This window comes from Streptomyces sp. NPDC127190 (assembly GCF_042672505.1).
Lineage (GTDB): Bacteria > Actinomycetota > Actinomycetes > Streptomycetales > Streptomycetaceae > Streptomyces.
This window is the reverse complement of sequence record NZ_JBHXVE010000001.1, coordinates 38,825-85,560: the sequence shown is the minus strand read 5'-3', so window position 1 is coordinate 85,560 and position 46,736 is coordinate 38,825. Positions and strand designations below refer to the sequence as shown.

Sequence of the window (46,736 nt, the reverse complement as noted above, 5' to 3'; positions counted from 1 at the left end):
GCCGCGGCGGGCCATCCGCTGGGCGCGGTGGGGGCGCGCGTGTAGGCCGCCCCCGCGCGCCCGGGCGCGGCCCTCCGGGTGGTACCGGGGGGGCAGGGCCGGGTCGTGGGGCCCGCGCCGGGCGCCGCGGCCGCCGCCGCGTGCACGCAGTACGCGGCGACGCTGGAGGCGGCCCGCGCCGTACCGGAGAAGGCGGCCGCCGAGGAGCAGGAGCTGGTCGTCGGCCTGTCCGCACCGGCCGGGCCGATCGCCGCTGCCGCCGCCTACAAGCAGGCCGAGCAGGCGCTGTCGGTGGCCCGGCGGCGCGGCCGGGTGCTGGTCGAGCACGAGCAGCTGGCCGCCGGGTCCGTGCTGCCGCTGCTCGCCGACGACGCGGTGAAGGCGTTCGCCGACGGGCTGCTGCGCGCGCTGCACGAGCACGACGCGACCGGGCGCGGGGATCTGGTCGCCTCGCTGCGGGCCTGGCTGTCCCGGCACGGCCAGTGGGACGCGGCCGCGGCGGACCTCGGGGTGCACCGGCACACCCTGCGGTACCGGATGCGCCGGGTCGAGGAGATCCTGGGGCGCAGCCTGGACGACCCGGACGTCCGGATGGAGCTGTGGCTCGCCCTCAAGGCGACCTCGCCGGACTGACCAGGCCCTACTCCGCCAATCCGTAGCACCACCCGGCCCGACTGCTACTGCGCGGACAAACGACCTCCGGCCGGGCCCGCCCTACCGTGGACCACGAAAGACAAGCACCCCCAACGCGGAAGGGCCGGGACTCGCACATGACTTCCACCCATGCCTTCTGGCTCGCCGGCCGCCAGGTCACCGGCGACGCCGCCTTCGACGTCACCTCCCCGTGGGACGGCCGGCTCGTCGGCAAGGTCAGCGTGCCGAGCGACGCCCAGGTCGAGGAGGCCGTGGCCGCCGCGTACGCCGTGCGGGACGAGTTCGCCGCCACCCCGGCGCACGTCCGCGCCGCCGCCCTCGACCACGTCAGCAAGCGGCTGGCCGAGCGCACCGAGGAGATCGCCCAGCTGATCTCCGCCGAGAACGGCAAGCCCATCAAGTGGGCCCGCGGCGAGGTCGGCCGTGCCGTCTCCGTGTTCCGGTTCGCCGCCGAGGAGGCCCGGCGGTTCAACGGCGGCGAGGCCCAGCGGCTCGACACCGACGCCGGCGGCCAGGGACGCCTCGCCCTCACCCGGCGCTTCCCGAAGGGTGTCGTCCTCGGCATCGCGCCGTTCAACTTCCCGCTGAACCTGTGCGCCCACAAGGTCGCCCCGGCGATCGCGGTCGGCGCGCCGATCATCCTCAAGCCCGCCCCGGCCACCCCGCTGTCCGGCCTGATCCTCGGCGAGCTGCTCGCCGAGACCGAGCTGCCGGCCGGCTCCTGGAGCGTCCTGCCGGTGCCCAACGACCGGATGCCCGCCCTGGTCCAGGACGAGCGCCTGCCGGTGATCTCCTTCACCGGCTCCGACAAGGTCGGCTACGCGATCATGGACTCGGTGCCGCGCAAGCACTGCACCCTGGAGCTGGGCGGCAACGGCGCCGCGGTCGTCCTCGGCGACTACGCCTCCGACGCCGACCTGGACTGGGCCGCGAGCCGCATCGCGACCTTCTCCAACTACCAGGGCGGCCAGTCCTGCATCTCCGTGCAGCGCGTGATCGTCGACGCCTCCGTCCACGACCGTCTGCTGCCGCGTATCGTCGCCGCCGTCGAGGCCCAGGTCACCGGCGACCCGAGCGACGCCAAGACGGACGTCGGCCCGCTGGTCAGCGAGGACGCCGCGAAGCGCGTGGAGTCCTGGGTGAAGGAGGCCGTCGAGGCCGGCGCCACGCTGCTCACCGGCGGTGACCGCGACGGCGCCTCCTACGCGCCGACCGTCCTCACCGACGTACCGGAGAACGTCACCCTCGCCTGCGAGGAGGTCTTCGGACCGGTCCTCACCGTGCAGAAGGTGGACGGCGAGGACGAGGCCTTCGCCGCGGTCAACAGCTCCAAGTACGGCCTCCAGGCGGGCGTGTTCACCCACGACCTCCAGACCGCCTTCCGTGCCCACCGCGCCCTCGAGGTCGGCGGTGTGGTGATCGGCGACGTCCCGTCCTACCGCGCCGACCAGATGCCGTACGGCGGCGCCAAGCAGTCCGGTGTGGGCCGCGAAGGCGTGCGGTTCGCGATGGAGGACTACACCTACGAGCGCGTGCTGGTCCTGACCGGCCTCGCGCTCTGACCTGCCACGGACAGGTCAGAAAACAGAACGGCCGGAGCCCACTGTGCGGGGGCTCCGGCCGTTCGCCTTTCCGGCACCCCGGCGGCCCGGTGACAGAGGGCGGCCCGCCCCGCTCCCGCACCCGCTCGCCGCGAGCGCCAGCGCCCGCTCCTCCAGCCGCGCCCAGGAGACCAGGAAGACCGTGTTGACGACGGTGAACAGCACGGCGGTCAGCCAGGCGGTGTGCACCATCGGCAGGGCCATGCCCTCCAGCACCACGGCGCAGTAGTTGGGGTGCCGCAGGAGCCGGTACGGCCCCCGGCGCACCCGGGCCAGACCGGGGACCACGACGATCCGCGTGTTCCAGCGCGGCCCGAGGGAGCGCATGCACCACCCGCGCACGCCCTGTACCAGCACCAGCACGGCCACCGCGGACCAGCCGACCGGCGGCACGAACGGACGGCGGGCCAGGGTGACTTCGAGCAGCAGCCCGGCGAGCAGGCAGGTGTGCAGCACGATCACCAGCGGATAGCGCCGATGGCCGTACTCCACACCGCCGTGGGCGGCGGCCCAGCGGGTGTTGCGCCGGGCCACCGACAGCTCGGCCACGCGCACACAGCAGACGGCGGCGACCAGGAGCAGCGCCCCGAGCGGGACCGCCGCCGTGCCGGGGGCGGTCACTCGACCGCTTCCGAGTCCTCCGCGGCCCCGGGCACGGCCGTCCGCTTCGCCCCGGGCGCGGGCCGGCCGGAGCCCTCCCGCCGCCCGCTCAGGGCGAGATGACAGATCGCCGCGGCGGTGACCACGGCCACCGCGAGGAGCGCCGCGGACATGCCGTTCATGAACGCGTTCCGCACGTCCGCGGCGAGCGCCGCGCCCCGCGGCCCGAGCAGCTCCGCGACGTACAGCCCGCCGACCGGCGAGCGGCGCACCGCCGCGGCCGCGGCTTCGGGCAGCCGGCCGAGGTCCACCGTCAGCGAGGACCGGTAGTGGCTGCCGAAGACCGAGCCCATGAGCGCGATGCCGAGGGACGCCCCGACCTCCCGGGTGACGTCGTTGGCGGCCGAGGCCACGCCCTGCCGGTCGGGGGGCAGCGAGCCGGTCAGCGCGGAGGTGCCCGCGGCCCCGATCAGGCCGATGCCGAGACCGGCCGGCAGCAGACTGCCGAGGAACGGCGGATACCCGGAGGCGGCCGTCAGCAGCGACATGGCGATCAGCCCAGAGGCGAGCAGCATCAGACCGCACGTCATCACCACCCGGCTGCCCACCCGCCGCACCAGCGGCGGAGTGGCCAGCGAGGTCGGTACGACGACCAGGGCGACCGGCACCAGCGCGACGGCGGACTTCAGCGGGCCGTAGCCGAGGATCAGCCGCAGGTACTGGAGGCCCACGAAGTAGAAGCCGAACAGGATCATGAACTGCACGGTGAGCGCCACACTGCCCAGGGAGAACTCCCGCACCCGGAACAGCCGTGGGTCGAGCAGCGGGTTCTCGGCGCGCAGCCCGAGCAGGGCGTAGGCGGTGCCGGCCGCCACCGCGACGACCAGGGCGACGACGACCTCGGGCGTGCCCCAGCCCTGGTCGCTGCCCGCGATCAGCGCGTACACCAGCGCGCCCGGCGCGAGAGCGGTGCACACCGCTCCGGCGGCGTCGAACCGGCCGGGGGAGGCGTCCTTGGACTCCGGGGCCCACACGCCGGCCGCCACCGCCGCGGCCAGGGCGCCGCAGCCGAGGGCCACGAAGATCGACCTCCAGGAGAAGTACTCCAGCAGGGCTCCGGAGGCGAGCATGCCGAGGATGGACCCGGCGGCGGCGCAGCCGGACCAGATCGCCACCGCCTTGGCGCGCCGGTGCGCCGGGAAGACGCCGGTGATGGTCGACAGGGTCCCCGGCATGATCATCGCGGCGCCCAGGCCCATCACCGCCCGGCACCCGACGAGACCGGTGCTGCTGGAGGACACCGCCGCGGCGAAGGCGGCCCCGCCGAAGACGAAGGTTCCGGCGATCAGTACGGCACGGCGGCCGACCCGGTCACCGAGGGCGCCCAGCGGCAGCACCAGGCCGGCGAGGGCCACCGTGTAGCTGTCGACGATCCAGGTGAGCGAGGTGAAGGAGGCCGACAGGTCGAGGCCGATGTCCGGGAGGGCCAGATTCAGCGCGGACATGGAGGCGGTGACCAGCATCAGCGCCAGGCACATCACGCACAGCACCCGGCGGTGCGCCACCTGGTCCGGTCCGGCCGCCACTCCTTCGTGGTGCGCGGGGGTGAGAGTCATGGGCGGTCGGCATCCTTGTCTGGTCGTACGGCGGAGGGACTCACCACACTCACCAGCGGGTGAGCACCAGCTCGATGGCGAACCCGGGACCCATGGCGGCGACCAGGCCGGGCGCGCCCGGCGGCGGTGGTGCCGCCATCGCCGTGTGCAGCACGTGCAGGACGGAGGCCGATGAGAGGTTGCCCCTGTCGGCCAGGGACCGCCGGGTCGGTTCGAGTGTCTGCGGGGGCAGGTCGAAGGCGCGCTCCGCCGCGGTGAGCACCTTCGGTCCGCCGCCGTGGACGATCCAGGTGGCGATCTGCCCGGGGGTGAGCGCATGCCGGCCGAGCAGGTCGTAGACGGCCTTCGGCAGATGCTCCGCGGTGAGTTCCGGGACGTCGTGGGAGAGCAGGATGCGCAGGCCGTGGGAGCCGATGTCCCAGCCCAGCACCTCCTCGGTACCGGGCACCAGGCGGCTGTGGCTGTCCACCAGCTCCGGCCCGCCGCCGGTGCCGCCGGACTGCCGGTGCCGCTGCGCGCCGAACGCCACGACGGCCGCCGCGCCGTCCCCGAAGAGACTTCCGGCGACGATGTTCGCCATCGACGTGTCGTCGGTCCGGTAGGCCAGGGAGCACAGTTCGACGGAGAGCAGCACCGCGATGTGGCCGGGGTGGCCGAGCAGATAGTCGCGCAGCAGGGCCAGGCCCGCGGCGCCGCCCGCGCAGCCGTTGCCGAACAGGGGGACGCGCCGGACGTCCGGGCGCAGGCCGACCCGCTGCGCGAGGCGCGCCTCGATCGACGGCACCGCCAGCCCGGTGACCGTGGTGCTGATCACGGCGTCCACGTCCGAGGGCTGTACACCGGCCGCCTGAAGCGCCTCGGTGAGGACCTGTTCGCCGAGGTCCAGCGCGGTCTCGAGCCAGGCCCGGTTGGCGTCGGTGAAGTCGGTCAGGCCGCTCAGCTCCCGGAGCGGCCGCGCGAAGTGGCGCGTCGTCACCCCCGCGTTGGCCTGGATCTTGCGGAGCATCAGCCGGCCGGTTTGGGAGCGCCCCAGCGTGGTGCCCGCGATGGCCTCCATGATCTCTTCCTGGGTGAACCGGTGCGCCGGTACGGCGGTCCGGACCGCCCTGACCCGCGGTCCCGGCTCGGCCGGCCCCCACCCCCCGCGCCCCACCGTCGTCCGACCTGTCGGCATACGGCTTCCACCCCTTTCTGCTTTCTGCGTCCGTGTGCTGTGGCTGTCCGGCGGCGGCTACGCCGGGGTGAGGAGAAGAACGGCGTTCTGGCCGCCGAAACCGAAGGAGCAGCTGAGCCCGGCGCCGGTGGCCGGGCGGGGCCGTCCGGCCACGATGTCGAGTTTGTGATCGCCGTCCTGCCCCTCGAAGTTGGCGACCGGAGGCACCAGGCCGTGGCGCAGGGCGAGGACCGTGTACGCCGCCTGGATCGCCCCGGCCGCCCCCAGGGCATGGCCGATCACCCCCTTGGCCGCGGTGACCGCGGGCATGGCGTCGCCGAAGACCCGGGTCAGGGCGGCGGCCTCCGCCGCGTCGTTCAACGGGGTGCCGGTGCCGTGCGCGTTGACGTGCGCGATGTCCCCGGGACCGCAGCCCGCGTCCCGCAGCGCGGCGGTGACGGCCCGTACGGCGCCGTCGCCGTCCGGGTGCGGGGCCACCGGGTGGTGGGCGTCGGCGCCGGCGCCGTACCCCCGCAGCAGGGCCAGCGGGCGGGCGCGGCGGGCGCGCGCGTCGGCGGCGCGCTCCAGGACGAGGACGGCCGCGCCCTCGCCGAGCACGAAGCCGTCCCGCCGGGCGTCGAACGGCCGGCTGGCCAGCTCCGGTTCCTCGCGGCGCCGGGACAGCGCCCGCATCCGGGCGAAGCAGGTGGCGGTCATCCGGGAGCGGGCCGATTCGCTGCCGCCCGCCAGCACGATGTCGCAGGTGCCCGAGCGGAGCAGATCGCGGGCCACGCCCAGCGCGGTGGTGCCGGAGGCGCAGGCGCTGGCGGTGGTGAAGTTGGGGCCGCGCGCGCCGAGGTCGATGGCGACCTCGCCGGCGGCCATGCTGGGCACGCTGCGCGGCAGGGCGAGCGGCGAGACCCGCTCCGGGCGGCCCGCGCCGAGGTGGCCGAACTCGGTGACGTACGTGCTCAGGCAGTTGGACCCGACCCCGAGGACGACCCCGACCCGGTCGCCCAGCCCGCCGTCGGTACCGCGGCCGGTGCCGGTGCCGGTGCCGGTGCCGAGTCCGGCGTCGGCGACGGCCCGGCGGGCGGCGACCAGGGCGAACTGGATGAACCGGTCCACCCGCCGGGCCAGCGGCCGGCCGAGTTCCGCCGCGGCGTCGAAGCCGGGCACCTGGCAGGAGAAGTCGACCGGGAGCCCGGCGAGTTCGGGATCGGGTGCGGCGAGCGAACGTCCCCGGCACAGGGCCGCCCAGTTGTCCTCGGCGGTGTGTCCCGCCGGGGTGACGAGACCGAGGCCGGTGACGGCGATCTCAGCGCGCGTCGTCGGCGGCACAGGCCGCCTCCTCGAAGACTCGGGCCGCGTCCGCGAGCGTGGAGGCCGGGGAGAGGTCCAGGGTGTCCTCGGGCAGGACGATGCCGAACTCGTCCTCCGCCGCCACCACCAGCTCCATCAGCGACAGGGAGTCCACGCCGAGGCTCTTGAAGGTGGCCGTCGGGGCCAGGTCCCCGGGCTCCAGCCGGACCTCCATGTGCTGGGTCAGCAGGGTCACGAGCTGTTCGGGCAGCGCGCCCCGGGCGGCCTGGGTCATACCGGTGCCTCCTGTTCACGTTCCGCAGCCATCGCGGAACTCCTCTCGGTCCGTCGACGGGCGCGGCAGGCGACCCCGCGTACTACATGATCGTCCGAGCGCCCCTCTGTGAACGCGCTCCGCGGGAGCGGGAAACGTGGTTTCACCCGTTCGAAGACGCTCGACGGCCGATGCCCCTCGGGGCCGGTCCACGGGCGCGGGTACGCGAAGGCGCACACCGGTACATACCGGCACAGCTGGTCGGCGTGTACGGCCTCGGGCAGCCGGCCGGCCAGCACGCCCGCGAGCTTCCAGGAGAACGGCGGGGGCAGATGGGCGGCGTCTCTACGCCCGAAGGCGTGCAGAAACGGTTCTCACGGCCGGTAGACCATGCCCGGCTCCGGCTTGGCCGGGGCGAGCAGCTGGGAGACCGTGACGATCGTGTAGCCGCGCTCCTTGAGCGCCTTGAGGATGCCCGGTACGGCGGGGACGGTGCCCTTGTGCAGGTCGTGCAGGAGGATGATGCCGTCGCGCTGGGTCTGGTCGAGCACCCGCTTGGTGATCAGCGCGGAGTCCGTCGTCTCGTAGTCCTTGGCCGTGACGCTCCACAGCACCTGCGCCAGCCCCAGCTCCTTGCAGATCTCGGCGACCTTGCGGCTGGTACGGCCCTGCGGGGGGCGCATCAGGATGGGCTTCTTGCCGGTGATCCGCTCGATGGCGGTCTGCGTGCTGGTCAGCTCGCTCCGGACGTCCTTGTCGTCGATCTCCGTGAGGACCTCGTGGTACCAGGTGTGGTTGCCGATCTCGTGCCCCTCGTCAGAGATCCGGCGGAGGATCTTGGGGTACGTGTCGATATGGCCCCTGCCCTGGACGAAGAACGTCGCGTGCAGATGGTTCTCCTTCAGGATGTCCAGCAGCCGCGGGGTCGTCGCGCTGGGGCCGCCGTCGAAGGTGAGGGCCACGCACTTCGCCTTGCGGCAGTCGACCGGCCCGGTCACCGTGCCCTTCGCCTTGTCCCGGGCGGCACGCGGCGACGTGTGGTCGAACGTGGTGATCGTCAGGGACACGATCAGCGCCGCCACCAGGGCGGCGATCACGGCCGTCCCGGCGGCGATGAGTATCCGGGGCCGTCGTATTCGCGCGAACGCAGGCATGCGGGGGCCTTTCCAGTGCCAGTGCTTGGTGCCGACGCTTATTAGTGAGGCGTTTTCCGGCCCTCCGGTTGCTCCGCCCGCCGCACCGCACCCGCCCTGCCCGAAGGGGTCCGGCACCGCTGCCTGCCGGTGCCGGACCCCTTCCCCTCGTCGGCCTCGTCCGGACCCTCAACCGGAGAAGCCGACGTGCGCGAGCCGCAGCGGGCCGCGCAGTCTCAGCCGGACGTCATGGACGCCCTCGGCGTCGAGCGCGGCGCCGGTGCTGGTGTAGGCGTAGGGGCCCGCGGTCGGGGTGTCGAGGGCCAGCTCGGCCAGGACCGGGCCGCCGTCCAGGGAGACCTCCAGGACGCCCTGGCCGGCCAGTTGCGCCGTCACCTCGCGCACCCCGGAGCCGAAGTCACAGGCCCGGTAGAGGAGTTCCGCCGTGCCGTCGTGCGCCGGGGTGACCGCGTCGCCAGCCGTCTTCGTGCGGTCCACGATCGCGACGCCGGACTGCTCGTCGAAGTCGGCCGCCGGCAGGCCCCGCCGGACCACCGGACGCGGCGCCGGGGGCTCGCCGTCCAGTACGACGGTCGTGCGCAGCCGGATGTCCTGGCTGGACGCCCCCACAAGAATCTCGTACACGCCCTGCTCCAGCCGGCGCCGGCTGTGCGCGACGTCCCAGAACTCCCAGGCGGACAGGGGGACGTCGAAGGAGACCTGCCGGGTCTCGCCCGGGTCCAGGGCGATCCACTCGTGGGCCAGGAGTTCCCGGCGCGGGCGGGCCGCCGACGGGTCCACGGCCCGGGTGTACAGCTGGACCACCTCGGCCGCCGGGCGGTCCCCGGTGTGGGTGACCGCGCAGTCGACCACGACCGAGCCCGGGCCGACGCGGACCACCAGGTCGGAGTAGGCGAAGGTCGCGTACGACAGGCCGTGGCCGAAGGGGAACAGCGGGGTGCCCTCGAAGTAGAGATAGGTCTGCCGGCCGCCGATCACGTCGTAGTCGAGCAGATCGGGCAGATCGGCGTCCGAGGCGTACCAGGTCTGCGGGAGGCGGCCCGAGGGGGAGACGTCACCGGCCAGCACCCGGGCCAGGGCGGTGCCCGCCGCCTGGCCGCCGTGGGCCGTCCACAGGGCGGCGGGCAGCGAGGTGACGTCCACCGCGTAGGGGTACGCCGACACCAGCACCAGCGCCGTGCGCGGGTTCGCGGCGCGGGCCGCGCGCAGCAGCCGCTGCTGGTGGCGGGGCAGGTCCAGGGTCGTACGGTCCTCGGTCTCGCGGCCGTTGATGTGCGGGTCGTTGCCCGCGACGACGAGCACCACGTCCGCCCCGGCCGCGGCCCGGGCCACGGCCTCCTCGCCGCGCTCGACCGTGACCACCTCGAAGATGTCGCCGGTCTCGGCAACCTGCACGCCGTCGGCGGCGACTCGGACATGGCGGCCCGTGCCGAGATGGGTGAGGAGGTGACCGCCGTGGTGGGGTTCGAGGCGGAAGGTCTCCTGGACCACCCAGCCGCCGGGCTGGTCCGCGGCGGCGCGCAGGTACCCGTCCTCGGCGACGGTCAGATAGCGGCCGTCGGGGGCGCGCAGGGTCAGCACCCCGTCGCCCCACTCGGCCAGGGCGAACTCGGTGCCGGTCGCATCGGTGGTGAGCGGCGGCAGATCGGTGCGGCCGGCGAGCAGCGCCGGGTCGAGGGCGCCCTCGGCGCCGCGCACCTCGTCGGGCGCCTCGGACGGCGGCACGTGCAGGAAGGCGCCGGCGGCGGTGCGCAGCCGGACGCGGTCCACGCCCTCCGTGAACTCCACCCGCTCGGCCCCGAACCGCTCGTACAGGCCCTCCAGCGGGGTGCAGCGGTGGATCAGGCTGCCGCTGTACCAGTCGAGCTTGCACTCGTCGGCGAGCGGACCGACCACCGCGATCCGGGTGTCGGGCGCGAGCGGCAGCAGGTTGTCGTTCTTCAGCAGGACCACCGCCTGCTCGGCGGCCTCCCGGGCGAGCGCCCGGTGCGCGGGGGTGTCGAACTCGCCGGTGCCCGCGTGCGGGTCGTAGTGCGGGTCGAACTCGCCGAGCCGGAAGCGCACCGAGAGCTGGCGGCGGACGGCCGTGTCGATGTCCGACTCGGTCAGCAGCCCCCGCGCCAGCGCCCCCTTGATGCGGGCGGTGATCTGCGAGGAGTCCGTGCCGTGGTCGGTGAAGCTGTCCACACCGGCCAGCACGGCGGCCGCGGTGGCCTCCTCGTGGGTGTCGAAGTAGTGCTCCGGGTCGACCAGGTTGGACGGCGCGGTGGCGTCCGAGCAGACCATCAGGTCCTCGTCCGTCCAGGTGCGCAGATGCTCGCGCAGATACGGGGAGACGTGGTTGGGGCGGCCGTTGACCAGGCTGTAGGCGGGCATCACGCCGGCCACGGCGCCCGCCTCGACCGTCTCCCGGAAGGCGCGCAGGTCGTACTCGTGCAGCACCCGCGGCCGGACGGAGGCCGAGGAGGTCGCCCGGTCCGTCTCGTTGTTGTGGGCCAGCCAGTGCTTCAGCACGGGTGCGGTACGCCAGTACACCGGGTGGTCGCCGCGCAGCCCGTGGGTGTACGCCGTGGCGATCGCCGAGGTCAGCTTCGGGTCCTCCGAGTAGCCCTCCTCGTTACGGCCCCACAGCGGATGGCGCAGCAGATTGACCGTCGGCGCCCAGACGTTGAGGCTGATCCGTTCGTCGCGGGCGCGCATCGCGCGGATCTCCTTGGACACCGCCTCGCCGACCCGCCGCACCAGCTCCGGGTTCCAGCTCGCGCCCAGGCCGACGGCCTGCGGGAACACCGTCGCCGGGCCCGTCCAGGCGACGCCGTGCAGGGCCTCCTGGCCGGTGCGGAAGGCAGCGATGCCGAGCCGCTCCACGGCGGGCACGAACTGGTGCAGGAACGCCACCTTCTCGTCCAGGGTGAGCCGCGCCAGCAGGTCGTCGATGCGCTTGGCGAACGGCAGGTTCGGATCGCGGAAAGGCGGCGAGGTCGGCGAGTCAACGGTCACGAGCGGTTCCCCTTGCGACGGGAGCGACGAGAAGCTTTCGAAGCGCTTCGATGCTCATTCGACGGTGGGGTGGGTGTCAAGGTCCCGGACCCGAAAAGAGCGGACTTCTCGCCTGCCCCGCAAGGGTGGATCGGCGATGTGCAGGGGGCGCGCCGCATCCCGGGAACTTTCGTAACGACCCTTGTGCGCCCCCAGGGGTTCACTTAATCTCACAGCAACATCGAAGCGCTTCGACTGTGGGGAGCGCTCGATCTGCTCCTCACCCGGGTGTCCTGATCCGGGCGCTTCCGCTCAGCCAGATCCACTCGAGACACCGCAGCCGACGGCCACCGCCGGGTGTCCTGGTGCGCCACGAAGGGTTGACGCAATGACGCCGAACGCCGACTTCGCCCCCACCGGAACCAGCAGGAGAAGCTTCCTCGCCTCCACGGCGGTCGCCGCAGTGGCGGTGGCCGGGGGGATGCCGCTGCTCACCGCCTGCGGCGGGTCGGACAGCAGCTCGGGCGGCGGCTCCTCCTCGGGCAAGGACGCGAAGAAGCTGCTGCCGTCCTATGTCGCCGCCAACGTGGTGACCCCGGACATCCCGGCGAAGAACGGCTCGGCGATCGGCTTCACCGGCAAGCTCGACCTCGCCGGCCTGAAGACCTCGGTGCCCAGGAAGCTCGGCAAGGGCGGCAGGGTCACCGTCATGTCGCCGTTCTGGGGCACCCCGCCCAAGCAGGGCAACGCCTACTACAAGGCGATGAACGACCTGATCGGCGTGGACGTCGTCTGGCAGAACCAGGACGGCAACACCTACGACCAGAAGCTCGGCGCGGTCCTCGCCTCCAGCGACGTACCGGACGTGGTGGTCGTCCCGAGCTGGAACATGGGCGGCAGGATACCCACCGCCATCATCAACAAGTTCGCCGATCTCGGGCCGTACCTCTCCGGCGACAAGGTCAAGGACTACCCGAACCTCGCGGCCATCCCCACCGACGCCTGGCAGCGCTGCATCATCGGCGGCAAGCTGCGCGGCCTGCCGCAGCCCTCCCCGTACGTCACCGGGATCGTGCCCTTCTACCGCAAGGACATCTTCGACAAGAAGGGCTACCAGGTCCCGCGCTCGGCGGACGAGTTCATGTCCCTGGCCAAGGAGATCACCAACGCCAGGGCCAAGCGGTGGGCCTGCCTGGACATGAAGTGGACCGCCTTCCAGATGTTCGGGGTGCTCTCCGGCAGCGAGAAGCCGCTGGGGTGGAACCTCGTCGACGGCAAGATGATCTGCCGCGTCGAGACCGAGGAGTACCTAGAGGCCCTGGAGTGGACCCGCAAGCTCTTCGCCGCCGGGTACGTCCACCCCGACGCCATGATGGGCAAGAACGCCCCCGACGCGGGTCCCAAGTTCGCGGCCGGCGAGTTCCTGATCTACCCCAACAACATCAGCCAGTGGTGGGGCCGTACCGCCGAACAGGCCGCCCAGAACCCGGAGTTCAAGATCTGGGGCATGGACATCTTCGGCCACGACGGCGGCGCCCCGAAGCTGTGGGCCGAGCAGCCCGCCGGCATCTTCGCCTTCATCAACAAGAAGGCCTCCGAGTCCGTGATCCGGGACGCGCTCGCCGTCGCCAACGTCACCGCCGCGCCGTACGGCACCAAGGAGTACATGCTCACCAACTACGGCGTGGAGGGCGCCGACTACACGGTCAAGAACGGCGTGCCCAGCAAGACCACCCAGGGCAACAACGAGGTCCTCAACGCCTACGTCATGGTCGCGAGCCCGGCCGCCACCATCGCCCACCCCGACTTCCCCGACGTCGCCAAGGCCCAGGTGGAGTGGCAGCAGCGGATGGGCGCCTTCACCAGGAAGTCCAGCTTCTACGGCCAGATGATCACCGAGCCGACCCGCTACACCAACCTCGGCAGCGACTTCGAACAGCTCGAGGACGACATCACCCGCGGCCGCAAGAAGATCAGCGACATGCAGCAGGCCGTCTCGGACTGGAAGAGCCAGGGCGGCGACAAGCTGCGCGACTGGTACAAGAAGCTGCTCGACGAGAACGGTCCGGCGGCCGGCTGACCGGGCACCGAGGCAAGGAGGACGGCCGTGTCCCACAGCACCGTGTCCCGCAAGCCGGCCGGAGCGGACGACAGGACGGGCAGGACCCGGGCCGCGTCCGGCGCCGCCGGCGCAGCCCGGGCGGACCACGCCAGGACCAGGACCGGGAAGCCGGGGCTGCGCCAGAGATTCCGGCGCGACCGCATCCTGCTCCTGATGACCCTGCCGGCCGTCCTGCTGCTCCTGGTCTTCAACTACCTGCCGATCCTCGGCAACGTCGTCGCCTTCCAGGACTACGACCCCTACGTCAGCGACAACGGCATCGTCTCGATCCTGCACAGCCCCTGGGTCGGCTTCGACAACTTCCAGCGCATGTTCGACGACCCGGCCTTCTGGAACGCGGTCAAGAACACGCTGGTGCTGTTCTTCCTCCAGCTGGTGCTGTTCTTCCCGGTCCCCATCCTGCTCGCGCTGCTCATCAACAGCGTGGTCAGGCCGCGGCTGCGCTCGCTGTCCCAGGCGATCCTGTACCTCCCGCACTTCTTCTCCTGGGTGCTGGTCATCTCCGTCTTCCAGCAGATCTTCGGCGGCGCGGGCGTCCTGTCGCAGCTGCTGCGGCAACACGGGTACGACGGCCTGGACATCATGAGCGACCCGTCCACCTTCAAGTTCCTCGTCACGGCCGAGGGCGTCTGGAAGGACGCGGGCTGGGGGATCATCGTCTTCCTCGCGGCGCTGGCCTCCGTCAGCCCCGACCTGTACGAGGCCGCCGCGATGGACGGGGCGGGCCGCTGGCGCCGGATGTGGCACGTCACGCTGCCCGCGCTGCGCCCGGTGATCGCACTGCTGCTGGTGCTGCGCGTGGGCGACGCCCTGACCGTCGGCTTCGAACAGATCCTGCTCCAGCGGCAGGCCGTCGGGCCGGGCGCGGCGGAGGTCCTCGACACCTTCGTCTGGTGGAACGGCGTACGCAACCAGGACTTCGGTTACGCGGCCGCCGCCGGTCTGATCAAGGGCGTGGTCAGCCTCGGGCTGGTCCTCGCCGCGAACAAGGTGGCCCATCTCATGGGCGAGCAGGGGGTGTACAAGAAGTGACCGAGGTAGTCGACAAGCCTCCGGTACGGCGGCCGTCCCGCTGGACCGCTCCGCCCCGGCCGGTGTGGGAGGAGGAGCCGAGCAGGGCCGGCCTGGCGGGCAAGGGCCTGGTGCTGACCCTGGCCTGCCTCGGCATCCTCTTCCCGCTCTGGATCGTGGTCGTCACCAGCCTGTCCTCCCGCCGGACGATCGACCAGGCGGGCGGGCTGGTGATGGTCCCCAAGGGCGTCACGTTCGTCGCGTACAAGGAGTTGCTGAGCGGCGGCCAGGTCACCCGGGCCACGGTCATCAGCGCCCTCGTCACCCTCGTCGGCACGCTGTTCTCGATGGCGGTGTCCGTCCTGTGCGCGTACGGCCTCTCGCGCATCGGCTCGCTCGGGCACCGCTGGCTGCTGATGCTGCTGCTGGCGACGATGTTCTTCAGCGCGGGTCTGATCCCGACGTACCTGCTGGTGCAGTCCCTGGGGCTGACCGACAGCTATCTCGCGCTGATCCTGCCGAGCGCGGTGAGCGTCTTCAACATCCTGGTCCTGCGCGGGTTCTTCATGGGCATCTCGCAGGAACTGATCGACAGCGCGCGGATCGACGGCGCCGGCGACGTCCGGATCCTGTGGCAGATCGTCATGCCGCTGTCCCGGGCCGTCCTCGCGGTCATCACGCTCTTCTACGCGGTCGGGTACTGGAGCGCCTGGTTCAACGCGTCGCTGTACCTCAACGACCAGGACATGATGCCGTTGCAGAACGTCCTGATCCAGCTGGTGCAGAAGCAGGAGGCGCCGGTGGGGCTGAGCCAGGCGATCAAGACGGGCCAACTGTCCGGTCTGGCGGTGCAGATGGCGGTGATGGTGATGGCGCTGCTGCCGGTCGCGGTGTTGTCGCCGTTCGTCCAGAAGCACTTCAAGAAGGGGATGCTGACGGGGGCGGTGAAGGGTTGAGCCGGCAGTCTTCCCAGGGGGCATCCGAGGCATCCGTGGTGCACGGCACCTGGGAGCCTGCTCCGGCTGCCCGCTGGGAGGACGCCTTCCTGACCGGGAACGGTCACCATGGCGCCCTGGTGTTCGGTGATCCGAACGACGACCGTGTCATCGTCACCCATCACACCCTGGTCCGCCCCAACGGCTCCGAACACGCCCGGCCGCCCCGGCTCGCCGACCGGCTCCCCGCCCTCCAGGACCGGTTGCTCGCCGGTGACCTCACCGCCGCCGAGGAGTTCACCGACGGCCGCCCGCTGCACTGGGTGCAGCCCTTCCACCCGGCCTTCCAGCTGCGGGTGCGCGGCACCGGGGAGACCGGGGGCGGCCACCGGCGGACCCTCGACTTCAGCACCGGCGAGGCCGCGGCCGGCTGCGCCGGCGCGCGCAGCCGGGTCTTCGTCTCCCGCGCGGACGACGTGATCGTGCACGAGGTCACCGGCGGCACCCTCGACATCTGCCTGGACCACCGGCTGCCCGGCGTCCCGGCCGGGCTGCGGGTCGGCCAGGGCACCGTGCTGATCCCCGAGGGCGCCCTGCTCAGCCTGCGCGCCCGCTACCCGGGCAGCGACCGCGCCTACACCGGGGTGACCGTCGTCGTGCTCGACGGCGGCAGCGCGGAACTCACCCCGCCGGCCGTGCGCGTCACCGGCGCCCGCTCGGTGCTGCTGCTGACCCGGGTGCACCGGCACACCGGCGAACTGGACGTCGTCGCCGCAGGCCGGGAGCTGCGCGACCTCGTCACGGGTGCCGAGACCGGTGCCAAGGCCGGTGCCGAGACGCGTGCCAAGGCCGGTGCCGAGACCGGCGGGCGGCCGTACGACGATCTCCTCGCCCGGCATCTCGCCCTGCACCGCACCGCCTACCAGCGGGTGACGCTCGACCTCGACGCCGACCCCGCCGAGCGCGCGCTGCCCGGCTCCGAGCTGCTCGGCCGCCCGCACAGCCCGGCGCTGCTGGAGCGGCTCTTCGCCGCCGGCCGCTATCACCTGCTGTCCAGCAGCGGCCTGCTCCCGCCCCGGCTCACCGGGCTGTGGACGGGGGAGTGGGACACGGCGTGGTCCGGCGCCCTCACCACCAACGCCAACCTCAATCTCCAGACCGCCAGCGCCCCCGCCGCCGCGCTGCCCGAGGTCACCGAGGCGCTCGCCCGGTTCGTCCAGCGGCAGCTGCCCGACTGGCGGGAGAACGCCCGGGCGATCTTCGGCGCCCGGGGTGCCGTCGTGCCCGCGCACACCGACGGCGAGTCCGGGCTGACGTACCACTTCAGCCGCGAGTACCCGCTGCACCTGTGGACCGCCGGTCTGGACTGGCTGCTCAAGCCGCTGCTCGACCACGACGAGATCCACCGCCCGAGCGGCGCCGAGCCGGATCCGCGCACCGTCACCGCCCTCGCCGAGGCGGCCGCCTTCTACGCCGACTTCCTCACCCGCACCGACGCCGACGGGCACCTCGTCGTCGTCCCCTCCTACTCGCCGGAGAACCGCCCCGCCAACGGCGGCTGGGGCGTGCTGAACGCGGCCATGGATCTCTCGGCCGCCCGGCACGCCCTGCGCACCGCCGCCCGCCACCACCCCGAACGGGCGGCCGAGTGGCTGGCGTTGGCCGACCGGCTGCCCCCGCACCGGATCAACCGGGACGGAGCGCTGGCCGAATGGGCCTGGCCCGGACTCGACGACACCTACGACCACCGCCATCTCAGCCATCTGTACGGCGTCTGGCCCCTGGAGGAGATCACCCCCCACGACACCTCCGAGCCGGCCGCCGCCGCCCTCCGTGCCCTCGAACTGCGCGGCGCCGAGAACGACTCCGCCCACGGCCATCTGCACCACGCCCTGGTCGCCGCCCGGCTCGGCGCCGCCGACCGGGTCGCGCACGCCCTGGACCGGGTCCTCGGCGGCGACTACTTCCACGCCTCCCTGATGAGCGCCCACTACCCGGACCGCCGCGTCTACAACGCGGACGCGGCGCACACCCTGCCCGGCGTGCTCATCGAGGCGCTGGTGCAGTCCACACCGGACCGGCTGGTCCTGCTCCCCGCCGTCCCGGCCGGCTGCCCGCGCGGTGAACTGCGCGGTGTCCAGGCCCGGTTCGGGGCGGAGATCGACCTCAGCTGGCGTCCGGACGGGGCCCGAGCCGTCGTGAAGCCCCGGCGCACCCACCGCATCGAACTGCGGACTTCCTCCGGCACCGAGCCGCTCGACCTCGTCGCCGGAGAAGACCGCGTCCTCACCCTGGGGGCGCGGTAGCCGAGAAAACCCCACACTCCCCCCCACCCATGGAAGGGACACCATGGAAACGAGAACCCTGAGCAGGGTCGCCAAGGCCCTCATAGCCCCCACACTGGCCCTCGGCGCGACCGTCGGCCTCGCCTCCGCCCCCGCCTCCGCCGCCGTCTGGTCCTCCTGCGACCAGTGGGCCTCCACCACGCTGAACGGCTACACCCTGTACAACGACATCTGGGGCTCCGGCGCCGGCAGCCAGTGCATCTGGGCCAACTCCGGCACCAACTGGGGCGTCTGGGCCAACCACCCCAACACCGGCGGGATCAAGTCCTACCCCAACGCCGACAAGGTGATCAACAAGTCGATCACCTCCCTCTCCTCGCTGACCAGCAGCTACAACGTCACCGTCCCCTCCTCCGGCGCCTACGAGACGGCGTACGACATCTGGGACACCAACCACAAGTACGAGATCATGCTCTGGCTCAACAAGACCGGACCCGTCGGCCCGCTCGGCACCTCGCAGGGCACCGTGACGCTCGGCGGCTCGACCTGGACGGTCTACAAGGGCACCAACGGCTCCAACGACGTCTTCTCGTTCCTCCGCACCTCCAACTCCAGCTCCGGCACGGTCGACATCCTGCCGATCCTGAAGTGGATCAAGGACACCAAGGGCTGGTTCGGCAACGTCACCATCGGTGACCTCCAGTTCGGCTTCGAGATCACCTCCTCCTCCGGCGGCCTGAACTTCACGGTCAACAGCGAAAGCGTCACCAGCAGCTGACCGGCCGGCCGGTCCGGCAGGGGGCGCGGCTCCCCGCGCCCCCTGCTCGCCGTCCTCACCCGGTGATCGGCAGCTCTGCCCCGTCCCGCAGGAACAGCGGGATCCGGTCCAGCGGCGCGTCCACCGTGACCTCCGTCCCGCCCTCGTACGACTCGCCCGTCCACGCGTCCGTCCAGCGCGCGCCCGCCGGCAGATACGTCCTACGGACCGTCGCACCCGCCGTCAGCACCGGGGCGACCAGCAGGTCCCGGCCGAACAGGTAGGCGTCGTCCACGGACCAGGCCGCACCGTCCTCCGGGAACTCCAGGAACAGCGGCCGCAGCACCGGCAGACCCTCCTCGTGCGCCTGTCGCATCGCGTCGAGGATGTACGGCCTGAGCCGCTCGCGCAGCCGCAGATAGCGCTCCAGGATCGCGCCGGCCTCCTCGCCGTAGGACCACACCTCGTTGGGGCCGCCGGTCATCTCCGGGCCCAGCGGCATCCCCGGGTCCCGGAAGCCGTGCAGCCGCATCAGCGGGGACAGCGCGCCGAACTGGAACCAGCGGATCAGCACCTCGCGGTAGGCCGGGTCGTCCGGGTCGCCGCCGTGGAAGCCGCCGATGTCCGTGTTCCACCAGGGGATGCCGGACAGCGCGGTGTTCAGGCCCGCCGCGATCTGCCGGCGCAGGGTCGCGAAGTCGGTGCCGATGTCACCCGACCACAGCGCGGCGCCGTACCGCTGGCTGCCCGCCCACGCCGAGCGGTTGAGGGTGAGGACCTCCTCGCCCTCGGCGCGCAGCCCGTCGTGGAAGGTGCGGGCGTTCTCCGCCGGGTAGAGGTTGCCGACCTCCAGGCCGGGGCCCGCCCAGTAGCGCAGGTTCTCGGGGAAGCCGGGCTTCAGCTCGGGCTCGCAGGCGTCCAGCCAGAACGCCGAGATGCCGTACGGAACCAGGTAGTTGTCCCGCACCTTCGACCACACGAACTCCCGGGCCTCCGGGTTGGTGGCGTCGTAGAAGGCCACCTGCACGGTGGAGGCGACCTCCTTGTCCGGCCAGTCGGCGTGCGCCATCGGCCCGTACTGCGTGCCGATGAAATAGCCGCGCTGCTCCATCACGGGGTGGTTCTCCGACAGCGGCGACACCGACGGCCACACCGACACCACCAGCTTGATGCCCAGCTCGTCCAGCTCGCGGACCATCGCCGCCGGGTCGGGCCACTCCTTCGGGTCGAACTTCCACTCGCCGAGGTGCGTCCAGTGGAAGAAGTCGCACACGATCGCCGAGATCGGCAGGTTCCGCCGCTTGTACTCACGGGCCACGGCGAGCAGCTCGTCCTGGGTGCGGTAGCGCAGCTTGCACTGCCAGAAGCCGGCCGCCCACTCCGGCAGCATCGGCGTGCGGCCCGTCACCGCGCTGTAGGAGCGCTGCCCGTCGGCCGGGGTGCCCGCCGTGATCCAGTAGTCGATCTGCCGCGCCGAGTCCGCGACCCAGCGGGTGCCGTTGCCCGCCAGCTCCACCCGGCCGATCGCCGGGTTGTTCCACAGCAGGGTGTAGCCCCGGCTGGACACCAGCACCGGCACGCTCACCTCGGCGTTGCGCTGCACCAGGTCCACCACCAGGCCCTTCTGGTCCAGCCGCCCGTGCTGGTGCTGGCCCAGGCCGTACAGCTTCTCGCCCTCGTACGCGGCGAACCGCTGCTCCAGCCGGTGGTGGCCGTTGCCGACCGCCGTGTACAGCCTGGGCCCGGGCCACCAGAAGTGGGCCCGCTCCTCGGCCAGCAGCTCGCTGCCGTCGTCGGTGCGCAGGAACCGGATCAGACCCTCCGCGGTCACCTCCACGGTCAGCGCGCCCACCGTCAGCCGCGCCAGCTCGCCATCGGTCTTGACCGTGCCGGCCCGCTCCGGCGGGGTGTCGAGGAGCGCCCCCGGCAGCCCCTCCAGCACCGGGCCGCCGAGCCGGGCCCGGACCCGGACCGCGTCCCGGCCCCAGGGCTCGATCCGCACCGTCTCCTGACGGCCGCTCCACTCCAGCGCGCCGTCCCGCTCCCGGAAGGTGCCGACGGTGGGGGAGGACTGGGCGAGAGAGACCTTCGACTGCACGACGCCAGGCTGATTCACTGCATGCTCCTGAAGGAGTGCGGGACAGGGACAAGGCAGGCAGAGGTGTGCCCCGGACACACCGGAGCACGGGGAGGAGGGGTGGGTCAGGAGGCGGCCGGAGCCGGTCCCGAACTCGCCCGTACCGTCAGCTCGGGCGCGATCAGCACGACCTCGTCGCCGCCCCGCCCGTCCAGCTTGGCCACCAGATGCTCCACGGCGTGCCGGCCCATCTCCTGCGCCGGTACGGCGACCGAGGTCAGCCGCACCGAGGCCTGCACGGCGACCTGCTCCGGGCAGATCGCGACCACCGAGACGTCCTCCGGCACGGCCCGGCCCTGCTGGCGCAGCAGCGCGAGCAGCGGTTCCACCGCCGACTCGTTCTGCACCACGAACCCGCTGGTCCCGGGCCGCTCGTCGAAGATCCGGGCCAGGGTCAGGGCCATCGCGTCGTACCCGCCCTCGCACGGGCGGTGCAGCACCCGCACATCCGTCGCGCGGGCACGGGCGCGCAGACCGTCGAGGGTGCGCTCGGCGAAGCCGGTGTGCCGCTCGTAGACGGCCGGGGCCTCGCCGATGACCGCGACATCACGGTGACCGAGCCCCGCCAGATGCTCCACACAGAGCGCGCCGGTCGCCGTCCAGTCCAGGTCCACGCAGGTCAGTCCGGTGGTCTGGGCGGGCAGGCCGATGAGCACGGAGGGCTGGTCGGTCTCCCGCAGCAGCGGCAGCCGCTCGTCCTCCAGCTCGACGTCCATCAGGATCATCGCGTCCGCGAGCCCGCTGCCGGTCACCCGGCGCACCGCGTCCGGCCCCTCCTCGCCGGTGAGCAGCAGGACGTCGTACCCGTGGGTCCGGGCCGTGGTGGCCACCGCGATGGCGATCTCCATCATCACCGGCACATACATGTCGGTGCGCAGCGGGATCATCAGCGCGATGATGTTCGACCGGTTGCTGGCCAGGGCGCGGGCGCCCGCGTTCGGGTGGTAGCCCAGCTCCCGGATGCTCTGTTCGACCCGCTGCCGGGTGGTCGCGGAGATCGACCGCTTGCCGCTGAGGACATAGCTCACCGTGCTCGCCGAGACTCCGGCGTGCTGGGCGACCTCGGCGAGGGTGACCATCCGGCTCTCCAAGCTGTTGTGAAGCGCTTCGACACGGGCGCATAGCCGACGGGGATGAATGAGGGTGGCATTGACACTAGCCCCAGCGAGGGCAGGGTGTCCAGAGGATGTCGAAGCGCTTCGACAGCGATTTCCCCCGCGCGTGTCCGGGACCCGCTGTGGCTCCCTCCCGGGCGGGCGACGGCCGCACCGGAGCGGTGCACGAACCGTCCCCCCGGAAGGACCCCCGGCGCAACACCCCGGACCACGCCCGGCGGAGACGAAGCATGGGCCGATCGGACGCGCGAGGGGTGGTGGGGTCGCCCCGTTTCGGGTACCAACGATCCAGTAGCACCGGTCGGTACGAACGACCCGAAAACATCCCTCTTCGCGGCGAGGTGAGCCTCATGTCCGCCCCCACCACTCCTCGTACCAACGTCACCGAGCGGGAGGCCCGCCAGGTGGCGGAGGCCGCCCGGGAACAGCACTGGCGCAAGCCCAGCTTCGCCAAGGAACTCTTCCTCGGGCGATTCCGGCTCGACCTCATCCACCCCCACCCCCTGCCCGGCGACGAGGCCGTACAGCGCGGCGAGGAGTTCCTCGCCAAGCTCCGCGCCTTCTGCGAGTCCACCGTCGACGGCGCCCGCATCGAGCGCGAGGCCCGCATCCCCGACGAGGTCGTCGCCGGGCTCAAGGAACTCGGCGCCCTCGGCATGAAGATCGACCCCAAGTACGGCGGCCTCGGCCTCACCCAGCTGTACTACAACAAGGCCCTCGCGCTGGCCGGCTCTGCGAGCCCCGCCGTCGGCGCGCTGCTCTCCGCCCATCAGTCGATCGGCGTACCGCAGCCGCTGAAGATGTTCGGCACCCAGGAGCAGAAGGACGCCTTCCTGCCCCGCTGCGCCCGCACCGACATCTCCGCCTTCCTGCTCACCGAGCCCGACGTCGGCTCCGACCCGGCCCGGCTCGCCACCACCGCCGTGCCCGACGGCGACGCCTACGTCCTCGACGGGGTGAAGCTGTGGACCACCAACGGCGTGGTCGCCGACCTGCTCGTCGTCATGGCCCGCGTGCCCGTGTCCGAGGGCCACCCGGGCGGCATCACCGCCTTCGTGGTGGAGGCGGACTCCGAGGGCATCACCGTGGAGAACCGCAACGCCTTCATGGGGCTGCGCGGCATCGAGAACGGCGTGACCCGCTTCCACCGGGTCCGGGTGCCGGCCGCCAACCGCATCGGCCCCGAGGGCGCCGGCCTGAAGATCGCGCTGACCACCCTCAACACCGGCCGGCTGTCGCTGCCCGCGATGTGCGCGGGCGCCGGCAAGTGGTGTCTGAAGATCGCCCGCGAATGGTCCGCGGAGCGTGAGCAGTGGGGCAAGCCGGTCGCCCTGCACGAGGCCGTCGGCGCCAAGATCAGCTTCATCGCGGCCACCACCTTCGCCCTGGAGGCCGTCCTCGACCTGTCCTCCCAGATGGCCGACGAGGACCGCAACGACATCCGCATCGAGGCCGCTCTCGCCAAGCTCTACGGCTCCGAGATGGCCTGGAAGATGGCCGACGAACTGGTCCAGATCCGCGGCGGACGCGGCTACGAGACGGCCGAGTCGCTCAGGGCACGCGGCGAACGCGCGGTCCCCGCCGAGCAGATGCTGCGCGACCTGCGCATCAACCGCATCTTCGAGGGCTCCACGGAGATCATGCACCTGCTGATCGCCCGCGAGGCCGTGGACGCCCACCTCTCGGTCGCCGGTGACCTCATCGACCCCGACAAGACCCTCGCCGACAAGGCGCGGGCGGGCGCGAACGCGGGCGTCTTCTACGCCAAGTGGCTGCCGAAGCTGGTCGCCGGACCCGGACAACTCCCCACGTCCTACGGCGAGTTCAAGCACGGTATCGATCTGTCCGGGCATCTGCGCTATGTCGAGCGCGCCGCCCGCAAGCTGGCCCGCTCCACCTTCTACGCCATGTCCCGCTGGCAGGGCCGGATGGAGACCAAGCAGGGCTTCCTCGGCCGGATCGTGGACATCGGCGCGGAACTCTTCGCCATGAGCGCGGCCTGTGTCCGCGCCGAGCGGCTGCGCACCCGCGGCGAACACGGCCGCGAGGCCTACCAGCTGGCCGACGCCTTCTGCCACCAGGCCCGCATCCGGGTGGACGAGCTGTTCGGCCGGCTGTGGACGAACACGGACGGCCTCGACCACAAGGTGGTCAAGGCCGTCCTCGCCGGGTCCTACACCTGGCTGGAAGAGGGGATCATCGACCCGTCCGGCGACGGCCCGTGGATCGCCGACGCGACCCCCGGACCCGCGACCCGGGCGAGCGAACGCCGACCCTTCGGCGACTGACCCCCGCCGGGCGCCTGGGGCGGGTCAGTTGCCCCAGGTGCCCTGGTTCACGGCGCAGTTCCAGCCCGTGCCGTGGAGCGTGAACTTCACCTGGTAGGTACGGGTGTTGAGCAGATGCGTCGGAATCCTCATGCCGAGGCTCTTCTTCGCCTTCAGCGTGCCCGTGTACACGGACACCGACTGGGTCGAGTTGTGGGTGATCCGGCCACCCGTGGCCCTCGCCGTGCCGAAGCGGAGGTACTTCACGTTGGTGACGCTGAACGTGACCTTCTTGAAGGACGTGGTCGTGCTCTTGTTCTTGATGCCGAAGTACAGGCCGCCGTTGGTCACCCAGTGGTGCGAGTTGATGTAGAAGCGGCTCGGGTAGACCAGGTCCACCGGGCAGCCGGCGCCGGCCGACGTGCGGGTGGCGGCGGACGCCGTACCGGCGATCCCCAGCTGAGCGGTGGTCAGGACGGCTGCTCCGGCCAGGACGGCCGCGGTGGTGCGCATACGGTTCATCGTGGTGGTACTCCCCCTTTGAGGCCCGACGTGACGGGCTGCACCGGAAGGATGCCACTGCCGGCCGCCGTCCGCGCGCGATTTCCGTGCCTTTCCGACGGGACCGGTACAAGGTAGTGACACAACGGGTGGCCTGTGTCACATGATCGTCACGGAGCCGCCCTTCCGAGGGACACCCTGTCCGGGCGCCGGGCCGGTGCGGCCACAATGGAGGGATGACCGACAGTCCCGCCCATCCGGCACCCCTCGCCGATCCGCACCTCGTCTACGACCCCGTGGCCGGCGACGGCCCCAAGGACGTGGTGATCCTCGGCTCCACCGGATCCATCGGCACCCAGGCCATCGACCTCGTGCTGCGCAACCCCGACCGCTTCCGGGTCACCGCCCTCTCCGCGAACGGCGGCCGCACCGCCCTCCTCGCCGAGCAGGCGCACCGGCTGCGGGTGCGCACCGTCGCGGTCGCCCGCGAGGACGCCGTACCCGCGCTGCGCGAGGCGCTCGCCGCGCACTACGGCCCCGGCGAGCCGCTGCCCGAGATCCTCGCCGGACCCGACGCGGCCACCCAGGTCGCCGCCTCCCCCTGCCACACCGTGCTCAACGGCATCACCGGCTCCATCGGCCTCGCGCCGACGCTGGCCGCGCTGGAGGCGGGCCGCACCCTCGCGCTCGCCAACAAGGAGTCGCTGATCGTCGGCGGACCGCTGGTCAAGGCGCTCGCCAAGCCGGGCCAGATCATCCCGGTCGACTCCGAGCACGCCGCCCTCTTCCAGGCGCTGGCGGCGGGCACCCGGGCCGACGTCCGCAAGCTGGTGGTGACGGCGTCCGGCGGCCCCTTCCGCGGCCGGACCAAGGCCGAGCTGGCCCGGGTCACCGTCGAGGACGCCCTCGCCCACCCCACCTGGGCGATGGGCCCGGTGATCACGATCAACTCCGCGACCCTCGTCAACAAGGGCCTGGAGGTCATCGAGGCGCACCTCCTCTACGACATTCCCTTCGACCGCATTGAGGTCGTCGTGCACCCCCAGTCGTATGTTCACTCGATGGTCGAGTTCACCGACGGATCCACGATCGCCCAGGCGACGCCCCCCGACATGCGCGGGCCGATCGCCATCGGTCTGGGCTGGCCCGAACGCGTGCCGGACGCGGCGCCCGCCTTCGACTGGAGCAAGGCCTCCACCTGGGAGTTCTTCCCGCTGGACAACGAGGCGTTCCCCTCGGTGAACCTCGCCCGGCACGTGGGGCAGCTCGCGGGCACGGCCCCGGCGGTGTTCAATGCGGCCAACGAGGAGTGCGTCGACGCCTTCCGCGGCGGCGCGCTGCCCTTCAACGGGATCATGGAGACCGTCACCCGGGTGGTGGAGGAGCACGGCACCCCCGGCACGGGAACCTCACTCACGGTGTCGGACGTCCTCGAAGCGGAGACCTGGGCCCGCGCCCGGGCCCGCGAACTCACAGCCACGACGGCGACCGCGGAGGCGCGTGCATGACGACCTTGATGTTCATCCTCGGCATAGTGGTCTTCGCGGTCGGCCTGCTCGTCTCCATCGCATGGCACGAGCTGGGACACCTCTCCACGGCCAAGCTCTTCGGCATCCGCGTCCCGCAGTACATGGTCGGCTTCGGCCCGACCATCTGGTCGCGGAAGAAGGGCGAGACCGAGTACGGCATCAAGGCGGTCCCGCTCGGCGGCTACATCCGCATGATCGGCATGTTCCCGCCCGACGACCAGGGCCGGGTCTCCGCCCGCTCCACGTCGCCCTGGCGCGGCATGATCGAGGACGCCCGCTCGGCCGCCTTCGAGGAGCTGAAGCCCGGCGACGAGACGCGCATGTTCTACACGCGCAAGCCGTGGAAGCGCGTCATCGTCATGTTCGCCGGCCCCTTCATGAACCTGATCCTCGCGATCGCCCTGTTCCTCACCGTGCTGATGGGCTTCGGCGTCCAGGAGCAGACCACCACCGTCCGCTCGGTCTCGCCCTGCTCCATCGCGCAGAACCAGAACCGCGACACCTGCAAGAAGTCCGACCCGGTCTCCCCGGCGGCCCAGGCCGGTCTGAAGGCGGGCGACAAGATCGTCTCCTTCGCCGGCACCCCCACCAAGGACTGGAACACCCTCTCGGACCTCATCCGGGACAGCGCGGGACAGAACGTCACGATCGTCGTCGACCGCCATGGCCGGCAGCTCACCCTGCACACCACGATCAAGACGAACCTGGTCGCCAAGAAGGACGCGAACGGCCAGTACACCAAGGGCTACGTCAAGGCCGGCTTCCTCGGCTTCAGCGCCGCCACCGGTGTCGTCCACAAGGACTTCGGCGAGTCCCTGACCTGGATGGGCGACCGGGTCGGCGACGCCGTCGACTCCCTCGCCGCACTGCCCGGCAAAATCCCCGCCCTGTGGAACGCCGCCTTCGGCGACGGCCCGCGCGAACCGGACTCCCCGATGGGCATCGTCGGCGCGGCCCGGGTCACCGGCGAGATCGCCACCCTCGACATCCCCGCCTCCCAGCAGGTGGCGATGTTCGTGATGCTCCTCGCCGGCTTCAACCTCTCCCTCTTCCTGTTCAACATGCTCCCGCTGCTCCCGCTCGACGGCGGGCACATCGCGGGCGCCCTGTGGGAGGCGCTGCGCCGGAACCTGGCCCGGGTGCTGCGCCGCCCGGACCCCGGCCCGTTCGACGTGGCCAAGCTGATGCCCCTGGCCTACGTGATCGCCGGGATCTTCGTCTGCTTCACCCTGCTGGTGCTGATCGCGGACGTCGTCAACCCGGTGAAAATCTCCTAGCCACGGGCCGTTCACGGACGGCCCGGAAACCCCTGTGTTCCGGGCCGTCTTCCATCGAGTGGGTTTACCGGTCTGATGTGCCGGGGCACGGGGCGGTGCCGTAATCTCGGAGCCTCGGGTGCCGTAATCTCGGAGCCTGGAGCCCACTGTTCACAGGGCCGGACCTTGATCCACGACTTGGGGTTGCACAGCAGATGACTGCGATTTCTCTCGGCATGCCGTCCGTTCCGACCAAGGTTGCCGAGCGCCGGAAGAGCCGGCAGATCCAGGTCGGCAGCGTGGCGGTCGGCGGAGACGCGCCGGTCTCGGTGCAGTCGATGACCACGACCCGTACGTCGGACATCGGCGCCACCCTCCAGCAGATCGCCGAGCTGACCGCGTCCGGCTGCCAGATCGTCCGCGTGGCCTGCCCCACGCAGGACGACGCGGACGCCCTGGCGACCATCGCCCGCAAGTCGCAGATCCCCGTCATCGCGGACATCCACTTCCAGCCGAAGTACGTCTTCGCCGCGATCGAGGCCGGCTGCGCCGCGGTCCGCGTCAACCCGGGCAACATCAAGCAGTTCGACGACAAGGTCAAGGAGATCGCCCAGGCCGCCAAGGACCACGGCACGCCGATCCGCATCGGCGTCAACGCGGGCTCCCTGGACCGGCGGCTGCTCCAGAAGTACGGCAAGGCGACCCCCGAGGCGCTCGTCGAGTCGGCCCTGTGGGAGGCCTCCCTCTTCGAGGAGCACGACTTCCGCGACATCAAGATCTCGGTCAAGCACAACGACCCGGTCGTCATGATCGAGGCCTACCGCCAGCTCGCCGCGCAGTGCGACTACCCGCTCCACCTCGGCGTCACCGAGGCCGGCCCCGCCTTCCAGGGCACCATCAAGTCGGCGGTCGCCTTCGGCGCGCTGCTCAGCCAGGGCATCGGCGACACCATCCGGGTGTCCCTCTCCGCCCCGCCGGCCGAGGAGGTCAAGGTCGGCATCCAGATCCTGGAGTCCCTGAACCTCAAGCAGCGCGGCCTGGAGATCGTCTCCTGCCCGTCCTGCGGCCGCGCCCAGGTCGACGTCTACAAGCTGGCCGAAGAGGTCACCGCCGGCCTGACCGGCATGGAGGTCCCGCTCCGCGTCGCGGTCATGGGCTGCGTCGTCAACGGCCCCGGCGAGGCCCGCGAGGCCGACCTCGGCGTCGCCTCCGGAAACGGCAAGGGCCAGATCTTCGTCAAGGGCGAGGTCATCAAGACCGTCCCCGAGTCCAAGATCGTGGAAACCCTCATCGAGGAGGCCATGAAGCTGGCCGAGCAGATGGAGAAGGACGGCGTGAGCTCCGGCGAGCCCTCGGTGTCGGTGGCGGGCTGACGGTCCGAGGCCGCCGGCAAAGGCGCCTTCAGGGGCGCGGGCCGTATCCGATATGCGGCTCCGCCGCGTGGGCGCGACCGGCCACGGACAACCGGAACCCGCCCACGCGCAAAGTGCCCCGAGCCAGAAGGCGCACCGCTTCAGCAGCGCGGCTATAGTGCGGAGGATCAGCGGAACCCCACGGTGAGGCCCCGTACGTGTTGACCCAGACCACCTCCCGGGTGCTCGAACCGAGCGACCTTGACGCCGCGCTCGCGGTCCTCGACCGCGAGCCTGTGGCCAACGCCTTCGTGACCTCCCGGGTCCAGGTCGCGGGCCTCGACCCCTGGCGCCTCGGCGGCGAGATGTGGGGCTGGTACGAGGACGGCATGCTCACGTCCCTGTGCTACGCGGGCGCCAACCTCGTCCCGATCTGCGCCACCCCGCGCGCCGTCCGCGCCTTCGCGGACCGCGCCCGCCGGGCGGGCCGCCGCTGCTCCTCCATCGTCGGCCCCGCCGAATCCACCGCCGCGCTGTGGCGCCTGCTGGAGCCGCACTGGGGTCCGGCCCGCGAGGTCCGCGCCCACCAGCCGCTGATGATCACCGACCGGATGCCCGCCGACATCGCCCCGGACCCCTACGTCCGCCGCGTCCGCAAGGACGAGATGGAGACGATCATGCCGGCGTGCGTGGCGATGTTCACCGAGGAGGTCGGCGTATCGCCGCTCGCCGGGGACGGCGGCCTGCTGTACCAGGCCCGGGTCGCCGAACTCGTCGGCTCCGGCCGCTCCTTCGCCCGGGTCGACGGCGACGGCAAGGTCGTCTTCAAGGCGGAGATCGGCGCCGCCACCCACCGGGCCTGCCAGATCCAGGGCGTCTGGGTGGCCCCGGAGTACCGGGGCAGGGGCCTCGCCGCCCCCGGCATGGCGGCGGTCCTGCGCTACGCCCTCGCGGACGTGGCCCCCGTGGTCAGCCTGTACGTGAACGACTTCAACACGGCGGCGCGCAGGACGTACCGCAGGGTGGGCTTCCAGGAGGTCGGCGCCTTCATGAGCGTGCTCTTCTGAAGCGACGCCCGCTGCGGCCGGACGGGTGGCCGCCGACCGGACCGCGCCCGCCCGCTTCCCTGTACGCTCCCCGCATGGACCTCGTGATCGGCCCGCTGGACCTCTCCGCCCGTGTCGACGAGGCCTTGGCGGTCCAGGCCGTCGCCTTCGGCCTCGGCCCCGACGAAGTGGCCGTACGCCGGCAGATCGTCCAGCGCCATATGCAGTTCCCGGGCGCCCGCGCCCTCGGCGCGACCGTCGGCGGCCGTCTCGTCGGGTTCGTCTACGGCATGCCCAACTCCCGCACCCACTGGTGGTCCACGGTCGTGGAACCGTACCTGCGCGCGGGCGGCAACGAGTACTGGCTCGACGACTCCTTCGTCATCACCGAGCTGCACGTCCACCCCGACCACCAGAACCGGGGCATCGGCCGCAGCCTGATCACCACCATCACCGACAGCGCCACCGAGCCGCGCTCGATCCTCTCCGCGATCGACACCGACAGCCCCGCCCGCGGCCTCTACCACTCCCTCGGCTACGCCGACCTCGCCCGCCAGGTGCACTTCCCGAGCGCGCCACGGCCGTACGCAGTGATGGGCGCCCCCCTGCCGCTCCGCAGGTGTTAACCGATTTCCACCCCCGCAGTCGGCCCGGCTAACCTCCTTGCCATCACCGTTTTCTTGGCAGGAGTACGAGAACCATGGCGAACGCACCGGTCCAGCGCATGTCCCAGTTGATGGCGAAGACGCTGCGCGACGACCCGGCGGACGCCGAGGTCCTCAGCCACAAGCTCCTCGTCCGCGCCGGCTACGTCCGCCGCACCGCCGCCGGCATCTGGAGCTGGCTGCCCCTCGGCAAGAAGGTCCTCTCCAACGTGGAGCGGATCGTCCGCGAGGAGATGGACGCCATCGGCGCCCAGGAGGTCACCCTTCCCGCGCTGCTGCCCCGTGAGCCGTACGAGGCCACCGGCCGCTGGGACGAGTACGGCCAGGAGCTGTTCCGGCTCAAGGACCGCAAGGGCGGCGACTACCTGCTCGGTCCGACGCACGAGGAGATCTTCACCCTCCTGGTCAAGGACCAGTGCACGTCCTACAAGGACCTGCCGGTGATCCTCTACCAGATCCAGACCAAGTTCCGCGACGAGGCCCGCCCCCGCGCCGGCATCCTGCGCGGCCGTGAGTTCCTGATGAAGGACTCGTACTCCTTCGACCTCGAGGACGAGGGCCTCGCCCAGTCGTACGCCCTGCACCGCCAGGCGTACCAGCGGATCTTCGAGCGTCTCGGCCTGGACTACCGGATCTGCGCGGCCACCGCGGGCGCCATGGGCGGCTCGAAGTCGGAGGAGTTCCTGGCCCCGGCCGAGGCCGGCGAGGACACCTTCGCCGACTGCCCGAACTGCGACTTCGCCGCCAACACCGAGGCGATCACCTACGGGCTGAAGGAGGTCGACGGCTCGGCGGTGCCCGCGCTGGAGGAGATCCCCACCCCCGACACCCCGACCATCGAGACCCTGGCCGCCTCGCTCGGCGTCCCGGCCTCCGCCACGCTGAAGAACCTGCTGGTCAAGGTGGACGGCGAGATCGTCGCCGTGGGCGTGCCCGGGGACCGCGAGGTCGACCTGGACAAGGTCGAGGCGCACTTCGCCCCGGCCACCGTCGAGATGGTCACCGAGGCCGACTTCGCCGGCCGCCCCGACCTGGTCCGCGGCTATGTCGGCCCGCAGGGCCTGGGCGAGAAGGTGAAGTACCTCGCCGACCCGCGCGTCGCCCCCGGCACCGCCTGGATCACCGGCGCCAACAAGGAGCACACGCACGCCAGGAACGTCGTCGCCGGCCGTGACTTCCAGGTCGACGCGTACGTGGACGTGGTCGTGGTCCAGGAGGGCGACCCCTGCCCCAAGTGCGGCACCGGCCTGAAGCTGGACCGCGCCATCGAGATCGGCCACATCTTCCAGCTGGGCCGCAAGTACACCGACGCCCTCAAGCTCGACGTCCTCGGCCAGAACGGCAAGCCGGTCCGGGTCACCATGGGCTCCTACGGCATCGGCGTCTCCCGCGCGGTCGCGGCCATCGCCGAGCAGAGCGCCGACGAGCACGGCCTGGTCTGGCCCAAGGAGATCGCCCCGGCCGATGTGCACGTCGTCGCCGCGGGCAAGGCGCTCCAGACCGAGCTGGCCCTCGACGTCGCCGAGAAGCTCGCCGCCGCGGGCGTCCGGGTCCTGGTGGACGACCGGGCCGGCGTCTCCCCGGGCGTGAAGTTCACGGACGCCGAGCTGATCGGCGTACCGCAGATCCTGGTCGCCGGCCGCCGCTCCGGCGAGGGCGTCCTGGAGCTGAAGGACCGCAAGACCGGCGAGCGCGAGGAGCTGTCGGTCGAGGACGCGATCGCCCGCCTGACGGCCTGACCACCGTCCGGTCCCCGCGCCCCTTTCCGGGGGCGCGGGCCCGCATCGGGCATCGGGCGTCGGGCGTCGGGCGTCGGGGGAGACCCTAGAGCCAGCCCGCGAACTCCAGCAGCAGCTCCGCGTCCTGCGGCCGGCCCACGCGGAGCGCCCGCACTCCCGACTCCACCGCCCGGAACAGCGTCCAGCCGCGCAACCGCTCCTGGTCCACCTCCAGCGACTCGGCGAGCCGCTTGATCCGGCGGCGCGTCGTCGCGGCGCCGGACGGCGTCGCGATCAGGTCCTCCACCCGGTCCCGCACCAGCCGCGCCAGATCGAACGCGCACTCGCCGACCACCGGGTCCGGTCCCACCGCCAGCCACGGCATCCGCTCCCCGGCCAGCACCTTGCTCTGCCGGAACGTGCCGTGCAGCAACCGCCGCTCGGGCGGCGCGGCCAGCAGCTCCTCGCGCGCCGCGAGCGCCGCATCCACCAGCGGCGCCGCCTCGGGCGCGGACTCGGCGCCCGCCCGCATCGCCGCCGCCTGCCGCCCGGTGCGCTCCGCGACGGTCTCGAAGACCTCCCCGGACGGCGGCTCCACCCACAGCCGGCGCAGCGTGCCCGCCGCCTCCAGCAGGGCCTTCGCCTCCGGCAGCGAGCGCACCGACACATCCGGGTGCAGCCGCTCCAGCAGCAGCACCCCCTCCTCGGGCTCCGCCTCCAGCAGCTGTACGGCACCCAGCCCGCCCCAGTGCGCCAGCGCCGCCCGCTCACTGCCCGGACGGGCCCGCGGCGGGGCCAGCTTCAGTACGGCCGGGGTGCCGTCGGCCCGCCGCACCAGCACCACGAGGCTGCTGCGGCCGCCCGGCACCTGCACCCGCTCGACGGTCAACTCGCGCCGGGCGAGGGCCTCTTCGGCCGTCCCGGGCAGCCGGGACAGCCAGTCGTCGCCGGCCGGTGCCGTCTCCCCGAGCGCCCTCACCAGGCGCTGCGGCGGTTCGAAAGCCATGCGCGAGTCGTTCCCTTCCCGTCGGGGTCCCGTCATACCGTCCTACGCGCACTCACGGCGCGGAGGAAGCCGAGGCGGAGGGCGACGCCGTCGGGCCGGCCGCGCCGGTGTCCTCGCCGCCCCGCTCGGCGAGCCCAGGGAAGGCTACGCTCCGCCCGCTCCAGCGCACCGCCCGTACCGCGGCCTCCCGCAGCGCCGCGGCCGCGTCCGCGCGCCGCGCGCCGGTCGCCGCCCGCACCAGGTCCGAGTAGACCCCGGCCACCCGCTGCTCCAGCCGTGCGGCCAGCGTGACGGCGTCCGCCGGGTCCCGCACCGGGAACGGCAGCGCGTACGCGGCGCTCGCGGGCACCGGCTCGCCGCCCAGATCGCGCACCTGGCGGCCGAGCGCGTCCCGGCGGGCCCGGTGGGCGTCGTACGCGGCCCGGGCCTCGGCGCGCCGCCGCGGGCCGATCTGTCCGCCGACGACGCCGTACCCGTACACCGCCGCGTGCTCGGCCGCGAGGGCCGCCTGGAGCGCGGTCAGCTCTCCCGGGTCCGCCTTTCTCTTCTCCGGCCGCTGGCTCACTTGGCCTCCTTGCTGGGCAGACAGGTGTGCGCGGTGCCGGCGGCCACGTGGCCGTACGCCGGCGCGTACTCGGCCCGCTCGCTCACTTGGCCTCCTTGGTGGGCAGGCAGCTGTGCGCGGTGCCGGCGGCCGCCTGGCCGTACGCCGCCGTGTGCTCGGTCCGCTCGCTCACTTCGGCCCCTCCGTCAGCAGGTAGGCGTGCGCGGCGCCGGCGGCGGCCACGGAGGCCAGCAGCCGGGCCGTCTCGCCCGGCACGTCCAGGAGTTCCTTCGCCCGCCGGTCGGCGAGGTCCCGCTCGGCCGCGGCCAGCCCGGCGAGGGCGGCCCGCTCGGTGGCCGGTACCGGGGCGGGGGAGGGGGACGCGGATGCCGACGCGCTCGGCGTGGGCGTCGTACCGCTCGCGAACGCCGCCGCGTGGGCCGCGACCTCCGCCCGCAGCGGGCGCAGCCGCTCCGCGAGCCCCGGATGGGCCGTGAGGGCCGCGTCGTACTGCGCCAGCAGCGCCTGGCTGTCCCGTGCCGCACGCGCGCGTACCCGGTCGGCGGCCGCCGTGGCGGCATCGGTGCCGGAGTCCGGGTCGGCCGAGCAGCCGGCCAGCAGGGCGGCCCCGGCGGCCGAGGCGAGCAGGGTTCTTCTGCGCGGCCCCGAGGGGATGCGCGACGGCGGGGGGTACGGCACGGCTGACGTCCTCGGGGGCTCGTACGAACACACGGGCGGGAGACCGGCCCGCCGTGATCACGGTACCCGCGCATCCCGTGGCGTGATGTCACCGGCTCCGCGGCTCTGCTCGACCGAGCCGCTGTCCGCACCGCCCGCCGCGGGAGGCAGGACGCAACACTCCCCGCGACCGGATACCCTTTGAGCAGACACGCGACCCATCCCACAACAGCACACGCGGCCGAGGAGTCACCCGGATGAGCACCACCCAGAGCGAGAGGCTGCGAGAGCTGCTCGAACCGCTCGTCACCTCGCAAGGGCTGGATCTCGAAGAGATCGCCGTGGACTCCGTGGGACGCAAGCGAGTGCTGCGCGTGGTCGTCGACTCCGACAACGGAGCGGATCTGGACACGATCGCCGATGTGAGCCGTGCGCTCTCGGCGAAGCTCGACGAGACCAACGCGATGGGCGAGGGCGCGTACGACCTGGAGGTCGGAACCCCCGGCGCCGAGCGCCTCCTCACCGAGCACCGGCACTTCGTCCGCGCCACCGACCGGCTCGTGAAGTTCCAGCTGACCGAGGGCGGCGAGCTGCTCGCCCGGATCCTGACGGTGGACGAGGACGGCATCGACGTCGAGGTCCCCGGGGTCAAGGGCCGCAAGGCCACCAGCCGCAGGCTCGGCTTCCCGGAGATCGCGAAGGCGCGCGTGCAGGTCGAGTTCAACCGCAAGGACAAAGCGGACAAGAAGGACATGAAGGAAGAAGAGGAGGCGTAGCCGTGGACATCGACATGAGCGCCCTGCGGGGCTTGGTCCGGGAGAAGGAGATCTCCTTCGACCTGCTGGTCGAAGCGATCGAGTCGGCCCTCCTCATCGCCTACCACCGCACCGAGGGAAGCCGCCGACACGCGCGCGTGGAGCTCAACCGGGAGACCGGGCATGTGACCGTGTGGGCGAAGGAGGACCCCGAGGACCTGGAGGAGGGGCAGGAGCCGCGCGAGTTCGACGACACCCCGTCGGGCTTCGGACGGATCGCCGCCACCACCGCCAAGCAGGTGATCCTGCAACGACTGCGGGACGCGGAGGACGACGCCACGCTCGGCGAGTACGCCGGCCGCGAGGGCGACATCGTCACCGGTGTGGTCCAGCAGGGCCGCGACCCGAAGAACGTCCTGGTCGACATCGGCAAGCTGGAGGCCATCCTGCCGGTGCAGGAGCAGGTGCCCGGTGAGACGTACCCGCACGGCATGCGCCTGCGGTCCTACGTCGTCCGGGTGGCCAAGGGCGTCCGCGGCCCCTCCGTGACCCTCTCCCGCACCCACCCCAACCTGGTGAAGAAGCTCTTCGCCCTGGAGGTGCCGGAGATCGCCGACGGCTCCGTCGAGATCGCGGCGATCGCCCGTGAGGCCGGTCACCGCACCAAGATCGCCGTACGGTCCACCCGTTCGGGCCTGAACGCCAAGGGCGCCTGCATCGGCCCCATGGGCGGCCGTGTGCGCAATGTCATGGGCGAGCTGAACGGCGAGAAGATCGACATCGTCGACTGGTCGGACGACCCGGCCGAGATGGTCGCGAACGCCCTGTCACCCGCTCGGGTGAGCAAGGTGGAGGTTGTCGACATGGCCACCCGCTCCGCCCGGGTGACCGTGCCGGACTACCAGCTCAGCCTGGCGATCGGCAAGGAGGGGCAGAACGCCCGCCTCGCCGCCCGCCTCACCGGCTGGCGCATCGACATCCGGCCCGACACCGAGCAGGCCGGGGAATGACGGAAGCGGCCGGGGACCCCCACGGGGAATAAATCCCGGCCGCAGGCCGCTGAGATCACGACAACAGCCGTTCGATCTTTGCCCCATAGGGGTGAGGTCGGTACGGGGAGGTAGACTTAACCGTGTCTGGCCGGACGCACGCCGGAGCATGCCCTGAACGCACCTGTGTGGGGTGCCGGGAGCGGACGGCCAAGACTGATCTCCTGCGGATCGTGGTGATCGAGGACGCATGCGTCCCCGATCCTCGCGGTACGCTGCCCGGCCGGGGTGCGTACGTACACCCCGCCCTGGTCTGTTTCGACCAGGCGGTACGCCGCCGGGCGTTCCCGCGGGCACTGCGCGTCCCGGGACCGCTCGACACAAAGGCGTTGCGCCAGCACGTCGAGCAGACGACAGTTGCCAAGCAGGCAACGCCGTAAGACGTACCGCACGGAACACCGTGCGGTCTGGTACCTCGCGAGTCGAAAGCAGGTCGAGATTGCGATGAGCACTCGATGAGTACGCGATGAGTACGCCCATGAACTAGCGACGGTCCGGCTTCACCCGGACCTCAAAGGAGCGAAGTGGCTAAGGTCCGGGTTTACGAACTCGCCAAGGAGTTCGGAGTGGAGAGCAAGGTCGTCATGGCCAAGCTCCAGGAGCTCGGTGAATTCGTCCGTTCGGCGTCTTCGACCATCGAAGCGCCCGTTGTACGCAAGCTGACCGACGCCTTCCAGGGCGGTGGCAACGGCAAGTCCGCCGGCAAGCCCGCCCCGCGCAAGGCCGCCCCCAAGCCCGCCGCGCCCGCCCCGGCGCAGGCGGCACGTCCGGCTGCTCCGAAGCCGGGCGCCCCCAAGCCGGTGACGCCCGCGGCCCAGCAGCCCGCGGCCCCGTCGGCGCCCGCCGCGCCCGCGGCCCCCGCGGCGACCCCCGGTCCGCGTCCGGTGCCGGGCCCCAAGCCCGCGCCGCGCCCGGCCCCGGCCGCCCCGGAGTTCACCGCTCCGCCGGCCGCTCCGGCCGCGCAGACCCCGCAGGCCCCGGCCGCGCAGGGTCCGCGTCCCGGTGGCGGTGGCCGTCCCGGTGCTCCCAAGCCCGGTGGCTCCCGTCCGGCCGCTCCCGGCCAGGGCCAGGCGGCCCGTCCGGGCCAGGGCGGTCAGCGTCCCGGCCAGGCCCCGCGTCCGGGTGCCCGTCCGTCCGGTCCGCGCCCGGGCAACAACCCCTTCACCTCCGGCGGCAACGCCGGTATGGCCCGTCCGCAGGCCCCGCGCCCGCAGGGCGGTCCGCGTCCCGGCGGACCCGGTGCCCCCGGCGCCGGTCCCCGTCCGCAGGCGCCCGGCGCCCAGGGCGGCGGTCCGCGTCCGCAGGCTCCCGGCGGTCCCCGGCCGACCCCGGCCGGCATGCCCCGCCCGCAGGGCGGCGGCCCGCGTCCCGGCCCGGCCGGTCCGCGTCCGAACCCCGGCATGATGCCGCAGCGTCCCGCTGCCGGCCCGCGTCCGGGCGGCGGTGGCCCCGGCGGCCGCGGTCCCGGTGCCGGCGGTCGTCCCGGTGGCGGCGGCGGTCGTCCCGGCGGCGGCTTCGCCGGTCGTCCCGGTGGCGGTGGCGGCGGCTTCGCCGGTCGTCCCGGTGGTGCCGGCGGTGGCGGCGGCTTCGCCGGCCGTCCGGGTGGTCCGGGCGCCGGTGGCGGCGGTGGCCGTCCCGGCTTCGGTGGCCGTCCCGGCGGTCCCGGTGGCCGCGGTGGCACGCAGGGTGCCTTCGGCCGTCCCGGTGGTCCCGCGCGTCGTGGCCGCAAGTCGAAGCGGCAGAGGCGCCAGGAGTACGAGGCCATGCAGGCCCCGAGCGTCGGCGGCGTGATGCTGCCGCGCGGCAACGGCGAGACCATCCGTCTCTCCCGCGGCGCGTCGCTCACCGACTTCGCGGAGAAGATCAACGCCAACCCGGCGTCGCTCGTCGCGGTCATGATGAACCTCGGCGAGATGGTCACTGCCACGCAGTCCGTCTCCGACGAGACCCTTCACCTCCTCGCCGACGAGATGAACTACACGGTTCAGGTCGTCAGCCCGGAGGAGGAGGACCGCGAGCTGCTCGAGTCCTTCGACATCGAGTTCGGCGAGGACGAGGGCGACGAGGAGGACCTGGTCGTCCGTCCGCCGGTGGTGACCGTCATGGGTCACGTCGACCACGGTAAGACCCGACTGCTCGACGCGATCCGCAAGACGAACGTCATCGCGGGCGAGGCCGGCGGCATCACCCAGCACATCGGTGCCTACCAGGTCGCGACCGAGGTCAACGACGAAGAGCGCAAGATCACCTTCATCGACACCCCGGGTCACGAGGCGTTCACCGCCATGCGTGCCCGCGGTGCGAAGTCGACCGACATCGCGATCCTGGTCGTCGCGGCCAACGACGGCGTCATGCCGCAGACGGTCGAGGCGCTCAACCACGCCAAGGCGGCCGACGTGCCGATCGTGGTCGCGGTCAACAAGATCGACGTCGAGGGTGCCGACCCGACCAAGGTGCGCGGTCAGCTGACCGAGTACGGCCTGGTGGCCGAGGAGTACGGCGGCGACACCATGTTCGTCGACATCTCCGCCAAGCAGGGTCTGCACATCGACTCGCTGCTGGAGGCCGTGATCCTCACGGCCGACGCCTCGCTCGACCTGCGGGCCAACCCGAACCAGGACGCGCAGGGCATCTCGATCGAGTCCCGCCTCGACCGCGGCCGTGGTGCCGTGGCGACGGTCCTCGTCCAGCGAGGCACGCTGCGGGTCGGCGACACGATGGTCGTGGGCGACGCCTACGGCCGGGTCCGCGCCATGCTCGACGACAACGGCAACAACGTCGCCGAGGCCGGCCCGTCGACGCCGGTCCAGGTCCTGGGCCTGACCAACGTCCCGGGTGCGGGTGACAACTTCCTGGTGGTGGACGAGGACCGTACGGCCCGTCAGATCGCCGAGAAGCGTGCCGCCCGTGAGCGCAACGCGGCCTTCGCCAAGCGCACGCGCCGCGTGTCCCTGGAGGACCTGGACAAGGTGCTCAAGGCCGGCGAGGTCCAGCAGCTGAACCTGATCATCAAGGGTGACGCTTCTGGTTCCGTCGAGGCCCTGGAGTCCTCCCTGCTCCAGCTGGACGTCGGCGAAGAGGTCGACATCCGCGTCCTGCACCGCGGCGTCGGTGCGGTCACGGAGTCCGACATCGACCTGGCGATGGGCTCCGACGCCATCGTGATCGGCTTCAACGTCCGCGCGGCCGGCCGCGCGGCGCAGATGGCCGAGCGCGAGGGTGTGGACGTCCGGTACTACTCGGTCATCTACCAGGCGATCGAGGAGATCGAGGCGGCCCTCAAGGGCATGCTCAAGCCGGAGTACGAAGAGGTCGAGCTGGGTACGGCGGAGATCCGCGAGGTCTTCAAGTCGTCCAAGCTGGGCAACATCGCCGGTGTCCTCATCCGCTCGGGCGAGGTCAAGCGCAACACCAAGGCGCGCCTCATCCGCGACGGCAAGGTGGTCGCGGAGAACCTCAACATCGAGGGCCTGCGTCGCTTCAAGGACGACGTCACCGAGATCCGCGAAGGCTACGAGGGCGGTATCAACCTCGGCAACTTCAACGACATCAAGGTCGACGACGTCATCGCGACGTACGAGATGCGGGAGAAGCCGCGGGCGTAACGGCCCGAGGTGTGTGAAGCTGGCCGGCGGGATCACGGTCCCGCCGGCCAGCTCGGCGTTCCCGGGGGACGCCGATAAACCCGGTCGAGACACCGGCAGCCAGGCGGTACCGTGGCTCCGAGGCCATCGATCCCGTACCGGCGGGTGAACCGGTTACACACATGTACGTGGGGACTCTGTCCTTCGACATCCTCCTCGGCGACGTCCACTCGCTGAAGGAGAAGCGCTCCGTCGTCCGCCCGATCGTCGCCGACCTCCAGCGGAAGTACGCGGTGAGCGCGGCCGAGGTGGACCACATGAACCTCCATCGCCGGGCCGTCATCGGTCTCGCGATGGTCTCCGGCGACGCGGGGCATCTCAGCGACGTACTCGACCGGTGTGAACGGCTGGTCGCCGGCCGCCCCGAAGTGGAGCTGCTGTCCGTCCGACGGCGCTTCCACGGCGAGGACGACTGACCACCCGACGACCAGACCACGAAACGCACGAAGAAGAAAGAACGGGAGACGGACCAGTGGCCGACAACGCTCGGGCGAAAAGGCTGGCGGACCTCATCCGGGAGGTGGTGGCCCAGAAGCTGCAACGCGGGATCAAGGACCCGCGGCTCGGCTCGCACGTCACCATCACGGACACCCGGGTCACGGGTGACCTGCGGGAGGCGACCGTCTTCTACACGGTCTACGGCGACGACGAGGAGCGCGCGGCCGCGGCCGCCGGCCTGGAGAGCGCCAAGGGCATCCTCCGCTCGGAGGTCGGCAGGGCCGCCGGTGTGAAGTTCACGCCGACCCTGACCTTCGTCGCGGACGCCCTGCCGGACACCGCCCGGACCATCGAGGACCTCCTCGACAAGGCCCGGCAGTCCGACGCGAAGGTCCGCGAGGCCTCCGCGGGCGCCGCCTACGCGGCCGGTGCGGACCCGTACCGGAAGCCGGACGCCGACGACGAGACGGACGACACCGCCGAATGACCAGCAAGCCCACCCCGCCCGACGGCCTTGTCATCGTCGACAAGCCGTCGGGCTTCACTTCGCACGACGTGGTCGCCAAGATGCGCGGGATCGCCAGGACCCGCCGCGTCGGCCACGCCGGCACCCTCGACCCGATGGCGACCGGCGTCCTGGTCCTCGGTGTCGAACGCGCCACCAAGCTCCTCGGCCACCTCGCGCTGACCGAGAAGGAGTACCTGGGCACCATCCGCCTGGGCCAGAACACGGTCACCGACGACGCCGAGGGCGAGATCACCTCGTCCACCGACGCCACCAAGATCACCCGGGACGCCATCGACGCCGGCATCGCCAAGCTGACCGGCGAGATCATGCAGGTGCCGTCCAAGGTCAGCGCCATCAAGATCGACGGCGTACGGTCGTACAAGCGGGCCCGCGAGGGCGAGGACTTCGAGATCCCGGCCCGCCCGGTCACCGTCTCCTCCTTCGCGGTCTACGACGTTCGGGACGCCGTCGCCGACGACGGCACCCAGGTCCTGGACCTGGTCGTCTCCGTGGTCTGCTCCTCCGGCACCTACATCCGTGCCCTCGCCCGCGACCTCGGCGCCGACCTCGGCGTCGGCGGCCATCTCACCGCGCTGCGCCGCACCCGGGTCGGGCCGTACAAGCTGGACGCGGCGAGGACGCTGGACCAGCTCCAGCAGGAGCTGACCGTGATGCCGGTCGCCGAGGCCGCCGGGGCCGCCTTCCCGCGCTGGCAGGTGGACGCCAAGCGCGGCCGGCTGCTGCTGAACGGCGTCCGCCTGGAGATGCCCGACGAGTACGCGGGCGCCGGCCCGGTCGCCGTCTTCGACCCCCAGGGTCGCTTCCTGGCGCTCGTCGAGCAGCACAAGGGCAAGGCCAAGAGCCTGGCCGTCTTCGGCTGACCTGCGCCCGCCCCGCCCACGGACGGCGCCCCCCCGCGCGGGGAGCGCTGTCCGTGGAGCGGCGGCCGGCCACGGGGTCGGGCCCCTGCCGCCGCTCCACGGTCCCCCCTCGGTTCCCCCTCCCCTAGGGTTATCCAGCGGCCCGCGCCTATTCACCCGTCCGGGCAGGCGCTCGGAGTGAAGCGGGGGAGCGGAAGGGGGCGCGTTCATCGCGCGATCTGTCCCGCCGATCATCACCCGCCTACCGTCGGGAGCCAGGGCACGCGGCAGGGCGGGGAGGTACGGCCATGGCGGGAACGGGACACAAGGGCAACCACACCGACCGCCCGGTTACGAACCCCGGTGGTGGTGAGCCGGGTGAGGTGCCGACGCCGGCCCGGACTCCTCGCGCCGACGACAGTGCCCTCGTGCACATCCGTGACCTCGCCGGCCGGCCGCGCGGGGTCGGCTTTCTCGCCGACCACGACGGCACCCTCCTCACCAGCCACGAGGCCGTCGACGGCCTCGCCCGGCTGGTGCTGCACGGCGCGGGCGACCGCACCTGTGTGGTGGGACCCGACGCCGTCACCGCGCTGCCCGAGCGGAACCTCGCGCTGGTCCGCACCGAGGGCCTGGGCGTGGACCCGCTGCCGCTGACCCAGCACGAGCGCGTGGACGCCGGCACCTATGTACGGATCCCCGCGGGCTGCTGGCGCGAGGCCCGGGTGCTGGCCGCCACGGAGGTGACGTACACCTCCACCGACGGCTTCCACCTCGTCGAGGACGCCCTGGAGCTGGCCATCGGCACGGCGGGGCGGGACGCGCTCCGGCTGGGCGGCGGCGCGGCCGGCGGCCCGGTGCTCGACGCGTGCACCGGCGCGGTCCTCGGGGTCCTCGGCACCGCCCTGCACACCGCCCAGCGCGACGCGGGCTTCGCCGTGCCCCTGCGGCCCGCCGACGGCCCCCTCGCCGAGCTGCTCGCCCGCAACGCGGCCACCGTGCCCGCCTACGGCACCGACCTCAACCCCGCCGGGATCCTGGAACTGACCGTCACCTCCGTGGCCCAGGACGGACCGCCCGGCGCCCTCAGCGGGGCGGGCGAGGCCATCGAGCGGACCGCCGTCGTCCGGGAGCTGGCCGCCTTCGCCGAGGGCGAGCGGGCCGTCCTCGGGCTGGTCGGCGCCCCGGGCAGCGGCCGTACGACGGAACTCGCGGCCCTCGCCGCCCGCCGGACCCGGGGCGAACGGCCGGCACCCACGCTGTGGCTGCGCGGCGCCGACCTGCACGACACCGACGACTCGGTGGCCGACGCGGCGCGTCGCACCCTGGAGCGGGCCGCCCGGATCGTCGCCGCCGCCCGATCCGTGCACCCCGGCGACCTCGGCGACGTCACCCCGGAGCACCTGGCCCACCTCGCCGCCCGGGCCGGCCGCCCCCTGCTGCTTCTGCTCGACGGCCCCGAGGAGATGCCGCCCGTCCTCGCCCACCGCCTTCCCGAGTGGACCAGGGGCACGGCGGACTGGCTCCGGCGCACCGGGGCGCGACTGGTGGTGGCCTGCCGCGAGGAGTACTGGGAACGCGCCGCCACCTGCTTCCCCCCGGACCTTCTCCACACCCCGCAGGACCCCGCCCCCACCGCGCCCGAATCTCCGTGCCCCCCGGCACGTCCCCCGCACACCGCCCTCCCGTCCTGCCTGCGAGTCGGTGACTTCACCCCCGAGGAGGCCCGGCGGGCGCGCGCCCGGTACGGCATCCCCGACGGCGTTCTGGCATACCGGGACGCCCGGCACCCGCTCACCCTGCGGCTGCTCGCCGAGGTGCGGGCGGCGCTCCCGGACGCGCCGTACGCCGGGCCCGTCGACCGGCACGAGGTGTTCGCCGCCCACCTGGACCTGATGTGTCTGCGCATCGCGGTCCGCCTCGCCGCCGCGAGCGGCCTGCGCGGCACGGCCGTACGGCGGCTCGCGGCCCGGGTCGCCGGACAGGTGCACGAGGCCGCCCGGCGCAGCCTCGGTCCGGGCCAGGGCGAACTGGACCGGGAGTCCTTCGAGGCGGTGTTCCCGTGGGGACCCGCCCCGGCCCGGCTCGGCGGCGGCACCGGCTGGGCCTCCGCCGTCCTCACCGAGGGACTGCTCGTCCCGGCCGGCGGCGGCTACCGCTTCGCCGACGAGGAGCTGGCGGACTGGATCCAGGGCATGCACCTCGACCTGGACGAGGCCCTGTACGCCCTCGTCCACCGCCCCCGTACCGCCCGTGAGGCGCACCCGGTGCCCGTACCGCACCACCGCGTCGGCCCCGTCGTGCAGGCGCTGCTGCTTCTGGCCCGACAGCACGGCACCCGCCGACTCGGCTTCTGTCTCAGGGAGTTGATCGACTCCCTGGATCTCAGCCTGCCCGCAGCTCAGGACCTCTCCTGGGATCCGTCCGCTCCGCCCGCGCCGCCGCGTGATCGCGACAACGGCTCCTGGTGGGCCGCCCGGCTGCTCGCCCGGACCCTGCTCCAGGTGCCGGACGCGGCGCCGTACACCGAGGTGCTGCGCCTGCTCGCCGACCGGGTCGTCGCCTGGCGCGGTGAACGGCGGCCCGTGCCGGGGGAGTTCGGCCCCGCCTTCTGGACCGCCCTGCCCCTTCCGGCGGCCGCCCGCCTCGACCTGCTGCGCCGGCTCGTGCTCGCCGATCCGCCCCCGCCCCCGCCCCCGTCCGCGTCCCCGCCCCCGCCCGACCCCGGCGCCGAGCGCCGGTCCGGGGCCGACGAACGCCCTCCCGACGCGCGCTACCTCGACGCCGTCGCCCGGCTGCTCGCCGCCGCACCCGGCGCCGTACAACCGGAGCTGACCCGCTGGTTCGAGGACGAGCGGCTGCTGCCCGCGACCCCGCACGCCACCGTGGCCACCGCCGCCCAGGCGCTGCTGCACACCCACCGGCACGGCGCCCTGGACGAACTCGTCGACGCGCTGGTGGCGAGCGGGCACCGGCGCGCCGACGAACTGCTCACCGTGCTCGCCGAGGAGGAGCCCGGGGCCGTCTGCCGGGCCGTCGGCCGCTGGGCGCGCGACGAGCGTCCCGCCCGCCGGGCCGCGGCGGTGGCCCACGGGCCGCGCGTCGCCCCCCACGCCCGCTCGGCGGCCGATCGCGAGCTGCTGCGGCACGCCGCGCTCGCCCTGCTCGCCCGCCCCGACGACAGCGGCCTGCACGCCGGTGCCCTCGCCCTGCTCGTCCACGACCCGCACACCCGCGAGGCGCACCTGCCCGAGGCGCTGCGCCACTTCGCCGACGGCGATCCGCACCTCCCGCCGTCCGCCCTGTTCCCGGCCCTCAGCACCCACCCGGAGCCGGTCCTGGAGGCCTTCCGCGCCCGGCTGCGCGGCCCGGACGCGGAGGCGTCCCTGACCACCCTGGGCGCCCTCGTCGCCGAGGTCGCCACCCCGGCCGTCGCCCGGCGGGCCGCGTCCCTGGTCCAGGAGGCGGTGCGGCGGCGCCCGGAGACCGCGGGCCGGGTCGCCGCCCGCGTCGACCGCCGTCTGACCGAGGGCCCCACCGCCCGGCCGGTGCTGCTGCCCCTGGTCACCGGCCTTCTCGACGACGGCCCCGAACCGCTCCGCGCCGCCCTCGCCACCGTGCTCGCCGCGCCCGGCACCCCCGCCTCCCGCCCGCTGCGCCGCGAACTCCTGGAGGCCCTCCTCGCCCGCGAACGGGACCCCTCCGTCCTGGTCGCCGTCCTGCACGCGGCCGCCGAGCACCGCGGCGGCCCGGAGACGGAGGCGGAGGCCCGCGGCCTGGTCCACCGCACGGGCCTGCTCCTCGTCCGCACCCCCGAGGGCGCCACCCGCTTCGACCGGAGCCTGGTCGACCTCGGCCGCCATGTCCCCGGTTTCGCCGCCCTGGTGACCCGCTGGCTGACCGACACCCCCGACGACTGGGCCGCCGTCGTGGGCCCCAGCGCCCGCCGCATGCTGGAGAACCTGGCGGGCGTGCGCGTACCGGCGTGAGCGGGCGGCCGGTACGGGCCGGTGCGTACCGGTGTGCACGGAGCAGCGGTCCGGGGCCCGGGTGAACGTGCGCCCCGTCACAGCCCTGATGCCGATGCGAGTCCCGGGCACCCGGCATGGCACCCTTAGACCTGCGCAAGTCTTGAGAGTCAATACGGACACGGGTTCGAGGAGCGGTCACAGTGCAGCGCTGGCGTGGCTTGGAGGACATCCCCCAGGACTGGGGGCGCAGCGTCGTCACCATCGGTTCCTACGACGGCGTCCACCGCGGCCACCAGCTGATCATCAAGCATGCCGTCGACCGCGCGCGCGAGCTGGGCGTCCCCGCCGTGGTGGTCACCTTCGACCCGCACCCCAGCGAGGTCGTCCGCCCCGGCAGCCACCCGCCGCTGCTCGCCCCGCACCACCGGCGCGCCGAGCTGATGGGCGAACTGGGCGTCGACGCCGTCCTGATCCTCCCCTTCACCACCGAGTTCTCGAAGCTCTCGCCCGCCGATTTCGTGGTGAAGGTCCTGGTGGACAAGTTGCACGCCAGGGCGGTCGTGGAGGGCCCCAACTTCCGCTTCGGCCACAAGGCCGCCGGGAACGTCGAGTTCCTCGCCGAGCAGGGCAAGGTCTACGACTTCGAGGTCGAGGTCGTCGATCTGTACGTCTCCGGTGAGGCGGGCGGCGGCGAGCCGTTCTCCTCGACGCTGACCCGCCGTCTGGTCGCCGCGGGCGACATGCACGGCGCCCGCGAGATCCTGGGCCGCCCGCACCGCGTGGAGGGTGTCGTCGTGCGTGGCGCCCAGCGCGGCCGCGAACTGGGCTTCCCCACGGCCAACGTGGAGACGCTGCCGCACACCGCGATCCCCGCCGACGGCGTGTACGCCGGCTATCTGCACGCCCAGGGCGAGGTCATGCCGGCCGCGATCTCCGTCGGCACCAACCCGCAGTTCGACGGCACCGAGCGCACGGTGGAGGCGTACGCCATCGACCGCGTCGGCCTCGACCTGTACGGCCTGCACGTCGCCGTCGACTTCCTCGCCTACGTCCGTGGCCAGGCCAAGTTCGACTCGCTGGAGGCCCTGCTGGAGCAGATGGCCGCGGATGTGGAGCGCTGCCGGGAGATCGTGGCCGCGGAGGGCTGAGCCCCCGGACCTACACAGGCGGGGGGGGGGGGGCGCAAGCCCCCCCCCCCGCGCGCGGCGACCGCAGCGCCCCACTCCTCGGCGGGGGGGCCGGGGCGCCGCGCGG

The 46,736-nt window shown here is 72.6% G+C and carries 35 protein-coding genes and 1 pseudogene; 23 read left to right on the top strand and 13 right to left on the bottom strand.

The window, feature by feature from the left end; genetic code table 11:
• Window positions 1-126: 126 nt before the first annotated feature.
• Window positions 127-633 (top strand): annotated as a pseudogene (locus tag ACFVIU_RS00340) (PucR family transcriptional regulator); the annotation flags it as partial.
• A gap of 137 nt (window positions 634-770) precedes the next feature.
• A complete protein-coding gene (locus ACFVIU_RS00335; RefSeq protein WP_385839649.1) occupies window positions 771-2,216 on the top strand; it encodes an aldehyde dehydrogenase family protein in 1,446 nt (481 codons plus the stop codon).
• A gap of 15 nt (window positions 2,217-2,231) precedes the next feature.
• Here the strand turns inward: ACFVIU_RS00335 and ACFVIU_RS00330 are convergent, their stop codons facing one another.
• The 7 genes from ACFVIU_RS00330 to ACFVIU_RS00300 form a co-directional block, all read right to left on the bottom strand.
• Window positions 2,232-2,876, bottom strand: coding sequence for an isoprenylcysteine carboxyl methyltransferase family protein (locus ACFVIU_RS00330; RefSeq protein ID WP_385839648.1), 645 nt, complete (start codon window positions 2,874-2,876; stop codon window positions 2,232-2,234).
• Complete coding sequence (locus ACFVIU_RS00325) at window positions 2,873-4,471, bottom strand: MFS transporter (protein WP_385839647.1); 1,599 nt, start codon at window positions 4,469-4,471, stop codon at window positions 2,873-2,875. The genes ACFVIU_RS00330 and ACFVIU_RS00325 overlap by 4 nt, the downstream gene beginning before the upstream one ends.
• Window positions 4,472-4,520: 49 nt before the next feature.
• On the bottom strand, window positions 4,521-5,645 hold the full coding sequence (locus ACFVIU_RS00320) for a type III polyketide synthase (RefSeq protein WP_385839645.1): 1,125 nt from the start codon (window positions 5,643-5,645) through the stop codon (window positions 4,521-4,523).
• A gap of 57 nt (window positions 5,646-5,702) precedes the next feature.
• Window positions 5,703-6,965: a beta-ketoacyl-[acyl-carrier-protein] synthase family protein gene (locus ACFVIU_RS00315; protein WP_385839644.1), complete on the bottom strand. Its 1,263-nt coding sequence runs from the start codon at window positions 6,963-6,965 to the stop codon at window positions 5,703-5,705.
• Window positions 6,943-7,221, bottom strand: a complete 279-nt coding sequence (locus ACFVIU_RS00310; RefSeq protein ID WP_385839643.1) for a phosphopantetheine-binding protein — start codon at window positions 7,219-7,221, stop codon at window positions 6,943-6,945. Before ACFVIU_RS00310 ends, ACFVIU_RS00315 begins: the two co-directional genes overlap by 23 nt.
• Window positions 7,222-7,574: 353 nt before the next feature.
• Window positions 7,575-8,354 (bottom strand): polysaccharide deacetylase family protein, encoded by a 780-nt coding sequence (locus ACFVIU_RS00305; protein WP_385839642.1) that lies wholly within the window; start codon window positions 8,352-8,354, stop codon window positions 7,575-7,577.
• A gap of 168 nt (window positions 8,355-8,522) precedes the next feature.
• Complete coding sequence (locus ACFVIU_RS00300) at window positions 8,523-11,354, bottom strand: glycoside hydrolase family 3 C-terminal domain-containing protein (protein ID WP_385839641.1); 2,832 nt, start codon at window positions 11,352-11,354, stop codon at window positions 8,523-8,525.
• A gap of 367 nt (window positions 11,355-11,721) precedes the next feature.
• Here ACFVIU_RS00300 and ACFVIU_RS00295 point away from each other — a divergent pair, with 367 nt between their 5' ends.
• The 5 genes from ACFVIU_RS00295 to ACFVIU_RS00275 are packed head-to-tail and all read left to right on the top strand — an operon-like array spanning window position 11,722 to window position 18,464.
• Window positions 11,722-13,413, top strand: a complete 1,692-nt coding sequence (locus ACFVIU_RS00295) for an extracellular solute-binding protein (protein ID WP_385839640.1) — start codon at window positions 11,722-11,724, stop codon at window positions 13,411-13,413.
• Window positions 13,414-13,440: 27 nt separating this feature from the next.
• Window positions 13,441-14,487: an ABC transporter permease gene (locus ACFVIU_RS00290; protein WP_385839639.1), complete on the top strand. Its 1,047-nt coding sequence runs from the start codon at window positions 13,441-13,443 to the stop codon at window positions 14,485-14,487.
• Window positions 14,484-15,422 carry a carbohydrate ABC transporter permease gene (locus ACFVIU_RS00285; RefSeq protein WP_385839637.1) on the top strand — a complete coding sequence of 313 codons (939 nt, stop codon included), beginning with the start codon at window positions 14,484-14,486 and terminating at the stop codon, window positions 15,420-15,422. The genes ACFVIU_RS00290 and ACFVIU_RS00285 overlap by 4 nt, the downstream gene beginning before the upstream one ends.
• A complete protein-coding gene (locus ACFVIU_RS00280; protein ID WP_385839636.1) occupies window positions 15,419-17,707 on the top strand; it encodes a glycoside hydrolase N-terminal domain-containing protein in 2,289 nt (762 codons plus the stop codon). The genes ACFVIU_RS00285 and ACFVIU_RS00280 overlap by 4 nt, the downstream gene beginning before the upstream one ends.
• Before the next feature lie 43 nt (window positions 17,708-17,750).
• Window positions 17,751-18,464, top strand: coding sequence for a hypothetical protein (locus tag ACFVIU_RS00275; protein WP_385839634.1), 714 nt, complete (start codon window positions 17,751-17,753; stop codon window positions 18,462-18,464).
• Window positions 18,465-18,519: 55 nt separating this feature from the next.
• Here ACFVIU_RS00275 and ACFVIU_RS00270 read toward each other — a convergent pair whose 3' ends face one another.
• Together ACFVIU_RS00270 and ACFVIU_RS00265 are read right to left on the bottom strand one after the other, a co-directional pair.
• Window positions 18,520-20,559, bottom strand: a complete 2,040-nt coding sequence (locus ACFVIU_RS00270; protein WP_385839633.1) for a TIM-barrel domain-containing protein — start codon at window positions 20,557-20,559, stop codon at window positions 18,520-18,522.
• Window positions 20,560-20,645: 86 nt separating this feature from the next.
• Window positions 20,646-21,659 carry a LacI family DNA-binding transcriptional regulator gene (locus ACFVIU_RS00265; protein ID WP_385839632.1) on the bottom strand — a complete coding sequence of 338 codons (1,014 nt, stop codon included), beginning with the start codon at window positions 21,657-21,659 and terminating at the stop codon, window positions 20,646-20,648.
• Between the two features lie 386 nt (window positions 21,660-22,045).
• Here ACFVIU_RS00265 and ACFVIU_RS00260 point away from each other — a divergent pair, with 386 nt between their 5' ends.
• Window positions 22,046-23,983, top strand: coding sequence for an acyl-CoA dehydrogenase family protein (locus ACFVIU_RS00260; protein ID WP_385839631.1), 1,938 nt, complete (start codon window positions 22,046-22,048; stop codon window positions 23,981-23,983).
• Between the two features lie 24 nt (window positions 23,984-24,007).
• On the opposite strand, the gene ACFVIU_RS00255 is transcribed toward ACFVIU_RS00260, so the two are convergent.
• Window positions 24,008-24,475: a hypothetical protein gene (locus ACFVIU_RS00255; RefSeq protein WP_385839630.1), complete on the bottom strand. Its 468-nt coding sequence runs from the start codon at window positions 24,473-24,475 to the stop codon at window positions 24,008-24,010.
• Window positions 24,476-24,699: 224 nt separating this feature from the next.
• Between ACFVIU_RS00255 and dxr the strand changes: the two genes are divergently transcribed.
• The 6 genes from dxr (at window position 24,700) to ACFVIU_RS00225 (ending at window position 32,050) form a co-directional block, all read left to right on the top strand.
• Complete coding sequence (dxr, locus tag ACFVIU_RS00250; RefSeq protein WP_385839629.1) at window positions 24,700-25,971, top strand: 1-deoxy-D-xylulose-5-phosphate reductoisomerase; 1,272 nt, start codon at window positions 24,700-24,702, stop codon at window positions 25,969-25,971.
• Window positions 25,968-27,269 (top strand): M50 family metallopeptidase, encoded by a 1,302-nt coding sequence (locus ACFVIU_RS00245; RefSeq protein WP_385839627.1) that lies wholly within the window; start codon window positions 25,968-25,970, stop codon window positions 27,267-27,269. The genes dxr and ACFVIU_RS00245 overlap by 4 nt, the downstream gene beginning before the upstream one ends.
• A 194-nt stretch (window positions 27,270-27,463) precedes the next feature.
• Window positions 27,464-28,621 (top strand): flavodoxin-dependent (E)-4-hydroxy-3-methylbut-2-enyl-diphosphate synthase, encoded by a 1,158-nt coding sequence (gene ispG, locus ACFVIU_RS00240; protein WP_385839626.1) that lies wholly within the window; start codon window positions 27,464-27,466, stop codon window positions 28,619-28,621.
• A gap of 197 nt (window positions 28,622-28,818) precedes the next feature.
• Window positions 28,819-29,667 carry a GNAT family N-acetyltransferase gene (locus ACFVIU_RS00235; RefSeq protein WP_385839625.1) on the top strand — a complete coding sequence of 283 codons (849 nt, stop codon included), beginning with the start codon at window positions 28,819-28,821 and terminating at the stop codon, window positions 29,665-29,667.
• Window positions 29,668-29,741: 74 nt separating this feature from the next.
• The gene (locus tag ACFVIU_RS00230) at window positions 29,742-30,272 is read left to right on the top strand and encodes a GNAT family N-acetyltransferase (protein WP_385839624.1); all 531 of its coding nucleotides are present in this window, start codon (window positions 29,742-29,744) and stop codon (window positions 30,270-30,272) included.
• A gap of 74 nt (window positions 30,273-30,346) precedes the next feature.
• Window positions 30,347-32,050, top strand: a complete 1,704-nt coding sequence (locus tag ACFVIU_RS00225) for a proline--tRNA ligase (protein ID WP_385839623.1) — start codon at window positions 30,347-30,349, stop codon at window positions 32,048-32,050.
• 85 nt (window positions 32,051-32,135) lie between these two features.
• On the opposite strand, the gene ACFVIU_RS00220 is transcribed toward ACFVIU_RS00225, so the two are convergent.
• The 3 genes from ACFVIU_RS00220 to ACFVIU_RS00210 all read right to left on the bottom strand — a co-directional run bounded on the left by ACFVIU_RS00220 (window position 32,136) and on the right by ACFVIU_RS00210 (window position 34,278).
• Window positions 32,136-33,035 carry an aminoglycoside phosphotransferase family protein gene (locus ACFVIU_RS00220; RefSeq protein ID WP_385839622.1) on the bottom strand — a complete coding sequence of 300 codons (900 nt, stop codon included), beginning with the start codon at window positions 33,033-33,035 and terminating at the stop codon, window positions 32,136-32,138.
• Window positions 33,036-33,087: 52 nt separating this feature from the next.
• Window positions 33,088-33,600 carry a ferritin-like domain-containing protein gene (locus ACFVIU_RS00215; RefSeq protein ID WP_385839620.1) on the bottom strand — a complete coding sequence of 171 codons (513 nt, stop codon included), beginning with the start codon at window positions 33,598-33,600 and terminating at the stop codon, window positions 33,088-33,090.
• A 168-nt stretch (window positions 33,601-33,768) separates the two neighbouring features.
• Window positions 33,769-34,278: a hypothetical protein gene (locus ACFVIU_RS00210; protein WP_385839619.1), complete on the bottom strand. Its 510-nt coding sequence runs from the start codon at window positions 34,276-34,278 to the stop codon at window positions 33,769-33,771.
• Window positions 34,279-34,514: 236 nt separating this feature from the next.
• Here ACFVIU_RS00210 and rimP point away from each other — a divergent pair, with 236 nt between their 5' ends.
• From rimP to ACFVIU_RS00165, 9 genes are all read left to right on the top strand, one after another.
• Window positions 34,515-35,033, top strand: a complete 519-nt coding sequence (gene rimP / locus ACFVIU_RS00205) for a ribosome maturation factor RimP (RefSeq protein WP_385839618.1) — start codon at window positions 34,515-34,517, stop codon at window positions 35,031-35,033.
• 2 nt (window positions 35,034-35,035) lie between these two features.
• On the top strand, window positions 35,036-36,022 hold the full coding sequence (nusA, locus tag ACFVIU_RS00200) for a transcription termination factor NusA (protein WP_385839617.1): 987 nt from the start codon (window positions 35,036-35,038) through the stop codon (window positions 36,020-36,022).
• A 122-nt stretch (window positions 36,023-36,144) separates the two neighbouring features.
• Window positions 36,145-36,441 (top strand): YlxR family protein, encoded by a 297-nt coding sequence (locus tag ACFVIU_RS00195; RefSeq protein ID WP_385839615.1) that lies wholly within the window; start codon window positions 36,145-36,147, stop codon window positions 36,439-36,441.
• Window positions 36,442-36,585: 144 nt separating this feature from the next.
• Window positions 36,586-39,666 (top strand): translation initiation factor IF-2, encoded by a 3,081-nt coding sequence (gene infB / locus ACFVIU_RS00190; RefSeq protein WP_385839614.1) that lies wholly within the window; start codon window positions 36,586-36,588, stop codon window positions 39,664-39,666.
• Between the two features lie 161 nt (window positions 39,667-39,827).
• Complete coding sequence (locus tag ACFVIU_RS00185) at window positions 39,828-40,121, top strand: DUF503 domain-containing protein (RefSeq protein ID WP_385839613.1); 294 nt, start codon at window positions 39,828-39,830, stop codon at window positions 40,119-40,121.
• Between the two features lie 56 nt (window positions 40,122-40,177).
• Window positions 40,178-40,630, top strand: coding sequence for a 30S ribosome-binding factor RbfA (gene rbfA / locus ACFVIU_RS00180; protein WP_385839612.1), 453 nt, complete (start codon window positions 40,178-40,180; stop codon window positions 40,628-40,630).
• A complete protein-coding gene (truB, locus tag ACFVIU_RS00175; RefSeq protein WP_385839611.1) occupies window positions 40,627-41,532 on the top strand; it encodes a tRNA pseudouridine(55) synthase TruB in 906 nt (301 codons plus the stop codon). The genes rbfA and truB overlap by 4 nt, the downstream gene beginning before the upstream one ends.
• Before the next feature lie 287 nt (window positions 41,533-41,819).
• Window positions 41,820-45,500: a trypsin-like peptidase domain-containing protein gene (locus ACFVIU_RS00170; protein ID WP_385839610.1), complete on the top strand. Its 3,681-nt coding sequence runs from the start codon at window positions 41,820-41,822 to the stop codon at window positions 45,498-45,500.
• 182 nt (window positions 45,501-45,682) lie between these two features.
• Window positions 45,683-46,630: a bifunctional riboflavin kinase/FAD synthetase gene (locus tag ACFVIU_RS00165; protein ID WP_385839608.1), complete on the top strand. Its 948-nt coding sequence runs from the start codon at window positions 45,683-45,685 to the stop codon at window positions 46,628-46,630.
• Window positions 46,631-46,736 lie beyond the last annotated feature (106 nt).

Excerpts from the sequence above, each read along its gene's own strand:
- ACFVIU_RS00335 (WP_385839649.1), top strand. The coding sequence starts at position 771 with ATGACTTCCACCCATGCCTTCTGGCTCGCCGGCCGCCAGGTCACCGGC.
- ACFVIU_RS00325 (WP_385839647.1), bottom strand. The coding sequence starts at position 4,471 with ATGACTCTCACCCCCGCGCACCACGAAGGAGTGGCGGCCGGACCGGAC.
- ACFVIU_RS00320 (WP_385839645.1), bottom strand. The coding sequence starts at position 5,645 with ATGCCGACAGGTCGGACGACGGTGGGGCGCGGGGGGTGGGGGCCGGCC.
- ACFVIU_RS00310 (WP_385839643.1), bottom strand. The coding sequence starts at position 7,221 with ATGACCCAGGCCGCCCGGGGCGCGCTGCCCGAACAGCTCGTGACCCTG.
- ACFVIU_RS00305 (WP_385839642.1), bottom strand. The coding sequence starts at position 8,354 with ATGCCTGCGTTCGCGCGAATACGACGGCCCCGGATACTCATCGCCGCC.
- ACFVIU_RS00295 (WP_385839640.1), top strand. The coding sequence starts at position 11,722 with ATGACGCCGAACGCCGACTTCGCCCCCACCGGAACCAGCAGGAGAAGC.
- ACFVIU_RS00275 (WP_385839634.1), top strand. The coding sequence starts at position 17,751 with ATGGAAACGAGAACCCTGAGCAGGGTCGCCAAGGCCCTCATAGCCCCC.
- ACFVIU_RS00265 (WP_385839632.1), bottom strand. The coding sequence starts at position 21,659 with ATGGTCACCCTCGCCGAGGTCGCCCAGCACGCCGGAGTCTCGGCGAGC.
- ACFVIU_RS00260 (WP_385839631.1), top strand. The coding sequence starts at position 22,046 with ATGTCCGCCCCCACCACTCCTCGTACCAACGTCACCGAGCGGGAGGCC.
- ACFVIU_RS00255 (WP_385839630.1), bottom strand. The coding sequence starts at position 24,475 with ATGCGCACCACCGCGGCCGTCCTGGCCGGAGCAGCCGTCCTGACCACC.
- dxr (WP_385839629.1), top strand. The coding sequence starts at position 24,700 with ATGACCGACAGTCCCGCCCATCCGGCACCCCTCGCCGATCCGCACCTC.
- ACFVIU_RS00245 (WP_385839627.1), top strand. The coding sequence starts at position 25,968 with ATGACGACCTTGATGTTCATCCTCGGCATAGTGGTCTTCGCGGTCGGC.
- ispG (WP_385839626.1), top strand. The coding sequence starts at position 27,464 with ATGACTGCGATTTCTCTCGGCATGCCGTCCGTTCCGACCAAGGTTGCC.
- ACFVIU_RS00230 (WP_385839624.1), top strand. The coding sequence starts at position 29,742 with ATGGACCTCGTGATCGGCCCGCTGGACCTCTCCGCCCGTGTCGACGAG.
- ACFVIU_RS00225 (WP_385839623.1), top strand. The coding sequence starts at position 30,347 with ATGGCGAACGCACCGGTCCAGCGCATGTCCCAGTTGATGGCGAAGACG.
- ACFVIU_RS00220 (WP_385839622.1), bottom strand. The coding sequence starts at position 33,035 with ATGGCTTTCGAACCGCCGCAGCGCCTGGTGAGGGCGCTCGGGGAGACG.
- rimP (WP_385839618.1), top strand. The coding sequence starts at position 34,515 with ATGAGCACCACCCAGAGCGAGAGGCTGCGAGAGCTGCTCGAACCGCTC.
- ACFVIU_RS00185 (WP_385839613.1), top strand. The coding sequence starts at position 39,828 with ATGTACGTGGGGACTCTGTCCTTCGACATCCTCCTCGGCGACGTCCAC.
- truB (WP_385839611.1), top strand. The coding sequence starts at position 40,627 with ATGACCAGCAAGCCCACCCCGCCCGACGGCCTTGTCATCGTCGACAAG.
- ACFVIU_RS00170 (WP_385839610.1), top strand. The coding sequence starts at position 41,820 with ATGGCGGGAACGGGACACAAGGGCAACCACACCGACCGCCCGGTTACG.